Origin of the sequence: Streptomyces telluris, assembly GCF_024519335.1 — a bacterium.
GTDB classification, from domain to species: Bacteria; Actinomycetota; Actinomycetes; order Streptomycetales; family Streptomycetaceae; genus Streptomyces; species Streptomyces telluris.
In genome coordinates this window covers 1-56,365 of the sequence record NZ_JANIID010000009.1, presented here as the reverse complement: position 1 = coordinate 56,365, position 56,365 = coordinate 1, and the positions used below count along the sequence as shown (strand labels likewise).

49 protein-coding genes and 1 tRNA gene are annotated in these 56,365 nt (G+C 71.6%); 16 read left to right on the top strand and 34 right to left on the bottom strand.

Annotated elements, in window-relative coordinates:
* Positions 1–104 precede the first annotated feature (104 nt).
* The 4 genes from NQU55_RS12740 to clpS form a co-directional block, all read right to left on the bottom strand.
* The gene (locus tag NQU55_RS12740; protein WP_168092807.1) at positions 105–527 is read right to left on the bottom strand and encodes a M67 family metallopeptidase; all 423 of its coding nucleotides are present in this window, start codon (positions 525–527) and stop codon (positions 105–107) included.
* A gap of 125 nt (positions 528–652) precedes the next feature.
* Positions 653–2,143: an amino acid permease gene (locus NQU55_RS12735; RefSeq protein WP_168092806.1), complete on the bottom strand. Its 1,491-nt coding sequence runs from the start codon at positions 2,141–2,143 to the stop codon at positions 653–655.
* A 318-nt stretch (positions 2,144–2,461) separates the two neighbouring features.
* Positions 2,462–3,058, bottom strand: a complete 597-nt coding sequence (locus NQU55_RS12730) for a DUF2017 domain-containing protein (protein WP_168092805.1) — start codon at positions 3,056–3,058, stop codon at positions 2,462–2,464.
* The gene (clpS, locus tag NQU55_RS12725) at positions 3,058–3,369 is read right to left on the bottom strand and encodes an ATP-dependent Clp protease adapter ClpS (RefSeq protein ID WP_168092804.1); all 312 of its coding nucleotides are present in this window, start codon (positions 3,367–3,369) and stop codon (positions 3,058–3,060) included. The genes NQU55_RS12730 and clpS overlap by 1 nt, the downstream gene beginning before the upstream one ends.
* Before the next feature lie 122 nt (positions 3,370–3,491).
* Between clpS and NQU55_RS12720 the strand changes: the two genes are divergently transcribed.
* Positions 3,492–4,820, top strand: a complete 1,329-nt coding sequence (locus tag NQU55_RS12720) for a nicotinate phosphoribosyltransferase (protein WP_256790553.1) — start codon at positions 3,492–3,494, stop codon at positions 4,818–4,820.
* 133 nt (positions 4,821–4,953) lie between these two features.
* Complete coding sequence (locus NQU55_RS12715) at positions 4,954–5,547, top strand: isochorismatase family protein (RefSeq protein WP_168095248.1); 594 nt, start codon at positions 4,954–4,956, stop codon at positions 5,545–5,547.
* 32 nt (positions 5,548–5,579) lie between these two features.
* Here NQU55_RS12715 and NQU55_RS12710 read toward each other — a convergent pair whose 3' ends face one another.
* Both NQU55_RS12710 and NQU55_RS12705 read right to left on the bottom strand, forming a co-directional pair.
* Positions 5,580–5,903: a hypothetical protein gene (locus NQU55_RS12710; protein WP_168095249.1), complete on the bottom strand. Its 324-nt coding sequence runs from the start codon at positions 5,901–5,903 to the stop codon at positions 5,580–5,582.
* Positions 5,904–6,038: 135 nt separating this feature from the next.
* Entirely contained in the window at positions 6,039–8,450 is a 2,412-nt protein-coding gene (locus NQU55_RS12705) for an immune inhibitor A domain-containing protein (RefSeq protein ID WP_168095250.1), read from the bottom strand.
* 339 nt (positions 8,451–8,789) lie between these two features.
* On the opposite strand from NQU55_RS12705, the gene NQU55_RS12700 reads away from it, so the two are divergent.
* The gene (locus tag NQU55_RS12700) at positions 8,790–9,047 is read left to right on the top strand and encodes a hypothetical protein (RefSeq protein ID WP_168095251.1); all 258 of its coding nucleotides are present in this window, start codon (positions 8,790–8,792) and stop codon (positions 9,045–9,047) included.
* Here the strand turns inward: NQU55_RS12700 and NQU55_RS12695 are convergent.
* Together NQU55_RS12695 and NQU55_RS12690 are read right to left on the bottom strand one after the other, a co-directional pair.
* On the bottom strand, positions 9,036–9,752 hold the full coding sequence (locus NQU55_RS12695) for an RDD family protein (protein ID WP_168095252.1): 717 nt from the start codon (positions 9,750–9,752) through the stop codon (positions 9,036–9,038). The genes NQU55_RS12700 and NQU55_RS12695 overlap by 12 nt on opposite strands.
* A gap of 88 nt (positions 9,753–9,840) precedes the next feature.
* Positions 9,841–11,367: an RDD family protein gene (locus tag NQU55_RS12690; RefSeq protein WP_256790550.1), complete on the bottom strand. Its 1,527-nt coding sequence runs from the start codon at positions 11,365–11,367 to the stop codon at positions 9,841–9,843.
* Between the two features lie 340 nt (positions 11,368–11,707).
* Here NQU55_RS12690 and NQU55_RS12685 point away from each other — a divergent pair, with 340 nt between their 5' ends.
* Positions 11,708–12,118: an SsgA family sporulation/cell division regulator gene (locus NQU55_RS12685; RefSeq protein ID WP_168096261.1), complete on the top strand. Its 411-nt coding sequence runs from the start codon at positions 11,708–11,710 to the stop codon at positions 12,116–12,118.
* Positions 12,119–12,236: 118 nt separating this feature from the next.
* On the opposite strand, the gene NQU55_RS12680 is transcribed toward NQU55_RS12685, so the two are convergent.
* Complete coding sequence (locus NQU55_RS12680) at positions 12,237–13,610, bottom strand: FAD-binding oxidoreductase (protein WP_168096262.1); 1,374 nt, start codon at positions 13,608–13,610, stop codon at positions 12,237–12,239.
* 38 nt (positions 13,611–13,648) lie between these two features.
* Positions 13,649–14,791 carry a 4-hydroxyphenylpyruvate dioxygenase gene (gene hppD / locus NQU55_RS12675; RefSeq protein WP_168096263.1) on the bottom strand — a complete coding sequence of 381 codons (1,143 nt, stop codon included), beginning with the start codon at positions 14,789–14,791 and terminating at the stop codon, positions 13,649–13,651.
* A 121-nt stretch (positions 14,792–14,912) separates the two neighbouring features.
* Between hppD and NQU55_RS12670 the strand changes: the two genes are divergently transcribed.
* The 5 genes from NQU55_RS12670 to NQU55_RS12650 are packed head-to-tail and all read left to right on the top strand — an operon-like array spanning position 14,913 to position 19,294.
* Positions 14,913–15,392 carry an Lrp/AsnC family transcriptional regulator gene (locus NQU55_RS12670; protein ID WP_179081051.1) on the top strand — a complete coding sequence of 160 codons (480 nt, stop codon included), beginning with the start codon at positions 14,913–14,915 and terminating at the stop codon, positions 15,390–15,392.
* 46 nt (positions 15,393–15,438) lie between these two features.
* On the top strand, positions 15,439–16,086 hold the full coding sequence (locus NQU55_RS12665) for an ABC transporter permease subunit (RefSeq protein WP_168095408.1): 648 nt from the start codon (positions 15,439–15,441) through the stop codon (positions 16,084–16,086).
* Positions 16,079–17,317 (top strand): betaine/proline/choline family ABC transporter ATP-binding protein, encoded by a 1,239-nt coding sequence (locus NQU55_RS12660; RefSeq protein ID WP_168095407.1) that lies wholly within the window; start codon positions 16,079–16,081, stop codon positions 17,315–17,317. The genes NQU55_RS12665 and NQU55_RS12660 overlap by 8 nt, the downstream gene beginning before the upstream one ends.
* The gene (locus NQU55_RS12655; RefSeq protein WP_256790548.1) at positions 17,314–18,273 is read left to right on the top strand and encodes an ABC transporter permease; all 960 of its coding nucleotides are present in this window, start codon (positions 17,314–17,316) and stop codon (positions 18,271–18,273) included. Before NQU55_RS12660 ends, NQU55_RS12655 begins: the two co-directional genes overlap by 4 nt.
* 1 nt (position 18,274) lies before the next feature.
* The gene (locus NQU55_RS12650; protein ID WP_168095406.1) at positions 18,275–19,294 is read left to right on the top strand and encodes a glycine betaine ABC transporter substrate-binding protein; all 1,020 of its coding nucleotides are present in this window, start codon (positions 18,275–18,277) and stop codon (positions 19,292–19,294) included.
* A gap of 74 nt (positions 19,295–19,368) precedes the next feature.
* On the opposite strand, the gene NQU55_RS12645 is transcribed toward NQU55_RS12650, so the two are convergent.
* From NQU55_RS12645 to NQU55_RS12615, 7 genes are all read right to left on the bottom strand, one after another.
* Positions 19,369–20,193, bottom strand: coding sequence for a S16 family serine protease (locus NQU55_RS12645; protein ID WP_168095405.1), 825 nt, complete (start codon positions 20,191–20,193; stop codon positions 19,369–19,371).
* Between the two features lie 92 nt (positions 20,194–20,285).
* Positions 20,286–20,927 (bottom strand): IclR family transcriptional regulator, encoded by a 642-nt coding sequence (locus NQU55_RS12640; RefSeq protein WP_168095404.1) that lies wholly within the window; start codon positions 20,925–20,927, stop codon positions 20,286–20,288.
* Positions 20,928–21,242: 315 nt separating this feature from the next.
* Positions 21,243–23,030, bottom strand: coding sequence for a DEAD/DEAH box helicase (locus tag NQU55_RS12635; RefSeq protein WP_256790547.1), 1,788 nt, complete (start codon positions 23,028–23,030; stop codon positions 21,243–21,245).
* A gap of 95 nt (positions 23,031–23,125) precedes the next feature.
* On the bottom strand, positions 23,126–24,592 hold the full coding sequence (locus tag NQU55_RS12630) for an MFS transporter (protein ID WP_256790546.1): 1,467 nt from the start codon (positions 24,590–24,592) through the stop codon (positions 23,126–23,128).
* Between the two features lie 339 nt (positions 24,593–24,931).
* Positions 24,932–25,981 (bottom strand): YeiH family protein, encoded by a 1,050-nt coding sequence (locus NQU55_RS12625; RefSeq protein ID WP_256790545.1) that lies wholly within the window; start codon positions 25,979–25,981, stop codon positions 24,932–24,934.
* On the bottom strand, positions 25,981–26,535 hold the full coding sequence (locus NQU55_RS12620) for a cysteine dioxygenase family protein (protein ID WP_168096143.1): 555 nt from the start codon (positions 26,533–26,535) through the stop codon (positions 25,981–25,983). The genes NQU55_RS12625 and NQU55_RS12620 overlap by 1 nt, the downstream gene beginning before the upstream one ends.
* A 129-nt stretch (positions 26,536–26,664) precedes the next feature.
* A complete protein-coding gene (locus NQU55_RS12615) occupies positions 26,665–27,570 on the bottom strand; it encodes a LysR family transcriptional regulator (protein WP_168096144.1) in 906 nt (301 codons plus the stop codon).
* Between the two features lie 97 nt (positions 27,571–27,667).
* Here NQU55_RS12615 and NQU55_RS12610 point away from each other — a divergent pair, with 97 nt between their 5' ends.
* From NQU55_RS12610 to NQU55_RS12600, 3 genes are all read left to right on the top strand, one after another.
* A complete protein-coding gene (locus NQU55_RS12610) occupies positions 27,668–28,582 on the top strand; it encodes an alpha/beta fold hydrolase (RefSeq protein WP_168096145.1) in 915 nt (304 codons plus the stop codon).
* Between the two features lie 88 nt (positions 28,583–28,670).
* Positions 28,671–28,742, top strand: a tRNA-Cys gene (locus NQU55_RS12605).
* 75 nt (positions 28,743–28,817) lie between these two features.
* On the top strand, positions 28,818–29,231 hold the full coding sequence (locus tag NQU55_RS12600) for a hypothetical protein (protein WP_168096146.1): 414 nt from the start codon (positions 28,818–28,820) through the stop codon (positions 29,229–29,231).
* An 801-nt stretch (positions 29,232–30,032) separates the two neighbouring features.
* Here NQU55_RS12600 and NQU55_RS12595 read toward each other — a convergent pair.
* Complete coding sequence (locus tag NQU55_RS12595) at positions 30,033–30,788, bottom strand: GntR family transcriptional regulator (RefSeq protein ID WP_256790544.1); 756 nt, start codon at positions 30,786–30,788, stop codon at positions 30,033–30,035.
* 417 nt (positions 30,789–31,205) lie between these two features.
* Here NQU55_RS12595 and NQU55_RS12590 point away from each other — a divergent pair, with 417 nt between their 5' ends.
* Both NQU55_RS12590 and NQU55_RS12585 read left to right on the top strand, forming a co-directional pair.
* On the top strand, positions 31,206–31,481 hold the full coding sequence (locus NQU55_RS12590) for a hypothetical protein (RefSeq protein WP_206329125.1): 276 nt from the start codon (positions 31,206–31,208) through the stop codon (positions 31,479–31,481).
* On the top strand, positions 31,481–31,723 hold the full coding sequence (locus NQU55_RS12585; RefSeq protein WP_168091991.1) for a hypothetical protein: 243 nt from the start codon (positions 31,481–31,483) through the stop codon (positions 31,721–31,723). The genes NQU55_RS12590 and NQU55_RS12585 overlap by 1 nt, the downstream gene beginning before the upstream one ends.
* A gap of 89 nt (positions 31,724–31,812) precedes the next feature.
* Here the strand turns inward: NQU55_RS12585 and NQU55_RS12580 are convergent, their stop codons facing one another.
* The 5 genes from NQU55_RS12580 to mycP all read right to left on the bottom strand — a co-directional run bounded on the left by NQU55_RS12580 (position 31,813) and on the right by mycP (position 39,353).
* Positions 31,813–32,298 (bottom strand): barstar family protein, encoded by a 486-nt coding sequence (locus NQU55_RS12580; protein ID WP_168092002.1) that lies wholly within the window; start codon positions 32,296–32,298, stop codon positions 31,813–31,815.
* Between the two features lie 544 nt (positions 32,299–32,842).
* Positions 32,843–33,256 carry an SMI1/KNR4 family protein gene (locus NQU55_RS12575; protein ID WP_240976223.1) on the bottom strand — a complete coding sequence of 138 codons (414 nt, stop codon included), beginning with the start codon at positions 33,254–33,256 and terminating at the stop codon, positions 32,843–32,845.
* 56 nt (positions 33,257–33,312) lie between these two features.
* Positions 33,313–37,668, bottom strand: a complete 4,356-nt coding sequence (locus NQU55_RS12570; protein WP_308402222.1) for a DUF6531 domain-containing protein — start codon at positions 37,666–37,668, stop codon at positions 33,313–33,315.
* Positions 37,665–38,087 carry a WXG100 family type VII secretion target gene (locus NQU55_RS12565; protein ID WP_308402221.1) on the bottom strand — a complete coding sequence of 141 codons (423 nt, stop codon included), beginning with the start codon at positions 38,085–38,087 and terminating at the stop codon, positions 37,665–37,667. The genes NQU55_RS12570 and NQU55_RS12565 overlap by 4 nt, the downstream gene beginning before the upstream one ends.
* Before the next feature lie 186 nt (positions 38,088–38,273).
* Positions 38,274–39,353 carry a type VII secretion-associated serine protease mycosin gene (mycP, locus tag NQU55_RS12560; RefSeq protein ID WP_206329127.1) on the bottom strand — a complete coding sequence of 360 codons (1,080 nt, stop codon included), beginning with the start codon at positions 39,351–39,353 and terminating at the stop codon, positions 38,274–38,276.
* Between the two features lie 1,287 nt (positions 39,354–40,640).
* Here mycP and NQU55_RS12555 point away from each other — a divergent pair.
* Positions 40,641–40,775, top strand: a complete 135-nt coding sequence (locus NQU55_RS12555) for a hypothetical protein (RefSeq protein ID WP_256790543.1) — start codon at positions 40,641–40,643, stop codon at positions 40,773–40,775.
* A 349-nt stretch (positions 40,776–41,124) separates the two neighbouring features.
* Here NQU55_RS12555 and NQU55_RS12550 read toward each other — a convergent pair whose 3' ends face one another.
* From NQU55_RS12550 to NQU55_RS12505, 10 genes are all read right to left on the bottom strand, one after another.
* Positions 41,125–41,598 (bottom strand): DUF2563 family protein, encoded by a 474-nt coding sequence (locus NQU55_RS12550; protein WP_168091994.1) that lies wholly within the window; start codon positions 41,596–41,598, stop codon positions 41,125–41,127.
* 122 nt (positions 41,599–41,720) lie between these two features.
* Entirely contained in the window at positions 41,721–44,054 is a 2,334-nt protein-coding gene (locus tag NQU55_RS12545; protein ID WP_372504710.1) for a xanthine dehydrogenase family protein molybdopterin-binding subunit, read from the bottom strand.
* A 23-nt stretch (positions 44,055–44,077) separates the two neighbouring features.
* Entirely contained in the window at positions 44,078–46,546 is a 2,469-nt protein-coding gene (locus NQU55_RS12540) for a 2Fe-2S iron-sulfur cluster-binding protein (protein WP_256790541.1), read from the bottom strand.
* On the bottom strand, positions 46,543–47,439 hold the full coding sequence (locus NQU55_RS12535) for an FAD binding domain-containing protein (protein ID WP_168091995.1): 897 nt from the start codon (positions 47,437–47,439) through the stop codon (positions 46,543–46,545). The genes NQU55_RS12540 and NQU55_RS12535 overlap by 4 nt, the downstream gene beginning before the upstream one ends.
* A 297-nt stretch (positions 47,440–47,736) precedes the next feature.
* Positions 47,737–49,386: a beta-N-acetylhexosaminidase gene (locus NQU55_RS12530; RefSeq protein ID WP_168091996.1), complete on the bottom strand. Its 1,650-nt coding sequence runs from the start codon at positions 49,384–49,386 to the stop codon at positions 47,737–47,739.
* Positions 49,387–49,391: 5 nt separating this feature from the next.
* The gene (locus NQU55_RS12525; protein ID WP_168091997.1) at positions 49,392–50,282 is read right to left on the bottom strand and encodes a carbohydrate ABC transporter permease; all 891 of its coding nucleotides are present in this window, start codon (positions 50,280–50,282) and stop codon (positions 49,392–49,394) included.
* Positions 50,279–51,214, bottom strand: a complete 936-nt coding sequence (locus tag NQU55_RS12520) for a carbohydrate ABC transporter permease (protein ID WP_168091998.1) — start codon at positions 51,212–51,214, stop codon at positions 50,279–50,281. Before NQU55_RS12520 ends, NQU55_RS12525 begins: the two co-directional genes overlap by 4 nt.
* A gap of 3 nt (positions 51,215–51,217) precedes the next feature.
* The gene (locus tag NQU55_RS12515; protein WP_168091999.1) at positions 51,218–52,522 is read right to left on the bottom strand and encodes an extracellular solute-binding protein; all 1,305 of its coding nucleotides are present in this window, start codon (positions 52,520–52,522) and stop codon (positions 51,218–51,220) included.
* 252 nt (positions 52,523–52,774) lie between these two features.
* Complete coding sequence (locus NQU55_RS12510; RefSeq protein ID WP_078660579.1) at positions 52,775–53,068, bottom strand: DUF3039 domain-containing protein; 294 nt, start codon at positions 53,066–53,068, stop codon at positions 52,775–52,777.
* A 167-nt stretch (positions 53,069–53,235) separates the two neighbouring features.
* Positions 53,236–53,832 (bottom strand): YqgE/AlgH family protein, encoded by a 597-nt coding sequence (locus NQU55_RS12505; RefSeq protein WP_168092000.1) that lies wholly within the window; start codon positions 53,830–53,832, stop codon positions 53,236–53,238.
* A 229-nt stretch (positions 53,833–54,061) separates the two neighbouring features.
* Between NQU55_RS12505 and murA the strand changes: the two genes are divergently transcribed.
* Positions 54,062–55,402 carry a UDP-N-acetylglucosamine 1-carboxyvinyltransferase gene (murA, locus tag NQU55_RS12500; RefSeq protein ID WP_168092001.1) on the top strand — a complete coding sequence of 447 codons (1,341 nt, stop codon included), beginning with the start codon at positions 54,062–54,064 and terminating at the stop codon, positions 55,400–55,402.
* A 321-nt stretch (positions 55,403–55,723) separates the two neighbouring features.
* Here murA and NQU55_RS12495 read toward each other — a convergent pair whose 3' ends face one another.
* Entirely contained in the window at positions 55,724–56,005 is a 282-nt protein-coding gene (locus tag NQU55_RS12495) for an HU family DNA-binding protein (protein ID WP_071961969.1), read from the bottom strand.
* Positions 56,006–56,365: the final 360 nt, after the last annotated feature.

Below are 56,365 nucleotides of genomic sequence, written 5' to 3'. Positions count from 1 at the left end.
GGCGTACGGGTGGGGCACCTGGGGCGATCGTATCGATTCCGTGTGCGGCCGCCGGAAGTTCGTACCGGCATGCGGACAGCGGCGGGCCGCCGGAGGCCCCGGGCTCAGTAAGCAGGGACCACGGTGACGTCCTCCTCGGTCACCTGACCGTCCACTATGCGGAACGAACGGAACTGGAAGGGGCCCTCGCCGTCGGTGTCGGCGGTGGAGACCAGCACGTAGTGGGCGCCGGGCTCGTTGGCGTACGAGATGTCCGTGCGGGAGGGGTAGGCCTCGGTGGCCGTGTGCGAGTGGTAGATGACCACGGGCTCCTCGTCGCGGTCGTCCAGGTCGCGGTAGAGCTTCAGCAGGTCCGCGGAGTCGAACTCGTAGAACGTGGGCGAGCGGGCGGCGTTGAGCATCGGGACGAACCGCTCGGGACGGTCGCTGCCGGCCGGCCCCGCGACCACGCCGCAGGCCTCGTCGGGGTGGTCCGCGCGGGCGTGCGCGACGATCCGGTCGTACAGGTCCTGGGTGATGGTCAGCATGCGCCCCAGGATAGGCACGCGGGGATCGCCGGGGTGAAGCGAAGGGCCCGCCCGTACCAGGGAGTGGTACGGGCGGGCCCGGATGCCGGACAGTGCGGGGTCCGGCGGGTTCAGGCGTCAGGCCGTCAGGCGACCTGCTCGACCTTCTGCTCGGCCTCGACGGCCTGCGTGTAGTCCTTGCGCTCGAAGGCCTGCGGGTTGCGGGCCTTGAGGACGAGGTAGGACACCCACATGATCGCCGCCCAGACGGGGGCGCAGTACAGCGAGACCCGCGCGTTCTCGTCGATGCCCATCATCACGATCACCGTGAAGATGAAGGCGAGGGCGAAGAGGCTGGTCCACGGCGCGCCGGGGGCCCGGAACGTGGACTGCGGGAGCTCACCGCGGTTGGCCTTGCGGCGGTAGCGGAGCTGGGCCACGAGGATCATGATCCAGGCCCACATGCCGGAGATGGTCGCGAAGGAGACGACGTAGTCGAACGCCTTGCCCGGCCACTGGTAGTTGATCCACACGCCGACGAGCATCAGCGCGGCGGAGAAGGTGGTGCCGCGCAGCGGCAGGCCGCCCTTGGTCAGCTGGCCGAAGAACTTCGGGCCCTGGCCGTTGAGCGAGAGGTCGCGCAGCATGCGGCCGGTGGAGTACATGCCGGAGTTGCAGGACGACAGCGCCGCCGTGAGGACGACGAAGTTGACGATGCCGGCGCCGGCCGGCAGGCCGATCTTCTGGAAGGCGGCCACGAACGGGCTCACGCCGGGCATGAACTCGCCCCACGGGACCACGGCCAGGATGATGATCAGCGCGCCGATGTAGAAGACCGCGATGCGCCACGGCACGGTGTTGATCGCCTTGGGGAGCGTCTTCTCCGGGTCCTTGGCCTCGCCCGCGGTGACGCCGACCAGCTCGACGGCGAGGAAGGCGAACATCACGATCTGCAGGGTCATCAGGGTGCTGCCGATGCCGTGCGGGAAGAAGCCGCCGTCGTTCCAGAGGTTGGAGACGGTCGCTGTGTCACCGGCGTCGGAGAAGCCGATGGTGAGCACGCCGATACCGATGAGGATCATGCCGATGATGGCGGTGACCTTGACCATCGAGAACCAGAACTCCAGCTCACCGAAGAGCTTCACGGAGATCAGGTTGGCGAAATACAGGATGACGGTGAAGACCAGTGCGGACACCCATTGCGGGATGTCCTTGTCCCAGTACTGCACATAGGCCGCCGCTGCGGTCACCTCGGTGATTCCGGTGACGACCCAGAAGAGCCAGTACGTCCATCCGGTCACATAGCCCCAGAAGGGACCGAGGAACTCCCGGGCGTAGTCCGAGAAGGAGCCCGACACCGGGCGGTACATGAGCAGCTCGCCGAGCGCTCGCATGATGAAGAAGATGACCAGGCCCGCTATCGCATAGGCCAGGATCAGGCTCGGGCCGGCCTTGGAAATGGCCTTCCCCGCGCCGAGGAAGAGACCGGTGCCGATGGCGCCACCAATGGCGATCATCTGAATCTGCCGGTTACCGAGTCCCCGCTCGTAACCCTCGGAAGCAGCCGTGCCGCTTCCCTTGTGGCCCGGTTCCGCGACTGCGTCCGCGGTACGGGCCGCGACCTGCTCAGAGGTCATGGTGGTGCGCCTTTCTCCATACCGATCCGGTTGCTCCGGATCGGGTTCCGATCCCCCCGGATGGAGTCCTGCGAGTGCCGACGGTCGGCCGGCTCAGCGCTCCCGCCGTGAACATGGGTGGCGTCACGGAGGCAGGTCGGAAACATTTATCACGAGTGGCCGGTAGATCGTCTGAATGGCGATCATGGCCGGGTGACGCGCACCACAAAGAAATACGGACAACAGGGAAATGGGTAGGCAAAAGTCGCTACTACGGTGATCCGATCGTTATCCGGACTTGATTGTTCCCTGAGCGGACGCCCGGATGCATTTGATCGATCAGCCGATAAGTGCCTCTACCAGCGATTCCTGCAGGCCACCGAGCCAGAGATAGGCCATCACCATCGGTTTGCGCGGATCCTCGTCCGGCAGCCGGAGCAGCGCCTCGCTGTCGTCGTCGTGGGCGATTTCCAGCCGCGCCCCGATCGCCAGCCGGAGGTCGTTGAGCGCGCCCAGCCAGCGCCGGCAGTCCTCGGGCGCGAGCCGCAGGACGGCCGCCTCGTCGCCGGCGACGGTGAGCGAGTCGAGCGAGCGGACGACCGCGAGGGCGTCCTCGCGCTTGCGGTCGCGCAGGTCGTTCTCGGTGTAGCGGCGGAATTCGGCGGCGTGCGCGCGCTCCTGCGCGTCCTGCTCGGCACCAGGCTCGCCGTAGGCGTCGGGGAAGAGCCGGGCCAGCGCGGGGTCGGAGGGCGGCTCGCTCGGGCCCTCGGCGAAGAGCCGCGCGAGCGGATCGGCGCCCTCGGGGCCCGCGGACTCGTCGCCCGGGCCGATCAGCTCCAGGAGCTGCACGGCCAGGCTGCGCAGGATGGAGACCTCGACCTCGTCCAGGGCCACGGCGGCCCCGCCGCCGGACAGCGGCTCGAAGTGGCCGGCCATCAACGGTCCTGCGACAGCGTCGCCCACAGCCCGTAGCCGTGCATCGCCTGCACGTCGCGCTCCATCTCCTCGCGGCTGCCGCTGGAGACGGTGGCGCGCCCCTTGTGGTGGACGTCGAGCATCAGCTTGTGGGCCTTGTCCTTGGGATAGCCGAAGTACGCCTGGAAGACATACGTCACATAACTCATGAGGTTGACGGGGTCGTTGTGGACCAGCGTGACCCAGGGGACGTCGGGCTCGGTCACCGCGTACGGGGACTCGCTCGACTCGGGGCGTTCGATCTCGACCGGTGCAACACTCACGTTTCCCATGCTGCCACTCGCGGGGGCGCGATGCACAAAGGGGGGTACCCCCGGCCGCGCGTCGGGGCGCGATCCCGGCCGCGCCCCGAGAAATCGTCAGACTGACGAGATTGGGGGTAGCATCTGGTTCCATGAACGCTGCGGACTTGAGGCTGCCGGTGGACGTTCCGTCGACGGCCCTCTTCACCGACCGGTACGAACTCACGATGCTGCAGGCCGCGCTGCGCTCCGGCACCGCCGACCGCCGCTCGGTCTTCGAGGTCTTCACCCGCCGGCTCCCCGAGGGGCGCCGCTACGGCGTCGTGGGCGGCACCGGCCGGGTCCTGGACGCCGTGGAGAACTTCCGCTTCGACAGCGGCGTGCTGGACTTCCTCGCCGCCCAGCGGATCGTCGACGAGCCGACCCTGACCTGGCTCGCGGACTACCGCTTCCGCGGCGACATCTGGGGCTACCCCGAGGGAGAGGTCTACTTCCCCGGCTCGCCGATCCTGCGCGTCGAGGGCACCTTCGCCGAGGCGGTGCTGCTGGAGACCGTGATCCTTTCGATCCTCAACCACGACTCGGCCGTCGCCGCCGCGGCCTCCCGGATGGCCGTGGCCGCCGGCGACCGGCCGCTGATCGAGATGGGCGCACGGCGCACCCACGAGCTCGCGGCCGTGGCCGCCGCCCGCGCCGCCTACGTGGGCGGCTTCACCTCCACCTCCGACCTCGCGGCCGGCTTCCGCTACAGCATCCCGACCGTGGGCACCAGTGCGCACGCCTTCACGCTGCTGCACGACAGCGAGCGCGACGCCTTCACCGCCCAGGTCGACTCGCTCGGCGGCGGCACGACCCTGCTCGTGGACACCTACGACGTCACCGAGGCCGTCCGGACCGCCGTGGAGATCGCCGGGCCGGAGCTCGGCGCCGTCCGCATCGACTCCGGCGACCTGCTGCTGCTCGCGCACCGGGTGCGGCAGCAGCTGGACGACCTGGGCGCCACCAAGACGCGGATCGTCGTCACCAGCGACCTGGACGAGTACGCCATCGCCTCGCTCGCCGCGGCCCCCGTCGACGCCTACGGGGTGGGCACGCAGCTGGTGACCGGCAGCGGGCACCCCACGTGCTCGATGGTCTACAAGCTCGTGGCCCGCGCGGACGAGGCCGGCCCGGACGCCCCGTTGCGGCCGGTCGCCAAGAAGTCCATGGGCGGCAAGACCTCCATCGGCGGCCGCAAGTGGGCCGCGCGCCGGCCCGACGCGGACGGGGTGGCCGAGGCCGAGGTCGTCGGCACCGGCCCGGTACCGGACGGGCTCGCGGACCACCAGCTGATCACCGAGCTCGTCCGCGGCGGCGAGGTCGTCGCCCGCGAGCCCCTGGACGCCGCACGGGACCGGCACGCCGCGGCCCGGGCGGGGCTCCCGCTCTCCGCCACCCAGCTCTCGCGCGGTGAGCCGGTACTCCCCACCGAGTACCTCTGACGCTCCCCGCGCGCCCGGTGGGCCTCCCCCGCTCCGGGTCCCTCTCCCATTGCGCAACGGAAGTCACTACCCTCGGTCACAGAGAGGCGATCCGCACTGTCGGCCGAGGGCCCTTCCACAAAGGATCCGCATCATGCAGCGTGCACTGATCATCGTCGACGTGCAGAACGACTTCTGCGAGGGCGGCAGCCTCGCAGTGGCCGGCGGCGCCGACGTGGCCGCGGCCATCACCGACCTCGTCGGCGAGGCCACGCCCGGATACCGGCACATCGTCGCCACGCGCGACCACCACATAGACCCCGGAGCGCACTTCTCCGCCGCGCCGGACTACGAGAACACCTGGCCGCCCCACTGCGTCGCCGGCACGGAGGGCTCCGGGTTCCACCCGAACTTCGCCCCGGTCATCGCCTCCGGGGCGATAGACGCCGTCTTCGACAAGGGGGCGTACGCGGCCGCCTACAGCGGCTTCGAGGGCACCGACGAGAACGGGGTGTCCCTGGGGGACTGGCTGCGCGAGCGGGGCGTCACGGAGGTCGACGTCGTCGGGATCGCCACGGACCACTGCGTGCGGGCGACGGCGCTGGACGCGGCGCGGGAGGGCTTCTCGACCCACGTGCTGCTCGACCTCACGGCGGGGGTCGCTCCGGGGACGACGGAGAAGGCGCTCGGAGAGCTCCGCGACGCGGGGGTCGAGCTGAGCGGGAAGCCGGTCGTCCAGACGGGGTGACCGGGGCTCCGCCCAGGACTCCGGGCACTCCCCTACGCAGCAGGGCTGCGCAGCAGCGTGCGTATCCCGTGCCACGACTCCGTGTCGTCGTCCGGCGCCTCGCGCCAGACCAGGCCGTCGGGGTGGTGGAGCACCGCCGTTATCTCGTCCGGCGTCGGCGGCTCCGTGTTGCCCCGGAGGTAGACGGCGCGCAGGCCCAGGTTCCGCAGGCGCGTCAGCGCCCGTGCCCGGTTCGCGGCGTGTACCAGCACCCGTACGCGGGCCCCGGGCGAGGCGCCCCCGCCGGGCGGGCCCGGAAGGTACAGGGCCACCACCACGCTGCCGCCCGGCAGCTTGCAGAAACCACCGCCTGCCATGCCCGTGTCACCTCTCCCCGGACCGGGGTGTCAATAACAGCGTCACGGCAGTCATCTAAACGCGATCGGCCGCCGCCCGCTAGGGGGCGACGGCCGATATGGCTCTGACCTGCAGAGATGCAGATCGTCAGGGGACTACTTGCCCGAGGGGCCCACCTGGACGGTCATCGTGGAGCCGCCGGGGGCCTGCCACAGGATCTTGATCCGGGTGTTGGTGTCAGTAACCTGCACACCGCCGGTCGGGTTGTCCTTGCTCCAGTAGGTGCCCTTGCGGTCGTCGAAGACCGGCGTGCCGAGCTTGCCCTTCACGCGCGTCGCCACGCCGTCCTGGTGGACGGTGTAGCCCTCGCTCGGGAACCAGCTGAAGGGCGAGTCGTAGGCCTGGAAGCGGTTGCGCATGACCGAGCCGTCGGCCCACTTCTCGACCTGCGGGTGCGCGTCGATCGGCAGGATGCGGCCGACACCGGGGTGCACGCCGACGTTGTTGTCGGCCTGCGAGGTGTCCCACTTCCAGATGAGCAGGCCCTTCTGGTACGGGTAGTGCTCGACCCAGCTCGGGCGGGTGCTCTTCCAGCCGAAGTTGTACGGGCCGGACTTCAGGGTCTCGTCGTACGACACGTACTGGCGGTTCTCGGCGATGTAGTACTGCGCGTACTCCTTGGTGAAGGACTCGCCGATGCGCGAGAAGCCCTTCGCCGTCCAGCCGTTGTCGTCGCCCTCGGCGCCGTCGGTGAAGAGGGCGGTGCCGTCGGCGGTGACGCTGATGGCGTCGGCCGTGAAGCCCTTGCCGGTGGTGCCGCCGTCGGTGGTGTAGCGGAAGCGCAGGTCGATCTTCTTGCCGGCGTACGCGTCGAGCGGGTACGACAGCTTCTTGTACGCGCCGGAGACACCGGTCAGGGCGGGCTTGTCGCCGCCGTCGCGCGGGATGGACTTGCCGTCGGCCGTGCCGTCGACGGGGGTCCAGTTGGCGCCGCCGTCCGTGGAGACCTCGGCGTAGGCGTAGTCGTAGTTGGCCTCGATGTCCCACCAGGCCGAGAGGTCGAGGCTGGCCTTGGACTTGCCGGTGAGGTCGACCGGGCGGGAGAGGGTGTTCTTCAGGTCGTCGGCCTGACCGCCCCACCACTGCTTGCCGCCCTCGGCGGGCTTGACGACGTCGGTCTTGACCGCCTTGTCGGGCAGCTCGACGACGACCGCCTGCTTGTCCTTGGTGTTGTACTCGGCCACGCCCAGCTTGTGCGTCGACTTCGTCGCCGCCTTCGCCTTGTCGTAGTTCAGCCAGCCGAGCTGCAGCTTGTCCCAGGAGCTCATGTCGCCGGGGAGCTCGCCGATGCTGTCCTTGCCGCGGCCCAGCCACGAACCGGAGGACATCAGGGACCAGTAGGCGACGGAGGACTCGCCGGAGCCGGTGGTGTCGTACTCGTCCGGCAGGCCGAGGTCGTGGCCGTACTCGTGGGCGAAGACGCCGAGGCCGCCGTTCTCCGGCTGCATGGTGTAGTCGCCGACCCAGATGCCGGTGTCGGCGATCTGCGTGCCGCCGGCCTTGTTGTTCGCGGGGCCGGTCTTGCCGGCGTCCGAACCGTAGGCGTACCAGCGGTGGGCCCAGATGGCGTCGGTCTTCTGCGCGCCGCCGCCGGCGGACTCGTCCTCACCGGCGTGCACGATCTGGAAGTGGTCGATGTAGCCGTCGGGCTCGTTGAAGTTGCCGTCGCCGTCGAAGTCGTTGCGGTCCCACTGGTCGTACTTGGCCAGCTCCGCCTTGATGTCGGCGTCGCTGCGGCCGGCCGCCTTCTGGTCCTTCACCCACTGGTTGACGCCGTCGCGGACCAGGTCCCAGGCGCTCGGGCAGTTGGTGGAGCCGCAGTAGTTGGAGCCGTAACGGGCCTCGTTCCACTGGACCTTGACCCAGTCGGTGACGGTGCCCTCGACGGAGTAGCGGCCCGAGGACTGCCTCTCGTAGTACTTGGCCAGGGACTCCTTGCCCTTGTCGTGCGAGAAGTACAGGTCCTGGAAGTACTGGCGGTTGTAGTCCTTCTCCCAGGCCGTGCTGTTGTCCTGCTTGCGGTCCGGCTGCTTGATCTGGTTGTGCGCCGGGCCCGGCTGGCCGCCGAACTTCTTCACGGGCGGCTTGGGGCCGTCCGGACCGTCCGGGTCGTACATCGTGGTGTCGTCGACCTTGTCGCCGAAGTCCACGAGGATCGTGAAGATCTTGTCGGTCTTCTCCCGGCCCAGCTCGACGTACTTCCCCTTGCCGAGCTGGACGACCTTGGACGCACCGCGCTGCTCGGCCCGGGCGTCCCCGGATATGACCTTGTCGAGCGCGGCCTTGCGCTGAGCCTCGCGCTTCTTGCTGAACGGCCCCTTGAGGTCGTGCTCGACGCTCTTCCCGGCTTGCTCCGGGTCGTGGCGCTCGATGCCCGACGGCGTGTCGGCAGTGGTGGCCGCCTGAGCGATCCCGGCCGTGGTCCCCGCGGTCAGGGCCGTCGCGGCGAGCGCGACGACCGTGGCCACGGCGGCGGATCTGGCGAGCCTCCGTTGGCTGCTGTTCACTTGTGAATGTCCTCCCCAGTAAGAACTGTGGAGGTATTTGACCGGAGAGACGCCAGAAAAGACAGACCTTGACTACAGCGGAAAGAGCAAGTACGTTATCCGGCCTTTAAGTTACGGATTTCGGACAACAACGGGCGCGCTCATCTCACCCCCTGGACCGTTGGATGACTCCGTGCGCCCCCCGTGCTACGGCACCGTGTGTTAGGTCACGCTTACCGGCAGTTCCGCTCGGGCAGACAGGACCGTAGAGTCGTTTTGGTATACACACTTGCCCCCGGCACGTTGTGTGCACCAGCCGGCTCCGCACCCCACACCTTTGCTCCGAGGACGGATCCCGCCATGCCGCGTCCGACTCCCGCACAGATAACCTACGGATCGGCCACCGTCGTCTTCTCGACCCTCGCCATGCTGCTGCTCTCGCAGACGAGCTCGGGGTTCGGGATCGCGGTCATCGCCGTCGCAGCGCTCGCGCTCGGCCTGTTCGTCGCCGTCGCCTTCCCCATGCCGCGCGTCGGCGCCCGCAAGCCCCGGGTGCCCCGGCAGCGCACGCCCCTGCCCGCCGAGCCGAGAGTCGGCGAGCACTCGCTACACGGCTGAGACCACCACGGTCTTGGCCGCCTTGTCGTGAATGCAGTGGTGATAGGGCTGGTCCCAGGTACACCAGAGCACGTTGATGAGCCAGAAGACGAAGCCGCAGCAAGGCACCACCTGCGGCAGGGAGTACACGGCGGCGCGCGTCCAGCCCGGGCTTCCCTCGGGGATCGCGCCGTTCTCCAGCATCGCCACCCGGATGCCCATCACCATCTTGCCGACCGTCTGCCCGCGCTTGGTGAGCATCAGTCCCTCGTAGATGAAGTAGACGACGGAGACGATGATGCCCAGGCTCGTGGACCTGCCGTCGTTCCAGTCCCCCGGATCCCAGTCCCACACCGCCGCCTTGAAGACCGCGGTGACCGGGATGGAGACGAGCAGCCCGTCGATGATGCGGGCGAGGAGCCGCTTTCCGCGGTTCGCGAGGGGCGGCATGCCCGCCAGCGGGTCGGCCGCGCCGTACTGGTCCCCGTAGGGGTTGCCGGGCCCGCCCGGGCCCGGGGCGCCCCCGCCGCCGTAGGGGTCGCCCCCGTAGGGGCCGCCTCCGTACGGGCCTCCCCCGTACGGACCGCCGGCACCGGGCGGTTGGCCGCCGCCGGCGTACGCACCGCCGCCTTCCGGGCCGGGCCCGGAAGGCGGTGGCGGCCCGGAAGGCTCCGATGGCCGCTTCCGGAACGGATCGTCGTCGTCGCGGGGCTGCTCGGTGCTCATGGGCCGAGTAGAACCCAGCCTCCTGGCCGTCGCATCCGAAGAGGTGCCGTTCGGGTCGCGGCGGGCCGGGGGCGGCGGCCCCGGGGCGTCAGCGCTTGCCCGCCGCCACGAACGTGCGCGCCGCCTTGTCGTGCCAGCACTGCCGCCACGGCCGGTCGACGAGGCACCACAGGGCGCCCACGACGCCGATGCCCAGGGCGCCCAGCCCCCCGTACACCAGCCAGCGGCGCAGGGCCGCCCCGAAGCGCGGGGTGTCGTGCGCCTCGATGTCCAGCACGCGGACGCCGCACAGGCGCTTGCCCAGCGTGCGGCCCCACTTGGCGGTCGGCAGCGCCTCCAGCACCACCCCGGCGACCAGCAGGACGCCCAGCACGACGGCCAGATAGCCGCCGGTCGTGCCGTCGAGCAGCCAGACTGTGACCGTCTCGCCGGACTGCTTCGCCTGCTCGACCTTGGCGTCGATGTGCTCGACGGCCTTGGCCCATAGCGGCACGGCCGCGGCGGAGACGACGGCCCCGAGCACGACGGTGTCGACCAGCCGGGCGGCGAACCGGCGGCCCAGCGGCGCGGGCCGGCCCTGCTGTTCCTGGGCGGCCCGCAGGAACGGATCGTCCTTCGGGGGCTTCCACGGCGCGGGCGCGTCGGAGGAGCCGGAGGGGGAAGAGGCGGCGGCGGAGGTCTGCGCGGGCTGCTGCTGGGCCAGTTGCTGCACCTGCCGGGCCCAGCCTCCGGCCGCGGGCCTGGCCGGCTCGGCGGTGCGGGGCACCTCCTGCAGCTCGGGCAGGGCGTGGGCGGAGCGCGCGGGGGCGGGCAGCGCGGGCGCCGGGGCCGTGGCCGGGAGCGCCTGGCGCTCCGGTGCGGACTGCGCCGGCGCCGGCGCCGGGGAGGGCGCCTGCGCCGCCGGCTGCGACTGCGGGCCCGAGGGCGCCTGCTGCGACTCAGCCCGGGACCGGGCCTCCTCGGCGCGGGCGTCCGGCCAGCCCGGCGAGGACGACGCCGGGACGGGCCGGCCGGAGGCGCGCAGCTGCATCGTGCCGCCCGGGCGGACCGCGGGGACGCCCTCCCCGCGGGCGGGGCTCTCCTCGGCGCGGACCGGCTCCGTGCGGGAGGGCTCGGTGCGGGAGGGCTCGGTACGGGACGGCTCGGCGGGCGTGCCGGACGGGGCGACGCGCGGGTCGCGGGGCGTGGGCAGGGCGCCGCCGGACGCGGGCCCGTCCCCCCAGGAGACGCGCCGGTCCTGCTCGCCCCCGAAGCCCTCCTGCCGGGCCGGCTCCGCGCGCCAGGCGGAGGCCTGTTGCTGCTCCGCCCGGGCGTCGCGCAGGGCGGGCTCCTCGTCGAGGAACATGGGACCGGTCTCGTCCGGCCGCGGCTCCTGCCGGGCGGGCTCGCTGCGGCGCGGGGTCGGCGGCACGGGCGCGGCGAGCGCGGGCGCCGCGGGCTTGGCGACGCCGGCGGGCGGGGCGGGCATCGGCTCGCCCTCGGCCGGCGCGGGCCGGCTCGTGCCGGGCACCCAGGCGGAGCCGCTCCAGTAGCGGATATAGCCAGGAATGGACGGGTCCGGGTAGAACCCCTGGACGGGGCTGCTGTCGGCGGATCCTGAGGAAGGGGCGCTCATGGTCTCCGATGTCCCGTATCTGCTCGGCCGTACTGCGGTGTCGGTGCTCGGTGGGGCGGCGACGAGAAGCAGTCTGCCGCACACGAGCGACGTCAGGCGCGCTGCTCCCGTACCTCATGACCTCTATGCACAAAAGGCAACCGGGGGCGCAGCACACAGGTCTACCAGACGGCTCTCCACTCTGCGGCCGTCCCGCGGGCGGGACCACTCACACGTGCGACCGGCGCACCGGTTCGGCGAAGTCGCGTAATGGTGTGGGGGTCGATGCGCTCTCAGTCGGTGCGGGCCCGTTCGCGAGGGGCCACGGACCGACGGAAGCAGAGCAGAGAGGGCGCACTTCATGCACACCGTGGTGGAAAGAGAGCTGGAGATCGACCTGGTGCTGTCGCCCGAGCGCAGCATCCCCGTGCCGTCGCGGCTGAGCTACCGCACGGCCGACCCGTACGCGGTGCACATCGCCTTCCACGTGACCTCGGAGGCCCCGGTGCACTGGACGTTCGCGCGCGAACTGCTGGTGGAGGGCGTGTTCCGGCCGTGCGGCAGCGGGGACGTACGGGTGTGGCCGACGCGGTCGGACGGGCGCAACGTGGTGTGCATGGCGCTGTCCTCGCCGGACGGGGCGGCGCTGCTGGAGGCCCCGGAGCCGGCGGTGTCGGCGTGGCTGGAGCGGACCCTGCGGGTGGTGGCGCCGGGGTCGGAGCCGGAACGGCTGGGGCTGGACGCGGCGCTGCGGGACATCCTGGACGTGTGATGCCCGTGCGGCGGTCACCCTCCGGCGTGCGCCGCGCCGTGCCGCGCGCCGCTGGAGGGACCGTGGTCCGCTGGAGGGAGTCGGCCCCTGGAGGGACCGTCAGCCGCCGGAGGGTCCGTTAAAGGTCCAGCACCTTCCCCGGGTTGAGGATGCCCCCGGGGTCGAGGACCCGTTTGATGCCTCGCTGGATCTCCAGGCCCACCGGGCCCAGCTCCCTCGCCAGCCACTCCTTCTTCAGGACGCCCACCCCGTGCTCGCCGGTGATCGTGCCGCCCAGCTCCAGGCCGAGGGCCATGATCGCGTCGAAGGACTCGCGGGCGCGCCGCGACTCGTCGGCGTCGGCGGGGTCGAAGCAGACGACGGGGTGGGTGTTGCCGTCGCCCGCGTGAGCGCAGACGCCGATGGTGAGCCCGTACTTGCGGGCGATCGCGGCGGTGCCTTCGAGCATGTCGGCGAGGCGGGAGCGCGGGACGCACACGTCGTCGATCATGGTGGCGGGGCGGAGGGCCTCCAGGGCGGTCAGGGCGAGCCGGCGGGCCTGCAGGAGCAGCTCGGACTCGGCGGCGTCCTCGGCGGGGACGACCTGGTCGGCTCCGGCCGCCGTGCACAGCGCGGCGACGGCGGCAAGGTCCTCGGCCGGGTCGGGGGTGTCGAAGGCGGCGAGCAGGAGGGCCTCGGTGGTCTCGGGGAGGCCCATGCGCGCCATGGCGTTGACGGCGCGGATCGTCGTGCCGTCCATGAGCTCCAGCAGCGAGGGGGCGTGGCCGCGGGTCATGATCTCGCGGACGGCCTCGCCGGCGGCGGCGACGGAGGGGAACTCGGCGGCCAGCACCAGCTGTCGGGGCGGGGCGGGGCGGAGCGCGAGGACGGCCCGCACGACGACGCCGAGGCTGCCCTCGGAGCCGACGAACAGGCGGGTGAGGTCGTAGCCCGCGACGCCCTTGGCGGTGCGGCGGCCCGTCTTCAGCAGCCGGCCGTCGGCGAGGACGACGTCGAGGCCGAGGACGTATTCGGCGGTGACGCCGTACTTGACGCAGCACAGGCCGCCGGAGGCGGTGCCGATGTTGCCGCCGATGGTGCACTGCTCCCAGCTGGAGGGGTCGGGCGGGTAGTAGAGGCCCTGTTCGGCGACGGCGCGGGAGAGCACGGCGTTGACGACGCCCGGTTCGACGACGGCGACGCGGTCGACGGGGTCGATCTCCAGGATGCGGTCCATCTTGACGAGGGAGAGGACGATGCAGCCCTCGCTCGCGTTGGCCGCGCCGGACAGGCCTGTGCGGGCGCCTTGCGGGACGACGGGGACCCGCAAGGCGGTGGCGGTGCGCATGACGTGCTGAACGTGCTCCACGGTGCGGGGCAGCGTGACGACCGCGGGCCGCCCGGCGGTGCAGAAGCCGGCCATGTCCTTGGCGTAGGACGCGGTGACGTCGGGGTCGGTGAGGATCGCCTCCGCGGGGAGCCCTTCGCGCAACAGCTTGATCAGATCGCCCATGGGGGGCTCATTCCCCGGGCACCCTTGTGCGAATCGGGCTACAGGTTGCCGCGCTTCTCCTGCTCCCGCTCGATCGCCTCGAAGAGCGCCTTGAAGTTGCCCTTGCCGAAGCCCATCGAGCCGTGGCGCTCGATCATCTCGAAGAAGACCGTCGGCCGGTCCTGCACGGGCTTGGTGAAGATCTGCAGCAGGTAGCCGTCCTCGTCGCGGTCCGCGAGGATCTTCAGTTCGCGCAGGGTGTCGACCGGCACGCGGGTCTCGCCCACCCACTCGCCCAGCGTGTCGTAGTACGAGTCCGGGGTGTCGAGGAACTGCACGCCCGCCGCCCGCATGGCGCGCACGGTGGCGACGATGTCGTTGGTGGCGAGGGCGATGTGCTGGACGCCGGGGCCGTTGTAGAACTCGAGGTACTCGTCGATCTGCGACTTCTTCTTGGCGATGGCCGGCTCGTTGAGCGGGAACTTCACCTTGCGGGTGCCGTCGGCGACGACCTTCGACATGAGGGCGGAGTACTCGGTGGCGATGTCGTCGCCCACGAACTCCTTCATGTTCGTGAAGTGCATGACGTTGTTGTAGAACGACACCCACTCGTCCATCTTGCCGAGCTCGACGTTGCCCACGCAGTGGTCGATGGCCTGGAAGCGGCGGTCCCCGGGCTCGACGAGCGGCTTGGCGGCCGCGTAGCCGGGCAGGTACGGGCCCGTGTAGGCGGAGCGCTCGACGAGCGTGTGGCGGGTCTCGCCGTAGGTGGCGATGGCCGCCAGGACGACCTTGCCGTGCTCGTCCTCGATCTCGTACGGGGCCTCCAGGCCGGTGGCGCCGTGCTCGACGGCGTAGGCGTAGGCGGCGCGCGCGTCCGGCACCTCGATGGCGAGGTCGACGACGCCGTCGCCGTGCTCGGCGACGTGGGCGGCGAGGGCCCGGCCGCGGTCGGTCGCGGCCTTGATGACCGTGGTGAGGACGAAGCGGGCGCCGCCCGACTCCAGCACGTAACTGGCGCTCTCGCGGCTTCCGTTCTCCGGTCCGCGGTAGGCGACGAGCTTCATGCCGAAGGCGGTGGAGTAGTAGTGGGCGGCCTGCTTGGCGTTGCCGACGGCGAAGACCACCGCGTCCATCCCCTTGACCGGGAAGGGGTCGGCCTGCCGTGCGGTGTGCGGGGTGTGATCCGTGGTCTGAGTCATGGCCGCAGCGTCCCGCCGATCCACAAGGTGCGCAATAGTTTGCGTATTCACTGGGCAGACTGCAGAGCAGAACGCCGGTAACACCGGACGTTCTGTACATGCTGACCACTGGGAGGACCGCATGGCGATCGATCGTTTGGACGGCCGGCTGATCGAGCTGCTGGCCGAGGAGCCGAGGATCGGCGTGCTGGAGGCCTCGCGCCGGCTGGGCGTGGCGCGCGGGACCGTCCAGGCGCGGCTGGACCGGCTGCAGGCGCAGGGCGTCATCCGCGGCTTCGGCCCGGACGTGGACCCGGCGGCGCTGGGCTATCCGGTGACGGCCTTCGCGACGCTGGAGATCAAGCAGGGGCAGGGCGGCGACGTCCGGGCGCACCTCGCGACCGTCCCCGAGGTGCTGGAGCTGCACACCACCACCGGGCGCGGCGACATGCTCTGCCGTCTGGTCGCACGCTCGAACGCCGACCTCCAGCGTGTGATCGACCGGGTTGTGGGTTTTGATGGCATCGTGCGGGCCTCCACGGCGATCGTCATGGAGAACGCCGTGCCGCTGCGGATCATCCCGCTGGTGCAGCAGGCGTCGCAGGCCCCGTACCAGCCCTGAGGTGCTGCGGCCCCGGAGTTCCGGGGCGCGAGAGGGAGGCGAGCGGGTGAGCTTCTGGGAGTACCTGGCCGGCCGCCGCGCCCAGCTGCTGGCGGACGGCTGGCAGCACGCCAGCGCCGTCTTCCAGTGCATGGTCGTCGCGACCGTCCTCGGCGTGGTGATCGGCGTGCTCACCTACCGCAGCGAGTGGGCCGGCAACCTCGCGGTGACCACGACGGCGACCCTGCTCACCATCCCCTCGCTGGCCCTGCTCGGCCTGCTCATCCCGCTCACCGGCCTGGGCGTGGCGCCGACGGTCACGGCGCTCGTGCTCTACGGGCTGCTGCCCATCGTCCGCAACGCGGTGGTGGGGCTGCGGGGCGTGGACCCCTCGCTGGTGGACGCCGCGAAGGGGATCGGGATGTCGCGGGCGGCGCGGCTGGTGCGCATCGAGCTGCCGCTCGCCTGGCCGCCGATCCTCACCGGGATCCGGGTGGCCACCCAGATGCTGATGGGCATCGCGGCGGTGGCCGCGTACGCCTCCGGGCCGGGCCTGGGCAACGAGATCTTCCGCGGCGTCTCGTCGCTGGGCAGCGCCAACGCCCTCAACCAGGTGCTCGCCGGGACGCTCGGGATCATCGTGCTCGCCCTGCTCTTCGACGCGGCGTACGTGCTGATCGGCCGGCTGACCGTCCCGAGGGGGATCCGTGGCTGACGCGCCCGGAGCCACCATCCAGCTGGAGAACCTCACCAAGCGCTACCCGGGCAACCCCGCGCCCGCCGTGGACTGCGTGAACATGGACATCAAGGCCGGGGAGCTGGTGGTCTTCGTGGGCCCGTCCGGCTGCGGCAAGACCACCACCATGAAGATGATCAACCGGCTGATCGAGCCGACGTCCGGCCGCATCCGCATCGACGGCGAGGACGTCACCGGCATCGACCCGGTGCGCCTGCGCCGCAAGATCGGCTACGCCATCCAGGCCTCCGGGCTGTTCCCCCACATGACCGTCGCCCAGAACATCTCGCTCGTCCCGCGCATGACCGGCTGGCCCAAGCGGCGGATCGCCGAGCGGGTGGAGGAGATGCTCGACCTGGTGGGGCTCGACCCCGGCGAGTTCCAGGGCCGCTACCCGCGCCAGCTCTCCGGCGGGCAGCAGCAGCGCGTCGGCGTGGCCCGCGCCCTGGCCGCCGATCCGCCGGTGCTGCTGATGGACGAGCCGTTCGGCGCGGTCGACCCGATCACCCGCGACCACCTCCAGGACGAGCTGATCCGGCTGCAGCACGAGCTGCACAAGACGATCGTCTTCGTCACCCACGACTTCGACGAGGCCATCAAGCTCGGCGACCGGATCGCCGTGCTCCGCGAGCGCTCGCACATCGCCCAGTTCGACACCCCCGAGGCCATCCTCACCAACCCCGCCGACGACTTCGTCTCCGGCTTCGTGGGGGCGGGCGCGGCGCTCAAGCGGCTCAACCTCACGCGCGTACGGGACGTGGGCGTCGTCGACTTCCCCACCGCCACCGTCGACGACCCCCTCCAGACCATCTTCGAACGGCTGCGCCGCGGCACCACCAACGAGGTGCTGCTGCTGGACCGCCACCACCGCCCGTACAAATGGCTCCGCCGCGGCGACCTGATGCGCGCCCAGGGCTCCCTCGCCCGCGCCGGCACCCTCGTGCACGACACCGTCACCCGCGACGCGACGCTGCGCGACGCCCTGGAGGCCGTCCTCGTCGACAACGCGGGCCGGGTGCCCGTCACCGGGCGGCGCGGCCGCTACGAGGGGGTCGTCGACATGGAGACCCTCATGAACTCCGTGCACGAACTGCTGGAGGAGGACCGGCTCGACGCCGTCGAACACCAGCACCTGCTGGAGGAACAGCGCGCCCAGCAGGTGCTGGAGGAACAGGAGGGCACGACCGACGCGCCGGAGGAGCTGGCGTGACGGGCGGGTGGCCGGGCGGGCGGGCCCGTCGGCCGGACGGCCCCGACGAGGCGGAGGGCGTCGCCTTCCGCAACGACGTACAGCCGCGGGCGGCGGGCGTGGACGCGGACAGCGGGCGGCCGGGCCCCGCGGACGCCGGCGCGGGCCCCGTACCGCCGGAGGCTGCGGGCGCGGATGCCGGCGGCCCGCTCAGGTCTCCCCCGCCCGCCGTGCGCCCCGCCCGGCGCATCACCCGGCGCAAGCTGCTCCTGCGGCCCTGCTTCCTGCTCGTCCTGCTGCTGGCCACCTGGCTGTGGTTCCGCGGCGCCGGACTGGACTCCGTCGCCCGCAACTCCATCGCCGACGGCAACGTCTGGCTGCGCCTGCGCCAGCACATCGTCCTCACCGTGGTCTCCACCTTCTTCGTCCTGATCATCGCCATCCCGCTGGGCATCCTGCTCACCCGGCGCCGGCTGCGCCCCGCCGCGCCCGCCGCCATCGCCGTCGCCAACGTCGGCCAGGCCACCCCCGCGATCGGCCTGCTGGCGCTCCTGGTGATCTGGCTGGGCATCGGCATGCAGGCGGCGCTCGTCGGCATGGTCGTCTACGCGGTGCTGCCCGTCCTCGCCAACACCGTCGCGGGGCTGCGCGCCATCGACCCGACCCTGGTGGAGGCCGCGCGCGGCATCGGCATGTCCGCCACCGGGGTGCTGGGCCGGGTCGAACTGCCGCTGGCCGTGCCGCTGATCCTCGCGGGCGTACGGACCGCGCTCGTCCTCAACGTGGGCACGGCGACGCTCGCCTACTTCGGCGGGGGCGGCGGGCTCGGCGACCTGATCGCCTCGGGCATCACCAACCAGCGGATGCCGGTGCTCGTCCTGGGGTCGGTGCTGACCGTGGCGCTCGCGCTGCTCGTGGACTGGATGGCGTCCCTGGCCGAGCTGCTGCTGCGGCCGCGCGGCCTGGAGGCCTCCTGAGATGGCGGGGCGGCAGGCGGCCCGGGGGCGCGGAGCCGGGCGGCGCGCAGCGGTCCGGGCGGCGGCGCCGGCGCTCGCCCTCGCCCTCCTGGCCTGCCTCACCGGCGGCTGCGGGCTGACCAGCGGCTCCCCCATGGCCGACGGGGTCCGCCCCGGTTCGATCGGCCGGGGCCTGCCGCTCAAGGGCGCGGACCTGACGGTCACGTCCAAGAGCTTCAGCGAGAACATCGTGCTCGGCCAGATCATGGGCCTGGCCTTCCAGGCCGCCGGGGCGAAGGTCCTGGACCGCACCAACATCCAGGGCTCGGTCGGGGCCCGCGAGGCGGTCCGGTCCGGTGAGGCGGACGCCATGTACGAGTACACGGGCACCGCCTGGATCACGTACCTCGGCCACGACCGGCCCATCCCCGACCCCGCGCGGCAGTGGCGGGCCGTCGCCGACGCCGACGCGCGCAACGGCCTCACCTGGCTCGCGCCCGCCGCCCTCGACAACACCTACGCGCTGGCGGTGAACCGGGCCGACGCGCGCAAGTACGGCACCCGCACCCTCTCGGACGTGGCCGCGCTGTCGCGGCGGAACCCGCGGGCGGTGACGCTGTGCGTGGAGAGCGAGTTCGCCGCGCGCGACGACGGCCTGCAGGGCATGGCCAAGGCCTACGGGATGGACGTGCCCGCCTCCCGCGTCCAGAAGATGGACGGCGGCATCATCTACACCCAGGTCTCCGGGGGCGGCTCCTGCACCTTCGGCGAGGTCTTCACCACCGACGGCCGCATCGCGGCGATGCGGCTCGTCGTCATGGACGACGACAAGCACTTCTTCCCCAACTACAACGCCGCGCCGGAGATCAACAGCGGCACGCTGCGCGAGCACCCGGCGATCAGGGACGTGCTGGACCCCATCACGGCGCGGCTCGACGACGACGTGGCGCGGCAGCTCAACGCGAGGGTGGACGTGGACGGGCAGGACCCGCACGAGGTCGCGAAGGAGTGGCTGCTGAAGGAGGGGTTCATCAGCAAGTAGGCGGCAGGACGGGCCGGTGGACGGGCACGGGGCGACCGGGCGGGGTCAGCAGGTGGGGGGTCAGCAGGGCGGGGTCAGCAGGTGGGGACGTTGTCCTCGTCCCCGGCCCGCAGCGCGCGCAGCGACGTGACCGCGTCCTGCAGCTTCTCCACGGGGATCAGCTGCAGCCCCTTGGGCAGGTTGGCCTCGGCGGCCGAGCACTCGGCCTTCGGGACGAGGAAGACCGTCGCGCCGTCGCGCCGGGCCGCCTGCGTCTTCAGCGGCACGCCGCCGACCTGGCCGACCGTGCCGTCCGCGTCGATCGTGCCCGTGCCCGCGATGGTCCGCCCGCCGGTGAGGTCGCCGCCGCGGCCGTCGCCGTCGACCTTGTCGATGATCCCGAGGGTGAAGAGGAGGCCCGCGCTCGGGCCGCCCACGTCGGCCAGGCTGAGGCCGACCTTCAGCTCGTCCGGCGAGCGGTGCAGGTAGCGCAGGGCGGCGTCCGTGGCGGCGTCCTGCGACTTCTTCATCTCCGCCTTGTTGTGGGCGTCGACCTCCTCGTCGGAGTCGCCGACGGGGTAGACGGCGTCGTGCGGCATCACGGCCCGGTCCGTACGGTTCCAGCCGCTGATCACGTCGCCCAGGTCCACGTCGACGCGCGGGCCCGTCACCACGATCGTCGTCATGCGCAGCTGGCCCGTCGTCCTACGGGCCTGCGCGCCCTGGATCTCGATGACCGGTCTGCCCTCGTGCGTGCCGAGCACGTCCACCGTCGAACCCGGCTGTGCGACCGAGAACGGCAGCGGCACGAAGGGGACCGAGGCGAGCAGGGCGACGACGGGCACGGCACAGACGGCGAGGGTCCGGGCGCGGCGGGACCGGGCGGGCGTGGTCGAAGCGGGCGTGGTCGGAGCGGGCATGCAGCGAATCTAGTTCACGTGCGTCCCTTCCGTGACATGTGCCCTCGCCGGGCGAGGCGCGGCGAGGGCGGGGGACGGCCGGGCCGGCCGTATCACCTCAGGGCGTCGGCGACCTCCTTGGCCGCCTCCACCACGCGGGGCCCGACGCGGTCGGGGATCGTGTCCGTGAGCATCACCACCCCCACGCTGCCCTCGATCCCCAGGACGCCGAGCAGGGGCGCCGCCGCGCCGCTCGCGCCGGCCTCCAGCTCGCCGTGCGTGAGGGCGTAGCCGGGGCCGTCGCTCTCGCCGCGGCGGGCGGCGAGTATGGCGCGGCCCGCCGCACCCCGGTCCAGGGGGTGGCGGAAGCCCGCGCGGTAGGCCACGTGGTAGTCCGTCCACGTCGGCTCGACGACGGCCACCGCGAGCGCCTCGGTGCCGTCGACGAGCGTCAGGTGGGCGGTGGCCCCGATGTCCTCCGCCAGGGAGCGCAGGGCGGGCAGGGCCGCCTCGCGCACCAGCGGGTGCACCTGCCGGCCGAGCCGCAGCACCCCGAGGCCCACCCGGGCCCGGCCGCCGATGTCGCGGCGGACGAGTGCGTGCTGCTCCAGCGTGGCCAGCAGGCGGTAGACCACGGTGCGGTTGACCCCGAGCCGGGTGGACAGCTCGGTGACGGTCAGGCCGTGGTCGGTGTCGGCGAGCAGTTTGAGGACACGCAGTCCTCTGTCGAGCGTCTGCGAGGTCTCCGCGGTCACGACGCCCCTCCTCCGATGTATGGCGGCTCTCGTCGGGTGGGGTGCGCCGCCGTCCCGTCCGGCAGCGCGCGAGGAGAGGCCGCCGGCGGCTTGTCGCTTCTTGCTGCGCTTCATGCGCTACTTGCGCTTCTTGCACCGGCTGCGCTCCGCGGCGGCGCTGCCACGGGGCGTGTGCGTGACCGGAACCGTAGCGCCGCCGGTCCGCTCAGCGGAAGAGTCTGCCCGCGATCCGGTCAGGCGGAGGCGGAATGACGAATATCGGGGCCGGTGTCCCATCATGCGGACACCGGCCCCTGCTGCTTCGCTTACAGCCCGCTACTTCATGCGCGTGGCCCACTCGCGCACCTTCTTGATGCGCTCGTTGAGCTGCCCGGCCGTCGCCTCCGCGCTCGGCGGGCCGCCGCACACGCGGCGGAGTTCGGTGTGGATGACGCCGTGGGGCTTGCCGCTCTGGTGGACGTAGGCGCCCACCAGGGTGTTGAGCTGCTTGCGCAGTTCGAGGAGCTCCTTGTGGGTGACCACCGGGCGGCGCTCCGCGGGCAGTTCGAGGAGGTCCGCCTCGGCGTCCGGGCGCTTGCGGCTGTGGGCGATCTGGCGGGCCTGCCGCTTCTGCAGCAGCAGCTCCACCTGCTCGGGCTCCAGCAGGCCGGGGATGCCGAGGTAGTCCTGCTCCTCCTCGCTGCCGGCGTGCGCCTGCATGCCGAACTCGGCGTTGTTGTAGAGGACCCGGTCGAAGACCGCGTCGGACTCGAGCGCCTCGAAGGAGAGTTGGTCGTCGCTGCCGGTGTCCTCGTCCTGCTGTCGCTCCGCCTCGGCGAGGAGCTTGTCCTCCTCGGCGTAGGGGTCCTCCTCGCCCTCCTTCTTGGGCTTGTCGAGGACGTGGTCGCGCTCGACCTCCATCTCGTTGGCGAAGGTCAGCAGGTTGGGGACGGTCGGCAGGAAGACGGAGGCGGTCTCGCCGCGCCGGCGCGAGCGCACGAAGCGGCCCACGGCCTGCGCGAAGAACAGCGGCGTGGAGATCGTCGTGGCGTAGACGCCGACGGCGAGGCGGGGCACGTCCACGCCCTCGGACACCATGCGGACGGCGACCATCCAGCGGTCGTCGCCCTGCGCGAAGTCGTCGATGCGCTGGGAGGCGCCGCTGTCGTCGGACAGCACGAGCGTGGCGCCCTCGCCGGTGATCTCGCGGATCAGCTTGGCGTAGGCGCGGGCGGACTCCTGGTCGGAGGCGATCACGAGGGCGCCCGCGTCCGGGATGGACTTGCGCACCTCGGTCAGGCGGCGGTCGGCGGCCCGCAGCACGTTCGGCATCCAGTCGCCGCGCGGGTCGAGCGCCGTGCGCCACGCCTGGGAGACGGCGTCCTTGGTCATCGGCTCGCCGAGGCGGGCCTCCAGCTCGTCCCCCGCCTTGGTGCGCCAGCGCATGTTGCCGCTGTAGGAGAGGAAGATGACCGGGCGGACGACGCCGTCGGAGAGGGCGTTGCCGTATCCGTACGTGTAGTCGGCGGAGGAGCGGCGGATGCCGTCGTTGCCCTCCTCGTACGTGACGAACGGGATGGGGTTGGTGTCGGAGCGGAAGGGCGTGCCGGTCAGGCACAGGCGGCGCGTCGCCGGCTCGAAGGCCTCCTGGCAGGCCTCGCCCCAGGAGCGGGAGTCGCCGGCGTGGTGGATCTCGTCGAGGATGACGAGGGTCTTGCGCTGCTCGCTGCGGTTGCGGTGGAGCATGGGGCGCACGCCCACGCCGGCGTAGGTCACGGCGACGCCGTGGTACTCGCGGCCGAGGGGGCCGGCGCTGTACTCCGGGTCGAGCTTGATGCCTATCCGGGCCGCCGCTTCGGCCCACTGCTTCTTCAGGTGCTCGGTCGGGGCGACGACGGTCACCTGCTGGACCACGTGGTGGTGCAGCAGCCAGGAGGCCAGGGTGAGGGCGAAGGTCGTCTTGCCGGCGCCCGGGGTGGCCACGGCGAGGAAGTCTCGGGGCTGCTCCTGGACGTACTTCTCCATGGCGCCCTGCTGCCAGGCGCGGAGCTTGTTCGCGGTACCCCAAGGGGCCCGGCCGGGGAAAGCAGGGGAGAGATGGTGGTTGGTGGTGGTGGTAGTCACGGTCTCCGTCTGGGGGCGCCCCCGGCACTGGCCGGGGGAGGGTCGGCAGTCGGCAACCGCGTCAGCCTACCGGTGCCGGGGTTCACGCTCCGGGGTTATGCCCCGGGGTCACCCGAGGGTGGGACCGAGGTCACACGGCGGCCGGCGGCGTCGCGCGGGGCGAGCCGGGTGGCGACGTACGCGCCCACCAGCGCGAACGCCGAGGCCGCCGCGAAGACCGCCGCGAAGGCGTGCGCCGGGGCGGCCGCGCCGGCCGTCGCCGCGCTCGCCGAGCCGCCGCCGAAGGAGACGAAGAGCACTCCGGCGAGCCCGACCAGGACGATGCTGCCGAGCGCGTCGGCCGTCTGCAGCGAGGCCGCGTTGGTGCCCTCCTCGCCGGGCCGGGACAGCTTCAGCAGCAGCACCGCCCCGCTGGAGATCGTCAGCCCCATCCCGTAGCCGCCGATCACCCAGGACGCGCCCGCCACCCACACCGGCACGCCGTGCACCAGCACCGCCGACATCAGCGCGACGGCCAGCGCCACCAGCACCATGCCGAGGCTCATCAGCCGCTCGCGGTACGGCTCGGCCCGGCGGCGGCTCTGGGTGTACGAACCGAGCGCCCAGGTCAGGCCGCCGCCGGTGAGCGAGAGCCCGGCGAGGGTCGCGGACAGGCCGCGCTCGGTGACGAGCATCAGCGGGATGAACGTCTCGGCCGCCAGGAACGAGCCCTGCGCGATGCCGCGCAGCAGCACGACCGACGGCAGCCCGCGGGCCGCGCGGAAGGTGCCGCGCGGCAGCAGGCGCCGGATGCAGGGCGCCAGCAGGGCCAGCCCGGCCGCGGCCGGCACGGCGGCGAGGGGGCGCAGGTCCTGGCCCGCGTACTGCAGCAGCCCCGCGCCGGCCGCGACCGCGAGCGCCAGCAGGATGCGGCGGCGGTCCGGCGTCCCCGGCGCGACGGCGGGCGGCAGGGCGCGCAGCGCCGGCAGCATCACGGCCAGCGGCAGCAGGATCAGCACGGGGATCGCCAGGAACACCCAGCGCCAGCCTGCCTGCTCGGTGACGGTGCCGGCCACCAGCGGGCCGACGATCACCGGCACCACCCAGGCGGCGGAGAACGAGGCCATGACGGAGGCCCGCAGCCGCTCCGGATAGGCCCGGCCGACCACCACGTACAGCGCGACGATCACCAGTCCGCCGCCGATGCCCTGCACCCCGCGCCCGGCGACGAACATCCACATGCGCTGCGCCGACCCGGCGATCACCAGGCCGGTGCCGAAGGCGGCGATGCCGGTGAAGAGGGGGACGAGGGGGCCGGAGCGGTCGCACCACTCCCCCGACAGGGTCATCGCGAACAGACTCGCGGTGAAGAAGGCGGAGAAGGCGAAGGCGTAGAGCCCGATGCCGTCGAGGGCACGGGCGGCGACCGGCATCGCGGTGTTGACCGCGCTCGATTCGAAGGCGATGAGCGAGACGACGGAGATGATGCCGAGGGTCAGCGCACGGTGGCGGCGGCCCAGGATGCCCTCGGCCCGGCCGGTCGCGGGGGTGGCCTGCGGGGCCACGGATTCGGCTGCGGTCATATTGAATGAGCGTACGGACGGAGTCCGCTTCGGGCGCCTGCCGGGGGGACGAGATCGGGTCGGACTTGGGTCGTAGGCGGGGCGGCGGCGGGGCACCGGCGGGAGCGGGCGCCCCGGGCCGGGGCCGGGGCTTCCGGACGGAGCCGGACCCCGCTCCGGGCAGGGCCCGGGAATGCCCTCCGCCGCGACGGCGCGCGACCCCCGCGGCGAGGGGCCGGCGGAATCCGTACCGGCGCAATCCGTACGAGCTGCCACCGCGGCGGAGCCGTAGCCGCACACGGCGCGAAGCCGCACCCCCGGCCCGTCCGCAAGGCACGCTCACTACGCGACGCGCACGCGTCACGTAGTGAGCAGCACGCCCCCGTACGAAGCCCCCGCGATCACGACCCACGAGCACAGCCCCAGCGCCGCGACGCGCCCGCCGGTGCGGACCAGCGAGGGCAGGTGGACGGCGCTGCCGAGACCGAAGAGGGCGGCGGCGAGGAGCAGCTCCTGGGCGTGCGCGGCGAGGTCCAGTCCGGCGGCCGGCACCCAGCCGGTGGTGCGGACGCCGACCATGGCGAGGAACCCGAGCACGAAGAGGGGGACGAGCGGGGGCCGTTTGCCCGAGGCCTTCACCGGGCTCCGGCGCCGCTTGCGCACCGACACGGCCACCGCGGCGACGAGCGGCGCGAGCAGCGCCACCCGCATCAGCTTGACCAGCACGGCGTCGGTGAGCGCCGCGGGCCCGGCGGTCTGCGCCGTGGCCACGACCTGGCCGACGTCGTGGACGCCCGCGCCGACCCAGCGGCCGAACTGGGCGTCGTCCAGGCCGAGGGGGTGGTGCAGGAGCGGCAGGACGGCGATGGCGAGAGTGCCGCAGAGGGTCACCAGGGCGACGGACGTCGCCACGTCCTCCTCGTCGCTGCCGGAGACCTCGCTGACCGCGCCGATCGCCGAGGCGCCGCAGATCGAGTAGCCGGTGGCGATGAGCAGGGGCTGGTCCCCGCGGAGGCCCAGCCTGCGCCCGAGCCAGAGCGTGCCCGCGAAGGTGGCCGCCACGACGGCGATCACCATGGCGACGGTGGCCCAGCCGAGGCCGAGGACGTCGTCGAGGCCGAGCTTGAGCCCGAGCAGGACCACGCCGATCCGCATGAGCCGCTTGCCGGCCAGGGTGAGGCCGGGCCGGGCGGCGCCGCGCACCCATGCCCGTACGCCCGGGGTGTGCGCCGCGGCGATGCCGAGGACGACGGCGGCGGTGAGCATGGGGACGGCGGGGACGAGCAGGTGCACGGTCCAGGCGACGGCGACGCCCGCGGCGGCGGTGGCGAGGCCGGGGAGCGGCCCGGGGGCGGGCCGCGCCGGTGTGCTCGTGGGGACGCGGTCGGTACGGGGGGTGAGGAGTGCCATCAGATTTCGTCGGCCGGGAGGTCGTAGACGCGGCGCACGCTGGAGCCCAGGCGGGAGATGTCGGCGCCGTAGATGTGGAGGGAGATCGCCTTGGTCGTACAGGCGTTGCGGACGCGGTGGATGTCGCCGGGCGGCGCGAAGCCGCACACGTCCCCCTGGTGGTTGACGACGTCCTCGGTGGCGACCAGGCGGGCGGTCGTGCCGTCGGGCACGAGCCGGTAGCGGCGCTCGCTCTCGGTGCCCTCGTGGACGCCGGTGACGCACCAGGAGACGTGGTCGTGGACGGAGGTCTGCTGGCCGGGCATCCACACGAGCGCGACGACGGAGAAGCTGCCGTCGTGCTCGGCGTGCAGGATGTGCTGCCGGTAGCGGTCGGGGTCGCCCTCGCGTTGCCCGGTGGTGAGCAGGTCGCCGGCGCCGAGGTGGGCGGCGAGCCGCTCGCCGACGATGTAGGCCGTCGTGTCGGGCGGCAGGCCACGGCCTACGGCTTCCCGGACGTCGTCGACGAGCTGGGCGAGGCGGGCCGTCGTCGGGGCTGCGGTGGGAGTGGTCATGAGTGCAGGGTCGAGGCGGGCGGACCGGCGGGTCCAACGACAGTCTGTTGGCCGGAACCCAACGGGAGCTTATGAGTTGGGCCGACCTCGGGCCGGTTCCGGGCCGGTCCCGGGCCGGTCCCGGGCCGGTCAGCAGCCGACGCGCCGGGCCGCCACCGCCTTCAGCTCCTCCAGCACGAGGGCGGTGGCCGGGATCCGCAGGTGGTCGCGCAGCACGTACGCCGAGACCTGGCGGCGCGAGGCGGGGTCCAGCGCCCGCCCCGTGATCCGGTCGTGGCGCATGAAGGACAGCACTAGGCCCGGCATCATCGCGATGCCCAGGCCCTCGGCGACCAGGGACTGCACGACGAGGTTGTCGTCGGTGGTGAAGGCGATGTCGGGGGCGAAGCCGACTTCGGCGCACTCGTGGAGGAAGTTGGTGCGGCAGCGCAGGCAGCCGGCGATCCAGCGCTCCTCGGAGAGGTCGGCGAGCTGGACGGCGCGGCGGCGGGCGAGGGGGTGCCCTATGGGCATCAGGACCGTCAGCTGGTCCTCCATGAGCGGTATCTCCACCAGCTCCTCGGGGACCTGTTCGTGCAGGCCGGGATAGGTGAAGGCGAGGGTGATGTCGCACTCGCCGCGCACGAGGCGGCGGATCGAGTCGGGCGGCTCGCCCTCCAGCAGCTCGACGCGGATGCCCGGGTGGTCGGCGGCGAGCCGGGCCAGCGCCTCCGGTATCAGCGTGGCGCTCGCGCTGGGGAAGGCGCAGACCCTGACCCGCCCGGCGCGCAGCCGGGTCAGCGAACTCATCTGCTGCTGCGCGGCCGTGAGGGTGTCGAGGATGGTCTCGGCGTGCCGGGAGAGGGCCTCCCCGGCCTCGGTGAGCCGCATCCGGCGGCCGACGCGGGTGAACAGCGGGGTGCCGACGGAGCGCTCCAGCGCCTTCATCTGCTGGGTGATCGCGGGCTGGGTGTAGCCGAGCACGCGGGCGGCCGCGGAGTACGACCCGGCCGTGACCACCGCGTGGAACGTCTTGATGTGCCGCGAGTCGAACACGCCGGAATCATAAGCGGAATTTGGGATAGCGGGGAGAGAAGCGAGGGGTAGCTTCTGGATCACCGGGATTTGCGGACAGATAGGGCAAGGTGGACTTATGCCGTGTTACACATCGTACGACGGAGTGGAACTGAGCTACCGGGTGCTGGAGGGACCGGAGCCCGGGGCGCCGCTGCTGTGCCTGGCCGGCGGCCCCGGCAGGGACGCCGCCTACCTGGGCGACCTCGGCGGGCTGGACGCCCACCGCACCCTCGTCATCCCCGACAGCCGCGGCACGGGCGCCTCGCCGCCCGCCCCCGACGCCGCCGGCTACGCCTTCCCCGCCCTCGCCGAGGACCTCGAATCCCTCCGCGCCCACCTCGGCCTGGAAGCCTTCGCCCTGCTGGCCCACGACGCCGCGTGCGCCACGGCCCAGGCCTACGCGGCGCTCTACGGCCACCGCCTCACCCGGCTCGTCCTCGTCACCCCCGGATCACGGCTCCAGGGCCGGCTCCCCGACGACGCCGAGGAGATCTTCGAGTCCCGCGCGGAGGAACCCTGGTGGCCGGACGCGTACGTGGCCGTCCACACCCTCCCGACCGCCACCGACATGAACGAGGTCCGCAGCCTGCTCCTGCGCGCCGCCCCCATGGCCTACGGCCGCTGGGACGCCCCCCAGCGCACCCACGCCGCCACCGAACCCGCCCAGCTCGGCCCCGTCCCCCGCGCCGGCTTCTGGCAGGGCGTCGACGAACCGGCCCGCACCGCCCTCCTCGACCGCCTCCCCGAGGTCACCTGCCCCGTCCTCGTCATCACCGGCGACCGCGACGCCCTCGCGGGCCTGCGCGCGGGCGAACTCGTCGCCACCTCCTTCCGCACGGCGTCCGTCCGCACCCTCCACGGCGTGGGCCACTACCCGTGGGTCGACGAGCCCGACCTGTTCCGCCCGGTGGTCGAGTCCTTCCTGACCCGGGGGCACGACCCGGAGGCGCACGAGGGCGACGGGACCGGCGGGGTCGGCGGCGGCGCGTGAACGCGGCATGGCGGTCACGTTGCAGCGCCCACGAAACCGTTGATGCGCCCACGGGCACCCCGTACGGTGAAACCACAGAGCACAACTTGGCCGTGTGCCCGAGTGGTTGAGGGACTCGCCTGCAAAGCGAGTTACGCCGGTTCGATTCCGGTCACGGCCTCTGGCCGGCGTATTGACGCTGACCTGCGGAGCTTAAGATCGTCCTTCGGACAACGGGGAGGGGCGAGCACCGCCGATGACCAACGGACACCGCGGACTGCTCGGCCTGACGACACTCCTCGTCGCGGGCCAGACGCTGATGATCGGGCTGTACTGCTTCCTGTTCGCGCCGATGTACTTCCAGGGGATAGACCCCGAGGACGAGGAGTCCGGAGGCCCCCCCGAAACCGCCCTCGCCTGGACGGCGGCTGCCATGACCCTGGGACTCGTCGTCGTGGCGGCGAACATCTGGAGCTGCCGCGGCATGGCACGCGCCGTCCAGGACCGGATTTCCGCCGCCCGGAGGCTGACGGCGGCAGGAACCGTACAAGCCGCGGTGGTTGCGGGCGCCATCAGATTCGACTGGCTGTTCGCGGTCGTGGCATCCATTGCCGTCCTGCTGTTGCTACTGGCCTGCCGGGCCTTGGACCGCAGGACGTTCGGCACCTGACCCTGCGTAGCGCCGGCGCCGTCGGCTACCTCGCGTACCGGCATCTCCAGCCCGGCGAACCCAGCTGGCCTGAGGACACGCCCGCCTACGGCGTATCCGCCGGAGGAACCCCCTGAGAGCGGCGCGACCGGGCAGGTCGCGTCCCCTCACCGCGGCACCGCGGTGGGCGGCTCCGGTCATCCGGCTATAGGTGCCGGGCAGGGGCAGCCTTTGCTAGCTTGATTCATGCGGGCCGGTCACCCGGCCCTTGCAGGCCCCCGCCACGGAGGGACAGTCCGCGACGAGGGCCCCCGAAAATGATCGGACGGCGCGTGACCGTCAGTCCTCAGTGTCTGTGAGGACTGACGGTCACCGTCCGGTCAGCCACCTCCCCAGCTCGCGGAGAACCGCGTAGACCCGCTCACGAAGTGGTTTCTTCCGGTGGCGTCCCACAGGCGCCCCCTCCCTACTGCGCACCCTGTCCGGGGGTGCCCCGGAGGACGCCCGCACCGGGCGCCCTGCGAGCGTCCGGGGGGTTCCGCATCCTCGTGGGAGGGGGCGCACCAGGTGCGCCACAGGCCACACTACCCATTCAGTGGCGGCGAGTTGAGCGATTCACCGGCGACAGCATCAGTTCTAGCCGGCGCCAATCGGCTCACTCCTTGGTGTCCGCCTCGGCGGCCCTGACGGCCGCCTCGGGCCCCGCGGAATCCACAGCCTCCGGCGGGCGAGTCCGGCGACCGACGCCCGGGTCCCGGGCACTGCCGCCTCGCTCCCCGCCGAGACCGCTACCCGCAAGCCGTAAGGCGCGGCTGACAGCCTTCAGGAACCGAACGACACGTCGTAGACGATCTCGCACAGGGCGGTCGGCACGACGATGTCCGCCGTCTCGACAGCCCGGCCGCCGTCGCTGTAGTACGTGCGCTGAATCCGCGTCACCAGCGCGCCCTTCTGGATGCCGAGGAGGTTGGCCTCCTCGGCATCCGCATGTCCGGGCTCCGGCCGCTCCGCGGCACGGGTGACCTTGATCCCGACCTCGGCCATCCGCCGCACCACGCCTTCACCGGCCAGCGGACCGGCCTCGGGCATCACGACGAGCGAGCCCGCGGTGATGCTGTACGGCTCCCAACTGGTGGACAGCTGCACCGGCTTGTCGTTGGCCAGGTACTCGTACGTGGTGCGCACGCAGTAGTCGCCCTCGGGAATGCCGAGCCGGGCCGCGATGTCCGCCGGGGCCGGCACCATGGCGTCCGACCGACTCTCCCACGTGGCCCGCTTGCCCAGGGCCGCCATGTCCGCCTCGAACGCCGAACCACTGGTCCGCTCACGCTCGGGGGACCGGACTACGCGCACGCGCTCGCGGGGTTCGGCGACGTAGGTGCCCGAGCCGGCACGTCCGGTCAGAACACCCTCCGCGATGAGCTTCTCCTGGGCACGACGGACGATGCCGTCCGTCACGCCGCACTCTTCAGCCAGCTGGGCGCGAGAAGGGAGTCGCTCGCCCGGCGTCCACTCCTGGTCTTCGATGCGCTTCCGAAGCTCATCAGCGAAACGGAGGTAAGGGGCCTGCTCATGCATATGCAGAATCTAGGGCCCTTACCTCACTCTGGGATCCTAGACTCAGTCTGGTCATCCAGTTTATGCTTCTAGGCGCGCCCCTGCGCCCAGCGTAGGGGTGATGGAGGGGTGCGTTGCGTTGTGCCCACATCCTGAAGTCCGTGTCGACGCCATCGCTGCACGACTCTCCGGCGCCGGCTTTGCCCCAAGGGTCACCGCCCACCAGACCTACGCACACATCGACATGGAGGTGCCGGATCCACTCCCTATCGAGTCCTGGCGCGAGCTCTTCGCGGCGCTGGCCATAGGGGACGGGTGGGGAGTCGTCATCGACAGCAAAAGCGGCCGGTTGGCGTGGGCCGCTGTGAACAGACAGACCCCCGCGGCAGTAGCCGCTGCCCGGGGGCGTGGCCGACAGCTTTGAAGGAGCAGATCAGCGTGTTCGAGCATATCCGCCGAGCCGTCACATGGACCAGGCAGCTATTGGCGCCCACCACGCCGCGGGAGCATCCGGCAACGGAGGTGACGTCGTCACCGCCCAAGCCCCCGCACCAACCCTCGTGGCATCAGGACCTGACCCACGCCGAGGAGACCAGCCTCGTCCGCCTGTACGTACTGACCGGCGGAGAACAAGCCCGCCTACGACTCCAGCAGCGCTGGCACCCCCTCCCGACCGGCCGGTACGGGCACCAGCAGATGGCGGAGGCCTGCTGATGATCGCGAGCGCCGCCACCCACACCTTCACCTCCGTCAAAGTCACCAGCGACACCATGGAGCCGGGAGACGTCATCGCCATCGGCAACGTGCCGTTCAGGGTGCTGGACGTGACGGAGGTGGGCCGCATGAAGGCGGTCCGCTTCCAATCCGGAGAACTGATCTACATGCACCCCGCGACGGAAGTCTCGGCCGTACGAGCCATCCCGACCCAGAACGCGCCCCAGAAGCACCCGCACTAAGCCCGCCAACCAGCCCGGCCGGGACACCACCCGGCCGGGCTGGTGCCACGGGACCGACTTGAAGGACCCAAGCCCTTCACCTCAGCCCGTCATTCGGTCGGCAGTTTGGTCTCACTCTCCATCCGAGTCAGCGCGGCTCGAAGGGGCCTGGCCTGGTCCGGCTCGCACAGGAGCAGCACCGTGAAGGGGATCGCGACGCCGCCGGGCTTCATGTGCGGATTGCGCCAATGCTCCACGACCTCTTTCAAGACCGATAGGAACCCAGCCAAGTCCTCCGGGACTCCCGAGAGCAGGCTTGACGAGTTCTCGATCACGACGAGATATCGATCGGCGCGCGTCCAGTGGAGGTCGCGCAGACAGTCCGAGAGTGCTCGCCAGTTCCACCCGAAGTAGTCGGGAAACTTGAACTGATCCCAGAACTGCTCGAAGACGCCGTCAGCGTCGGCCATCTTCGCGCCGTCCAGGCGCCCGACGTACGTTGCCCCGGCCGGGGGAAGAAAGTCCGCGAGCACCCCAACCGCCGTCCGCGGCAGCACATGCAACCAAGGCCCGCTCACACTCCAAAGCCGAGGCATGCCCGCCACCACCCGCATCCTTCCCTACCGACTCCGATCCCGGATTCCATAGAATTCAAAAATTGCGGCACGCTGCTCTTCGACACTCACAACGTCCTCAGGACTGGCGGGAGCAAGGATGTCCACCGTTTCCTCATTGACTGTTTTCGACGCATGATCAACGGTATAGACGTACCTACCGGCCGTCATCTGAGCCTGCATCCCAGAGTTGAGCACATCGCGACGCGCTCCCTGACAGCACAGCAGGAGCCCGTCCTGCTCCAAATCCAAGAGGCAGGCGAACAGGCTATCCCCCGAATACACGATGCCTTGGCCGCCACCCCCTCCTCTGAAAGCAGTCAGCCTGCAGGGGCGAGACTCAGAAGGTTCTACGCTCGCAACCTCAACCAACTCACCGTTGCGCACACAGTCGACCTTCATACGGACGCTCACGAGGTTCCTTCATGGTGGAGATTCAGGGGCGGCTTGGGCACCGCTATGCCTTCAGGCGACCTCATCCAGGAACGTCCACCTCGGCTCCCCGGACCGACCACAGCGCGCCAGGTCAGTCTCGGTACCAGTCCTCACCGCCGCTCTCCAGGCACCTGACGACGTACTGCTCCAAAGTCTCTGCGACCACGCGCCGCTCATCGGTCTCGTGATCCCATACGACCACCTCGCTGCGATCCGGGTTACGGAAAAACGCGAATTGATCACCTCCGCCGTTATCGCCGAAGAACAGCAGGGAATCAAATGAAGCATAGAGCTCAGCAAACGAAGGGTTCACCCGGAAGGCCGAATTATCATCAACGATACGTTCCGCAGACCACACCAGGTCGGTGCCGAACTTATCCATCACACCGTTGACCTCAAGGAGGAGGCCCTCCAGATCCCCAGGAACATTCTGGCGAAGGATTCCCTCAATCGCATCTACCGCCGAGCGACTCGCGGCAGGGCTGGTTTCACCTTCGGGGTTCATGCTCAGAATCAATTCCCGCCACATACCATCTCCAAAAACCTCGGACCGATCAACTGCTAACGAACACGCGGCGTGAACCAGTGGCCGACCTTGTCGTCCACGCGAGTAGCATAGTCCAGTACCTCCTGCCGCGTAGGGTTGGGGTGAGACTCATAGAACCGATTCCACAGGATCCGGATCTCACTCAAATGGACCGAATTATTCACGGCCCCCTTCGGGATCCCCCGAAGATTCTCAACAGAATGCATCTCATTTGGCGTAAAAAGCCCAGGATACCTGTTCAGCACCTGCTGTTCAATAGCGTGATGAACCACTACCTTCCCCGCGAGACCAGGGTTGGCCGCGAAGAAGTTCTCCTTATATTTATTCGTCGGTGAATAGCCGACAGATGCCGGCCGACGCGTCGGAATATCCATTCCGCTCTGCGGTGCCGTTTGCGGGCACCCCGGCGCCAGCCCATGGGGGTCGACGGCACTCCAAGGGTTCGAAACATAGGCGTGGTGATTGGGCGCTGGCAAGAGCCCAAGAGGATCCGGCGTGGCGTAGCAAGCCGGCTCCGGGTCGTAGTAGCGGAAGTAGTTGTAGTGCAGGCCGGTTTCCGGGTCGTGGTACTGGCCCGGGAAGCGCAGGGGGCACTCCATGCCCTTGTCCGGCGCAGGTGCCGGGAGGCGAGCGCCCCACAGGGTGGTGCGCTGTTGCCAGGCCAGATCGCCCGCCGGCGTGACCAGTTCCGTTGGACTGCCGACCGCGTCCGTGACGACGGCGTGGAAGTGGGTGCCAAAGTCCCGTTCGGGGCCGCCCTCTGCGAAATCCGAAATCAGAGACTTGCCAGCCGACCGGACCAGCAGCGTACGGTCCGTCTGCGTCAGAGGGCGGTGCGTACCCGGGGCGTAGTCCCAGGTCGTGGTCCTGCCATCAGCGGTCGTCTGCTCCGCCAGCCTCGTGTCATCCCATGAGAAAAACGTTTCCTCAGCAGTCTCGCTGTTCTCCAGCGCGCGATGCTTCGCTATGCGGCGGCCCAGCGGGTCGTATGTGTACTGCCAGCGCTCCCCCTCCGGCGTCACCGCTTCGCGGAGGCGGTCCTCCGTGTCCCAGGCGTACGTCCACGTGCGTGCCTGGCCATTGAGGAGCTTGTGGGTTTTGCGGGTGAGGCGGCCTTGGGCGTCGTGTTCGTACGACGTGCGGCCCGCGCGGCGGATCAGGGTGCCCTCGAAGTCGCGCTCGCCGGGCGCGGCGTGGGCCGGGGCCTCGGCATTCGTGACGTTCCCGGCGCCATCGTAGGCGTACCGCTCCGTCCAGCCGTGGGCGCTGACCGCCGTCACGCGGCCGGTCGGCGTGAGGTCGAAGCGACGGGTTCCGGAGGTCAGTTCGCGGATCTCGGTGAGGTAGCCGTCCTCACGGTAGGCGTACTCGCGGTGCTGCAGGAGGCGCTCGGCGCCCCGGATCACCTGGGTCGTGAGACGGTCGTTGACGTCCCACTCCTGCGTGAGCATCGTGCCCTCGCCCAGACGGCGCCCCGTCTCGCGGCCGGCCGCGTCGTAGGCGAACGTCAGCCCGCCCGCATCGCCGCGGAGTACCGCCGGGCGGCCCGCCGCGTCGTACGTCCATTCCGAGGTGAGACCGGACGGAGTGACGCGTCGCGTCCGGCGGCCCAGCGCGTCGTACGTGTAGGTGACCGTCCTGCCGTTCACCGTCTCCGACAGGACGCGGCCCAGCGCGTCCCGCTCGTAGGCGAGCTCCGCGTCCGCGTTCACCGCACGCAGCAGGCTGCCTGCCGCGTCGTAGGCGTAGGTCGTCGTCGCATCGGCGTCGTCCCCGCGCTGTTCCGTCACGCGGCCCAGCAGGTCGCGGGTGAAGCGGAGGGTTTCGCCGGCACCGTTCGTCCGGGTGGCCAATCCGCCCGCCGCGTCGTGCGCATAGGTGAGCGTGCGGCCGTTGAAGTCCGTCTCGGACGTGACGCGGCCGACGGCGTCGTAGTCGTAGGACCACGTCAGGCCTTGCGGGTTCGTGACCCCCGTCAGGCGCAGCTCCGTGTCGTACGCGAAGGCGTACGTCGTGCCGTCGGGATCCGTACGGGACAAGGGGAGGTCGAAGGGGCCCGCGGCGTGACGAGTGGTGTTGCCTGCGGGGTCGGTGTGGGCGAGGAGGTTGCCTTCGCCGTCCCAGGTCCAGGTTTCGGCGGTGCCGTCCGGGTACTCGCGGCGGCTCGGCCTGCCCTCCGTCGTCCAGGCGGTGCGTGTGGTGCGGCCCAGCGGATCGGTGGCCTCGGCGATGCGCCCGAACGGGTCGCGCCGGACCGTGGTCCGGTGGCCGAGCGGGTCGGTGAGGGTGACGGGGAGACCGGCCGCGTCACAGGCGACGTGAGAGGTGTGGCCGAGCGCATCGGTCACCGCGGACAGATGGCCCAGCTCGTCGTAGCCGTAGCGCGTCTGGGCGCCCGTCGGGTCCGTGGTGGCGAGGAGGTTGCCGCGGGCGTCGTACGCGTGGCGCCACGTCGCGCCGCCCGGCTCCGTGATCTCCGTGGGCCTGCACAGGTCGTTGTAGTCCGCCGAGGCCGTCGAGCCGTCCGGCAGGGTGATCCGGGCGAGGTTGCCCGCCTCGTCGTACGCGTAGCGGGTGGTGCGGCCCAGCGGGTCCGTCACCGAGAGGCGGCTCGTTGCCGTGGCGTCCCAGGTGGTGATGGTCGTGTGGCCGAGCGCGTCCGTCTCTTCCGTGACGAGGGCGTCGGCGTTGTAGCGGTAGGTGCGCTCGTGGCCGAGGGAGTCCGTGACCGTCGTCGTACGGGACGGAGCATCGTATGACAGCGAGCCCGAGAGGAAGCCGTCGGTGCCGTCCGTGCGGACCACGCGCCCGTCCGCGTCGTACGTGTAGCCGTACGACGTGCCGTTGCGGTCGGTCCAAGAGGTTATTCGGCCCTCAGCGTCGTACGTGAAACGCAGGGGCTTACCGCTGGAGTTGGTGACCTCCGTCAGGTTGCCCGCGTCGTCGTAGCCGTACTGGACGAGGACGGTGCCGCGGCCGGGGGCGTGGGCCGGCTCGTACGGAGACGGGGGCTCGTCGAGGAGGCGCAGGCCCGTGACGCGGGCGCCTGCCGCCCCGACGACGGCTGTCTCGATGACGGCCGTCTCCACGGCCACGTGGTAGCCGCCCGAGTGACGGATCGCAGTGGGCGTGCCGGTGGCCGTGCGCTCGATGTCGATGCGGGCGCCGTTGCGGTCCTCCACGGACAGCAGCGGAAGTTGGAGGATCCCCGGTTCCTCGGTCGGGACCACGCCCCCGAAGGTGCGGGTGACCCCGGCCTGCGGGTCGGTGATGGTCATCAGGCCGCCGGGCCTGCCGTCCCAGGTCAGGGGCCAGCGCGGGCCCTTGACCGGGAGCACGGGCTCGCCCGGGGCCGGTATCGGATAGACCAGTCGCGTGCCGTCGGCCGCCGCGTAGACGACGCCGTGGGCGTCGATCTGGACTCGTTCGTCGAAGGTGGAGGCCCAGGTCGGGCCGAACCAGGCGCCTGCCCGGTACGAGGAGAGGTGGGTGCGGCCGATGACGAGGGGCAGGGAACCGGGCAGGGTGACGTCCGTGGCCGGCAGGAGCATGGCGCCGGTGGCGACGTCGATGGGGTCCAGGGCGCACTCGATGTTGACCGGGAGTCGGGCGGCCTGGGCGAGTTCGACGTCCATCGGGCGGATGCCCGTGAAGAGGTTGCGGTAGCCGCCCGCGGCACCGGCGTTCTTCGCGATGCTGCCGAAGCCGCCGAACATGCCGCCGTAGAGCATGCCGTCGTTGGCCGCGGCGCCCGCCTCGGTCAGGTTGATGCCGTCCTGCCGACCCTGCGCGATCTTGATGGGCTGGGCGACCGCCAGGTTGACCGTGACCGACTCCAGACCGCCGAACGCCGCCGCGGCCAGCGTCACGCCCGCCACCTCCGCCACCGTCGTGGACACGACGATGCCGAGCGCGGCCCCCGCCTCCACGATCGCGGTCGCCGCTCCGGCGGCCGGGCCGGCGAGGGCGCCGCCGGTGGCCACGGCGATGGTGACGGCCGCTCCAAGGACTACGAGATCCTCAATGATCTTGTCCCAGAGGGCATCCATCGCCTTGTCGATGGCTTTGGCGAGCTTCTCCAGCCCGTCCGCCATCTTCTTCGCCGATTCGGCGAGGTCGTGCAGCCAGCCGTCCTGCGAGCCCTTGGCGTAGCGGTGCCAGAAGACCTCGAAGGCCTCGATCGCCTCACCCTTGTTGTTGTGGATGAGGGAGGTGGCCTGGTTGTTGACCGGCGTGCGGATCGCTTCGACCCTGCCCGCGAACGTACGCCAGGCCTTGGCCGCCTTACGGAGCTTGTCCGCGTCGCCATCCGGCCAGTACAGGCCCATGTAGTCGACGAGGAAGTTCTGGACCTTGTGCTTGACGCTCACTTACCGGCCTTGCCGGAGCCGCCGCCCTGGTCGCCCTGAGAGCCCTGGGAGCCCTGGGAGCCCTGGACTCCCTTCTTCGAGAACATCCCGGCGATCAGCTTGTCGTTCTCGACGTGGCCGTCGGACATGTCGGCCATAGCCTCGTGAATGCTCGCCAGGCCGGCGACCAGGATCTTCGTCGCGTCCTCGACCTTCGCACGGGCAGGCTTGTACGACTCCCCGAACGCCCGGCCCTGATCGTCTGCGCCCCACGGCGCGCCGAGGCCGTCGAGCGTCGTGGTCAGCTCCGACAACGCTTCGCGCAGCTTGCCGCTGTGCTCACTGAACACCGGGGCCGCGGACTTCAGATCCGCGGTCTTGATGTCCAGGATCTTGCCGTCACCACCGCCCGGGCCGCCGCCCATCGCTGCCTCCCCCACCGAGGTACCGCACCGGTCGCGGTCACGGCCACGGTCACTCTGGCGTCATCCATCGCCCGGTATCGCCGAGGCCACATAATCGCACGCCGGTTCCGCGAATGTGATTTCGACACGCTGGTCAGGGTGCTTGATCGGACGCTGTGTCACAGCCTGCTGGCATAGGAGGATTTGGGGGCTGCCCGAACCTCACCAGGGTCGACGCGCGGCGTTGCGGCGGCGGGCGAGGAGGATCGGGGTGGTGACGGCCGCGCCCACCAGGACGGCTGCCCCGGCACCGAGGGCGATCCATTTCGCTGGGCTGCCGCTGCCGCTGCCGCTCCCGGCTGCACTGACCGCCGAATCCTTCGGGGCGCCTTCGGCGGCGGGCTTGGCGCCGTCACCCTTCGGGTCCTGCACCGGGGTCGGCCCCGGAAGAGGGTTCACGTCGGCCGGGCCCGGGTCACCCGGGTCCTTGAGGGCGATGCGGGGGCGGACGGCGCCGTAGCCTACGTAGTCGTTGCGCTTTTCAGCCGTGCCGGTGCCGCCGGCGGTGTTGATGAGGACGCGGGTTACTTGGTTGGCGGTCCAGGTGGGGTGGACGGACCAGATTAGGGCGGCGGAGGCGGCGGCGATGGCAGAGGCGTCACTAGTTCCGTCGCTCTGACAGGTGCCAGTGCGGCCTGGGCAGGCTGCGACCATGCCCACGCCTGGTGCAGCGAGGTCGACTTGAGGGCCATGCTGCGACCACTTCGCGGAAGCACCCTCCTGATCGAGTGCAGCCACGCCGATGACCCCGGAGGCAGCGGATGGGTACTCCACCGCGTTTCCCTTGTCGCCGGTGTTGCCGACCGAGGCGAAGATCATCTTTCCCTTGCTCAGGGCGTAGGCGATGGCCTTCTCTTCTTCCGCGCTCCGTCCCGGGCTGCCTCGCGAGATGTTGATGATCCTGGCATTCGAGTCCGCTGCATAACGGAGCGCTTCGACCATCGCAGTCGAGTCCTCATGGAAGTTCTTCCCATCCACACGGATAGGGAGGATCTTCGCTCCAGGGGCAAGGCCGTAAGCCCCAAGATCACCTCCTCTCTTGCCGGTCCCGGCGATGAGGGCAGCCATTCCTGTGCCGTGGCCTCTGGGGTCCGTGTGGGCATCACCCGACTCACCCGAGAGGTTCTTCCCTTCGAGTACCTGCCCTTGCAAATCAGGCAGGCGTGCATCCACTCCCGAGTCGATCACGGCCACCGTGACCCCTGTGCCGGTGCTGGTCTCCCACATGTCCTCCGCATGCATGACGTCTAGATGCCACTGGTGGGAGCGAATGGTGTCGGCATGGGCCGGTGAGGCCGAGGCGACGACCAACGAGGCGAAGACGGCGACGGCCGTTCCCGCCCATGCCCCCCGTACGGCACGGGCACTATGCATCAGGATGTCCTCTACTCGATGACTGGCGGCACAACACGCTTGCCGTCCTGATTCCAGGACTCCTCGTCCTCGACAAGGTAGTCGGGACGTCGATCACCGGACCGCCGCTCGGAAGCGGCGGCACTCCCACCTGACGCGGGCATGAACCCGCCCATCATGCCGGGCCTTACGGAAGCGCTACCGCGGCTCTTCCCCGCAGTACCGCCATGGACCAGCCCCGTACCCCCTGGAGTGAAAGCCGCACCAACGCCTCTGCCCGATCTTTGTCCCGGACGGCCCCCGACGACTCCACCAGGCTCCGTTGCCCTGGCCCGGCCAACTCCGGATCCGGGGCCGCTGGTCGCAGGCCCGGGCACCCCGCCGAAGCCCGCGCCTGGGGCCAGGGAAGGGTGAGTCTGCCCCTGTCGCTGGGATGGCTCCGCCCCGAAGGCCGGAACCCGGCCCGGGTTCTGCGTCGGCATAGACGACCGGCGCGGCGTGGGGCGGCCACCAACGATGCCGTCGTGTGGCGTGTTCGGCACTCGGCTGCCCGAGCGACGATTGACGCCAGTCTCCGAGCCTGGTCCTGGGATCCTGGGTGTCGGCTGCGCCCCTCGATCAGGGATCAGCTCTCCAGGTCGGCGACCTGAATCGGGTCCTCGGCCAGCCCCCGGCCAACTGGGCACAGGGATGTGCGGGACAGGAATCTGCGGCTTCGTAGCATCCGGCGGGGTTACAGGGAGGCGATCCGGCTGTGGAACCGGCACGCCGTGTGGTACATCAACGCCGCCGGAGAGGTCTAGGGCCGGTCTCCGTACGACTCCTTCGACAGGTCTGAACGGCGTCGATACGCCAGCAGCCGAAAAGCCGGCCGACGCGCCGCCCCCGTAGCCTGCTGATGAGCCGCCCTCAGTTCCGTCAGACGACAGCGAGCCGGAGCCGCCAGACAGCCCGAAGTCGCGGCCCTGGTGCCGTTCGTCGCCCAATCGTGGCATCAGCCGATCCGGCATAGGCCGAAAATTAGGCCGCTCCACCCGCAGAATCTGCGTCCCCGACTGGTCATAAGACTCCGCCAGCGCCTTCATCAACGCCGCCGCAGCCTTGTGATTGGCTTCGAGCCGCTCCTGGGCGTTGTACGCCTCGACCTGTGTGGGCCCGCCCACGGGATCGTGCGGGATGCCGGGGGCCAGCGGCGAGGGGACGGTCTTCGTCGGGAACGGGGCGCTCTTCAGCCAGGCGTCGACCGTGGCCTTGTCCTCGGGCGAGTGCTTCGGCATCCGCCTCGCCCTGCCCAGGTCCGTGGACGCGTAGCCCATCCACTTGTCGACGGCCTTGGCGTAATCGCTCAGCCGAAGGGTCTCGTTGGCCATGGAGTAGCCCCATTTGCGGAAGGCCTCGCCGGCTTCGCCGGACCAGACGACGCCGTCCATGTGTTTCTTGAGGTCGTCCCCGAGCTTCTTGATGGCCTGGGCCGCGCCGTTGAGCTGGAGGCCGATGGCGATGACGCGGTGCTGGTCCGCGTGCTCGACCATTGCCTGGAGCTTCTCGTGCGGCATGTCGTAGAAGTCTTCGGCAGGGGTGCATACGGGCGGGAAGCGGGGGTCCTTGGCGCTTCTGGCCGGGGTTCGGTCGGTCATGGGTGCTGTGCGTCCTTCCCGCCTCAGAAGTGACTTTTTCCGCCGGGTTCGCCGTCGCTGCTGCCGCGCCGGTCCGTCGTGGCTCCCGGCCACAGCGTCTGCGGCTGCGCCGGATCGGCGTCTGGGTCCAGCTTCGGGTCGTACTGGCGCTGCATCCGCTGGTGGATCGCCCAGAGCTTCTCCCGCTCCTCCGCGTCCGTGTGGGCGTAGCCCGAGTGGGCGTCCAGGACTGCGGAACTCAGCGCCTGGATCTGGTCGTTGAGGAGTTGGGCCAGGGTCACCAGGTCCGTGTGGACGTCACGGTAGACGCTGTAGAGGGCTTCCGCCGCGTGGAAGTTCACGCCCAAGTGGGCCTGGGTGAGGCCCGTTTCCGCTACCCTGCCCGGCGCGCCGTCGGATTCGTCGAGCGTGCGCAGCAGCTCGTCCACCCGGCCCTTGAACTTCTTCAGGGTGGCCAGTTCGGCGGCCAGACCGCCTTGCGGCCCCTGCTCGGTCACGTGCGCCCCTCCACTGCGTTCCCCACCCGCCAACCGCCCGCCGTCACATGTAACTTCACGCTACACAGTAACGCCGGGCAGTGACACGCGCGTACCGGCAGGGCGTGCTCAGCAGGGCACGCTCAGCCGGGAGTCGCCACCGCCGCCTGCGGCCTGATCGGCAGTCGGTTGACCGGGCGGCCCGTGGCCGCGCGGACCGCCGCCGCCACCGCCGCCGGCGACGTCACCACCGGTACCGCGCTGATCGCCTTGGCGCCGAAGGGAGCAACGACGTCGCGCTCCTCGACCAGTTTCACGATGTGGACGTCCGGGGTGTCCAGGGACGTGGGCAGGGCGTAGCCGGTGAAGTCGGGGCGGCGGACGAGGCCCGCCGCCGTGCGGAGGTTCTCCGTCAGGGCCGCGCCGACGCCCTGGGTGATGCCCGCCTCGATGCGGGCGCGGGCCTGCTTCGGGTTGAGGACGCGGCCCACGTCCTGGGCCACGGCCATTTCGACGACCCGGACGGAGCCCAGCTCGACGTCCACGTCCACGACCGCGCGCACCGCGCAGAAGGCCATGCCCACGAACGCGTCGCCCTGGCCCGATTCGTCGAGCGGCTCGGTGGGGTGGGGGCGGCACTGGGCCGTGGCCCAGAGTTCCTTGCCCTCCAGGACCTCGGCGACCGTGATGCTCAGGACCCCGTCGTACGACGTGATCTTGCCGTCGGCGATGGTCAGCAGCTCCGCCGACATCCCGAACTGCGCGGCGAGCGGCTGCAGCAGCTGCGTCCGCACCATCCGCGCCGCGCGCTCCACCGCACCGCCCGACACCCACGTGTGGCGGCTGTGCGCGCCGGGGCCGGACGGGGGCTGGTCGGTGTCGACGGGGGCGACGTAGACCTCGTCCAGGCCCAGGACTTCCTGGACGATCTGGCGGGCGAGGGTCGCGAAGCCCTGGCCGGTTTCGACCGCCGCGCAGATGACCGTGGCCACCGGGCCCGTCACCTTGACCGTGGCCGTCGAGACCTCGTCCGCGCCCTCCGCGCCGAGCATGTGCACCATGCCCAGTCCGTAGCCGACGCCGCGCCGCACCGCGCCGGCCTCGCCCGCGCCGCCGGGCCCGCCGGGCAGCACCCACTCCTCCTCGGAGTCGTCCGAGGGGAGGGCGGGCAGCGGGTAGTCGCGGACGGCGCGCAGGAGTTCGGCGACGGGGGCGGGGCAGGTGACCGTCTGGCCGGTGGGCAGGAGGTCGCCGGTCGCCAGGACGTTGCGCAGGCGCAGCTCGGCCGGATCCAGGCCGAGGCGGGCCGCGAGCTTGTCCATCTGGCCCTCGTACGCGGCGCACACCTGCATGGCGCCCTCGCCGCGCATGTGGCCGGACGGCGGGTTGTTGGTGCGGACGGCCCAGCCCTCGACGAAGGCGTGCGGCACGACGTACGGGCCGCAGGCGAAGGCCACGGCGGCGGCCAGCGCGTCGGAGGAGGTGTCGGCGTAGGCGCCCGCGTCCAGCAGGATCTGCGCCTCGACCTTCACCAGCTTGCCGTCGGCGTCCGCATGGTGGCGGTAGCGCAGCAGCGTGGGGTGGCGGTGCGGGTGGCCGAGGAAGGACTCCTCGCGGGTGGCGACGAGCTTGACGGGGTGGCCGGTGCGCAGCGCGAGCAGGCCGAGCGGCAGCTGCATGCCGGGGTCCTCGCGGTCGCCCATCGCCCCGGGCACGCCGGTGACGACGACCTTCACGCGCTCGGGCGCCAGGCCGAAGCAGGCGGCGGCCAGGTCGCGGTCGGCGTGCGGGTCCGTCGAGGCGGTGTAGATCTCGACGCCGCCGTCGGGGCGCGGCACGGCGAGGCCGGCCTCGGCGCCGATGGGCGCCGGGTCCTGGCGGCCGATCCGGTAGAGGCCCTCGACGATCACTTCGCCGACCGCGTCGGGGTCGCCGAAGCGCAGCGGGATGTGACGGATCAGATTGCCGTCGGGGTGCAGCGGCTCGGCGGAGAAGGCCTGCTCGGGGTCGGTGACGGGCTCCAGCACCTCGTACTCGACGGCGATGGCCGCCGCGGCGAGCCGCGCGGTGTCGGGGTGGTCGGCGGCGACGGCGGCGATCGGCTCGCCGTGGTGGCGCACGATGTCGGACGCGAAGACCGGGCGGTCGGCGATCTTGCGGCCGTGGGCGGCGTCGCCGGGCACGTCCGCGTGCGTCACGACGGCGCGGACGCCCGGCATCCGGGCGGCCTCGCTGGTGTCGATCGACAGGATGCGGGCGTGCGGGTGCGGGGAGCGCAGGAGCGCGGCCCACAGCAGGCCCTCGGCCCACAGGTCGGCCGCGTACGGGTAGATGCCCTGGGTCTTGGCCTCCGCGTCGGCCGGGGTGAGGGAGGCGCCGATGCCGCGCTGCGGTTCGGCGGGGCCTCCGGGCGAGGTGAGCAGAGGGATGGCGGTGGCCGATGCGGAGCCTTCGGCCGCGCCCGCCATTCCCGTCATTCCGCCCATTCCGCCGCTTCCCGTCATGCCGTCGTCGCCTTTCCGCTGCCCCCGCCGTGCGGGCCCGCCTGGTGCGGGATACGGGCCTGGTCCGCATCCGGCTGCACCTCGTGCTGCTGCGCTTCCGCTTCCTGAAGCTCTTGCGCCGCGGCCGCCTCGCGCTCGCCGACGACCTGCCGGACCGCGTCGAGCACGCCCCGGTAGCCCGAGCAGCGGCAGAGGTTGCCGCAGATGGCCCGGCGGGTCTCCATCTCGGTCGGGGCGTGGTTGCCCTCGAGGAGGTCGTGCATGGTCATCGCCATGCCGGGCACGCAGAAGCCGCACTGCACGGCGCCGCACTCGGCGAGCGCCCGCTGCACGTCGGACGGCCAGCCGTCGACGGCCAGGCCCTCGACCGTACGGACCTCCGCGCCGGCCGTGGTGGCCGCCGGGACGAGGCAGGACGCGACGAGCCGCCCGTCGACCTGGACCGAGCAGGCTCCGCACTCGCCCTGCGAGCAGCCGTCCTTGGCCCCGGCGAGGCCGAGGCGCTCGCGCAGGACGTACAGCAGGGACTCGCCGATCCAGGCGTCGGTCACGGGCCGGTCGGTGCCGTTGACGCGCAGGACGTAGGACGTGCAGGGGTGCTCGTTGTGCGGGGCGCCGAGGGGGTCGGAGAGGTCGAGCGGGTGACCTGCGGATCCGAGGGGGTGCCCCGTGGACCCGACAGGGTGGCCGGTGGACCCGAGGTGGTCGGCGGCGCCGAGGGGATCGCCGGCGCCGAGGGTGTCGTGCGCCGGGACGCCGGGGCCGGGGATGGCGTGTTCCGGAATGCCGGCACCCGGAGCGGCGTCGGCACCGGGCTGCGCGTCCTGATCGTGCTGATCGTGCCCGGGGCCGTCGGCGGGCGCGGCGGGCGACATCGCCGCCTCGTCCGGCACGATCTCGGCCGCAGCGACCTCAGCCGCTACGGCATCGGCCGCGTCCGAGGGTCCCTGCGGCAGCCCGTGCTGCGGTACGAACTGCTCGGGCAGCGTCGGCTGGGCGTGCTGCCCGGCCGGGCCCGGGTGGGCGAACGACTCGGCGTGCACCGCCTGCTGCGCCGGCTGCGAGTGCGGCGCGGGCTGCTGCTCCTGCCCCTGCCCCTGCCCCTGCCCCTGCCCGGCGGCACCGGAACCCTCCGGCTGCCCCGCGGGCTCCGGCTCCGCCGCGGACGGCGGCTCCTCGGAGGCTGCGGAAGAGACGGCACCGTCGGCCGTCCCGGCCGCGCCCGGATTATCGCCCGTACCAGTGACGTCGCCGACGTACGCCGGCACGGTGAACGCGCCCGTCGCGTCCACGGCCGGAGGCTCGCCGGGCAGGGCGGAAGCGGAGCTCTCCGCGGCCACGCCGGGGAAGTCGTCCCGCGCGTACTCGCCGGACATGTCCGCCGCGTCCACCGCGTCCTCGGGCAGAACCGGAACCGACCACTGGCCGGTGTCGGGGCCCGGGACGGGCGTACCAGCGGCCGGGGTGGCCGCGGCCAGCGACTGGCGCCAGGAGTCGTCGACGGGCTGCGCCGACCAGGGAGCCGGCGGCGTCACCGGCGCCGCGGGCACCTCCGGGGCGGCACCGCGGACGAGGTACTCGCCGGACTCGTCTACGGGGTCGTCGCCCGCGGCCGGCACGGACCACTGGCCCGTCGAGCCGGCACCGGACGCCGGCCACTCCGCCGTGGCGTGCGGGTCGGCACCGCCGTCGTGGGGGGCGTGAAGAACGCCGTCGTGGAGGGTGCCGTCGTGGAGCGTGCCGTCCTGGTGACCGCCCTCGTGAGGAGCACCGCCGTGAGTGCTGCCGTGACCGCCGCCCTGGCCGCCGCCGTCGTAAAGCCCGGCCTCATGCACACCCGAGTCATGCACACCCGCGTCATGCACACCGGCATCGTGAACACCGGCATCGTGCACACCACCGTCATGCACACCACCGTCGTGCCCGCCCTCGCCGTGAAGGCTTCCGCCGTGCACGCCACTGCCGTGAAGGCCCCCGTCGTGAAGGCCCCCGTCATAGGCGCCACCGACGTGCACACCCTCGCCGTACGTCTCACCGTAAGCGGCGTCAGGCACCCCACCATGGGCACCGCCATGGGCGTCACCGTGCGCACCACCATGGACCCCTCCATGGGCCTCGGCGGCCTCAGGCGCCGACTGGTAGCCGCCTTGGTGGGCTCCCTGATGGGCCCCCGTGCCCTCGTGCCCGTAAGCACCTCCGGGCACCCCCCACTGCCCCTGCGCCCCCGCAGCAGCCGCCGCGGGCGCCTGCTGCCAGGAGTCGGCGGAGGGCGGGGTGTAGCCGCCCGAGCCGGCCGCGGCCAGCGGGTCCCAGGCGCCGGTGCCGTTCATGGCCGCGCCCGGATGCGCGAGGAGCTCCGGGGGCAGCTGCAGGAACGTGGTGCCCTCGTCGTACTCCCCGCCGCGCGGGATCGGCTCCCAGCCGACCGGGCCGGCGGCGTGGGCCTGTCGCTGTTCGTCACTCACGCGAGTGCCCTCCCCAGTGCTCGGCGGGCCAGAGTCGCCACCGTACGACGCAAGTGCAGCGCGGCGGGCGGCAGGGTGCCCGGCTCCCCGCCGTCGGGAGCGGGCGCGGGGTCCGGGATGCAGGCCGCGGCGACGTAGTCGCCGAAGGCGGCGCACGCCTCGGGGGCGAGCGTGCGCTCGCCGTCCCAGTCGATGAGGGAGGCGACCCAGCGCTCGGCGTCGAGCGGGCGCAGCGGCATGGGCGCGACGGCGCCCACCGCGCAGCGCACGCCCCGCCGGGCGGGGTCGAGGACGACGGCGACGGACGCGGTGGCGCGGCCCGGTCCGGTGCGTCCGGTGGCCTTGAGGAAGGTCTGCGGGGCGTGCAGCAGGGGCACGCGGACGTAGCCGATGAGCTCGCCGGGGGCGAGCATCTCGTAGCCCGTCAGGAGGTGGCCGACGGGGATCTCGCGGCGGCCGCCGCCGGGGCCCGCGATGACGAGGGTGGCTTCGAGGGCGGCGAGGACGGGCAGGGCGTCGCCGGTCGGCGCGGCCGAGGCGATGTTGCCGCCGAGGGTGCCGGCGTTGCGGATCTGGGGCGGGCCGGCGGCGCGGGCGGCGGCGGCGAGCGCCGGGATGAGGGCCGCGAAGTCGGGGCGGCCCATCCGGGCGTGGGTGAGGCCGGCGCCGAGCAGGGCGTGGCCGTCCTGGTACTGCCAGCCGCGGATCTCGCTGATGCGGCCGAGGCCGACGAGCCCGGCGGGCCGCAGCAGCCCGGAGTTGACGGCGGCCATCAGATCGGTGCCACCCGCGACGGGCACGGCCGCGGGCATGGCGGCCAGCGCCGCCACGGCCTCGTCGAGCGAGCCCGGCAGCGTCACCGTGTGCGCTGCCTGCGGTGCGTGCGTGGTCAACCCAGCTGCCCCTTCCCCGGTGGTCCCGGCTGTCCGGCCTGATCCCGCCGTACGATCCCGCCGTACGGTACGTCCTCACGGCCCGGACGTGGCAACTCTGGCACATCTTCGGACTCCGCCGTCGCGAGGGTCCACGAACCGCCGATCCGTCCCCGGCAATGCGAATGGTCCGATTTCCGGGAGTGTCCCCGCTGTGTACGGATTGCCATTTTAGGGGGCCTTTTTACGACTTACGGCAGTGTGTGAAGGACTACCGTGCCAGCCGTCCGGCGCAACGGCGCGCAGCTTGGCCGTGGCTCACACGATCGGGGGCGCACCCTCGATCGGGCGTCCGAGGACGCCGGGACGGCGTTGCCAGGGCCTGGGGCCGCCGGGCGGCCGGTAGTCCACGCCCAGGGCGTCGAGCCGGGCGTAATGGGCGGTCATACGGCGTTCGAAGGCGGGGTAGTCGCGCTCGGCGGGCGCGGGCAGCTGCGACCAGACGGCCTCGGCGAAGGCGGCCAGGCGCGGGAAGGCCTGGTAGTCGACGCGCTGCTGGTTCTCCGTCACCTCGCTCCAGAGGTTGGCCTGGGCGCCCAGGACGCGGGCGGCCTCGGCGCCGGTGAGGCCGGGCGGCACGGGTTCGAAGCGGTAGACGTCCTCCAGGGTGCGGACGTAGCCGATGGGTACGGGCTCGTCGGTACCGGGCGCCTGCCGGTGGTCGAGGTACACCTGCTGTTCGGGGCACATGACGACGTCGTGTCCGGCCCGCGCGGCGGCGATTCCCCCCGCGTAGCCCCGCCAGGAGGAGACGGTGGCGCCCTCGGCCAGGCCGCCCTCCAGGATCTCGTCCCAGCCGGCGAGGCGCCGGCCGCGCTCGGCCAGCCAGCGGTCGAAGTGCCGCACGAACCAGCTCTGCAGCTCGTCCTCGCCGGCCAGGCCCAGCTCCCGGATCCGGGCCTGCGCGGCCGGCGACGCCTTCCACTGGTCCTTGGGGCACTCGTCGCCGCCGATGTGCACGAACGTCGACGGGAAGAGGGCGAGCACTTCGGTGAGGACGTCCTCGTAGAAGGCGAGGACGGCTTCGGAGGGGGCGAGGACGTTCGGGCTGACGCCCCACGTGTCCCACACCGTCAGGGCGGCGGTGTCGACGACGTCGGCGTTGCCCAGCTCGGGGTACGCGGCGATGGCGGCCTGCGAATGTCCCGGGATGTCGATCTCGGGGACGACGGTGATGTGCCGCTCGGCCGCGTAGGCGACGATCTCGCGGATGTCGTCCTGCGTGTAGTAGCCGCCGTGCGGCCGCTCGTCCCACAGCGGCGAGGCCCGGTGCCCGGCCTTGGTGCGCGGGCGCCAGGCGCCCACCTCCGTCAGCCGGGGGTGGCGCAGGATCTCGATGCGCCAGCCCTGGTCGTCCGTCAGGTGCAGGTGCAGGACGTTGAGCTTGTGCACGGCGAGGAGGTCGAGGTAGCGCAGCACGCCGTCCTTGGGGAGGAAGTGGCGGGCGACGTCGAGGAGGACGCCGCGCCAGGCGAACCGCGGGGCGTCCTCGACGACGACCGCGGGGAGCTCCCACCGCCTCCCCGGCGCGACCGGCCCCCGCCGGAACGCTTCCGGCCCCAGCAGCTGACGGAAGGTCTGCGCTGCGCGGAACACCCCGGCCTCGCCGGCCCCGGCGATCTCGACGAGGTCGCCGTCGACCACGATGCGGTGGGCCTCGGGGCCGTCCTGCTCGCCGAGCCCGGGCAGGACGCGCAGCAGGATGCGGTTGCCGCCGCCGGTGTGCGGGGCCAGGGGCAGCCCCGTGGCGGCGCCGACGGTCGCGCGCATCCAGCGGGCGACGCCCTCGGTTCCGGGCCGCGCGTCGATCCCGGTCTCCTCGTCGAGCACGAAGCCCGCGCCGCCGCCGGACGGCGTGGGGCGGATCCCGCGCGGAGCCGGGATCAGGTGGGTGCCGAAGTCGTCCATGGGATTCAGTCCTTCACCGCTCCGCCGAGGCCCGACACGAGCCTCCGCTGTACGAGTACGAAGAAGACGAGCACCGGGACGGTCATGACGGTCGACGCCGCCATGATGCCGCCCCAGTCGTTGCCCTCGTCCTTGAAGAAGACGAGGAGCGCCATCGGCAGGGTGGAGTTCTCCGTGGCGCTGACGATGAAGGACTTCGCGAAGAGGAAGTCGTTCCACGTCGAGATGAAGGAGAAGACGCTCGTCGCGACGAGCCCTGGGAAGACCAAGGGGAAGAGGATCTGCCACAGGAAGCGGGAGCGGCTCGCGCCGTCGAGATAGGCGGCCTCCTCCAGCGCCTCCGGCACGGCCCGGACGAATCCGCGCAGCATCCAGATCGCGAAGGGCAGCGAGAAGGCGAGGTGGGGCAGGACCAGCGAGCCGAGGGTGTTGAGGCCGATGCCGGGGACGGTGCGCCCCGCGTCGCGCAGGAGGAAGAACAGCGGAATGGTGAGGGCCTCGACCGGGACCATCTGGGCGACGAGGAACATGACGAGCAGCGTCGTCCGGAACCGGAAGCGGAACCGGGTGACGGCGGTCGCGGCGAGGAAGGCGACGACCGCGGAGACCACGACGACGGTGCCCGCGACGAGCAGGCTGTTGAGGAAGTAGCGCGCGAAGTCCTGCTGGCCGAAGACGCGGCGGAAGGCGGCCAGGGAGGGCTCCGACGTCCAGGGGCGGGGGTGCTCCGACTGCACCTCGCCGGCCGGTTTCACCGCGGACAGGACCATCCAGTAGAGCGGGAAGGCCACCACGGCGGCGGTCAGCAGGGCGGCGGCCTCGGCGGCGAGCCGCCACGGACGGCGCACGCGGGGGAAGCGGGGAAGGCCGGCGAAGCGGACGCGAGGGACGCTCATATCTCCTCCCCCTGGCGCCTGAGCAGCCGCAGGTATCCGAGCGTGACGGCGAGCAGGATCAGCAGCATGACGACTCCGATCGCCGAGCCGAGGCTGTACTGCGAGGAGGCGAACGCCTTCTGGTAGGCGTAGACGTTCAGGGTCAGGTTCTGCCCGGCGACCCCGCCGCCGTTGGTCATCACGTAGATCTGGGTGAAGACCTTGAAGTCCCAGATGACCGACTGGATGGTGACGACGACGAGGATCGGCCGGAGCATCGGCGCCGTGACCCCGCGCCAGATGCGCCACTGCGAGGCCCCGTCCAGGGCGGCCGCCTCCAGGACCTCGCGGGGGACGGCCCGGATGCCCGCGTAGACGGTCACCATGACGAAGGGGAACGAGCACCAGACGACTTCGAGGAGGACGAGCGCGAAGGCGCTGTAGCGGTCGTACGTCCACGCGTAGCCCTCGAAGCCGGACAGGCCGAGCCGGGCGAGCGCCTTGTCAACGGGACCGAAGTCGGGGTCGAAGAGGAAGAGCCAGACCGTCGAGCCGGTGACGGCGGGCGTGGCCCAGGCGCCGAGCGCAGCGGCCATCAGGGCGAGGCGGGGCAGGGCGCGCACGCGGGTGAGGAGCACGGCGAGCGCGCAGCCGACGACGAGGGTGGCGAGCACGCACGCGGCCGCGAAGAGGACGGTGGTGACGAGCACGTCCCGGAACTGCGGGTCCCCGAAGAGGGCCGTGTAGTTGCCGAAGCCCTGGAAGGAGGTGGGCCTGCCGCCGCTGACCTGGGCCTGGGTGTATTCCAGGAAGGAGATGAGGCCGAGCTCGTAGACGGGGTAGACCAGCAGTCCGCCGATGAGGACGAGGGCGGGGGCGAGGTAGAGCCAGGGCGTCCATCTGCCGGGGGTGCGGGCCGCTCCGGCGCGGGCGGGCTTGTCGTGTGGACGCATCGTTCAGCCCGCCGCCCTGAACGCGGCGTTCATCTTCCTCGCCGCGGCCGACGCCGCGGCGTCCACGCTCCTGCGGCCGCTGACGATCTCCTGGAGCATCGTCGGCAGGACCTGCCCGGCGTCGATGGCGGCCCAGGCGGGTGTCACGGGCACGAAGGCGGCGCCCGCCGTGAGCGTCTTCACGAAGGGTTCGACGAAGGGCTGTCTGCGGGCGGCTTCCCGCCGCACGTCCGTGTAGGTGGGCAGGAAGCCCATGGCGTCGAAGAGCTCGGACTGGGTGCGCTTGCCGGTGAGGGCCCGCATCAGGGCGACGGCGAGCGTGCGGTGGGAACTGCCCTTGAGGACGCCCAGATTGTTCCCGCCCGCGAAGGCGGGGGCGATGCTGCCTTCCTCGGCGCCGGGCAGCGGGACCACCGCGTACTTGCCCCGGACCTTGCCGTTCTCGACGGCCCGGTGGCTGAAGTCACCGCCGATGGCCATGGCGGCCTTGCCCGACGCGAACGCCTCGACGGTGGCGTTCCCGCCCATCTGCGCGCACTTGGCGGGCGGGCAGTTGTGGTCGCCGAACAGGCCGGTATACGCGGCGATGCCCTTCTTCGCGTCCTCGCGGTCGATCGCGGCGGTGTACTTCCTGCCCTTCCGCTGCGCGAGCGCGCCGCCGTTGGCCCACAGGAAGGGCAGGGCCCCGTACGTGTACGCGCCGCCGACCACGAGCCCGTACATCCCGGGCCGCTCCCGGTGGACGCGGCGCGCGGTCTCCGCCAGCTCCGCCTGGCTGCGCGGCGGCCGGAGGCCGAGCTCGCGGAAGACGTCGGTGCGGTAGTAGAGGGCGCGCACGCCGACGAAGAGCGGGGCGCCGTAGACCTTGCCGTCCACGGTCACCGAGCGGCGGGCGGCGGGGTCGGTGTCCCCGGCCTCGGGCCAGGCGGCGAAGTCGGCGGTCACGTCGGCCAGTCCGCCGTCGCGCACGTAGCCGGCGGTGTCGGTGTTGCCGTACTCGATGAGGTCCGGGGCGCTCGCGGGGTCGTTGAAGGCGGCCTTGATCCGCTGGGCGCGCGTCTCGACGGGGATGTAGGTGACGTCGACGGAGACGCCGCGGTGTTCCCGGGTGAAGGCGGCGACGGCCTTGTCGACGACGGCGGCCTTGGGCCGGTTGTCGACCTCCCGGAAGAGCCAGACGCGCAGCCGCCCCGTGCTGTCGTCGCCGCGGGCGCCGCCGGCGGAGGTCGAGGGGGCGCAGGCGGTCAGGACGAGGGCGGCGGCTGTCAGGGCCGCCCGGGCGGATAAGCGACGGCCTGACGGCGTCATGGGGTCCCCTCCCGCGTGGCGTTGCAACATACGCAATGGGCGTTTCGCTCAGCACAACTGGCAGGAGAGTAGAGGCGTGCCATGGCCCGGACAAGAGGTCTCCACCACACCGTGATCCGCAAAAGCACCCTGCGCAACGCGCACGCCCCGCGTGCGATCCCGGGCGCAAACGCACACGGCCCCCGGGACGCGTCTCAGCGCGTCCCGGGGGCCGGGAAAGATCCGGTGGTGCCGGCGGCGGGGAGCCGGGCCCTACTTCTTGTCGCCGCCCTTGCCGCCCTTGTCCTTGTCCCCGCCGGCGCCCATGCCGTCGAAGATCTCCTTGCACATCGGACAGACCGGGTACTTCTTCGGGTCGCGGCCCGGGACCCAGACCTTGCCGCAGAGGGCGACGACCGGGGAACCGGAGAGCGCGCTCTCCATGATCTTGTCCTTCTGGACGTAATGGGCGTAGCGCTCGTGGTCGCCGTCGCCGTGCGACACCTGCGGCGTCGGCTCTACGAGGGTGCCGGTCCCTGCCCCGCGCTCGGGCTCAAGAGTGCTCATGGTCTCCAAGGGTACTGGGGGACACCGCCGGGGACCGATCCCCGGTCCGGTCGTTTCCCGGCTACGGGAGCGGGCGTACGCCCCGTACGCCGCGGCGCGGTCCTAGCCGGCCCGCCACCGCCTCCCGGACCGGCCGGAACCGGTCCGGGCGCGTCCGGGCGCGCGGGTCAGTTCAGGCTCGGGTCGTCCGGGTACGTGGCGACCATCGCCAGTTCGTTCCGCTGGCGGCGCAGGACCGCGCGCCACAGCTGCGACGGGTCGGGCGAGGACACGTCGCCCGGCTCGGACTCCACCACGTACCACGCGCCCTCCACCAGCTCGTCCTCCAGCTGGCCGGGGCCCCAGCCGGCATAGCCGGCGAAGATCCGCAGCGAGCCGAGGGCGGCCGCGAGCAGCTCCGGCGGGGCCTCCAGGTCGACGAGGCCGATCGCGCCGTGGACGCGGCGCCAGCCGAGCGGGCCGTCGCCGACGGCGGCGGAGGCGCCCGTCTTGTCGCTCCCCTCCCCCGGCACCACGGCCACGCCCAGCGCCGAGTCGAGCGAGACGGGGCCGCCCTGGAAGACCACGCCCGGCTCCCCGGCCAGCGCGGCCCAGGACTCCAGGATGTCGGCCACCCCGACGGGGGTCGGGCGGTTCAGGATCACTCCGAGGGAACCCTCCTCGTCGTGGTCGAGCAGCAGCACCACCGCGCGGTCGAAATTCGGGTCAGCGAGCGCCGGTGTCGCGACAAGCAGTCGTCCTGTGAGCGAGGACACCTCGGACATGGGCACATGATCCCGCATTTCGGGCCCGCGCGGGGGGTGGACGCCCACTCCGGCAAGAAAGGGGCGGCCCCCGGCGCCCCGCCGATAACCGGTAGCGACCATTCCATTAACGGAGCGTGTTGTTGCAAAGCCATGACGTGCCCGGAGCCCCCCAGGGCATACAGGGCGGCCCCCTCGTCGCATTACCCTTTCTTCTTGCCCCCTGCCCAACTCCAGGAACGCGAGATCCATGACCGGCCCTGACGATGTCCTGCTTGTCCACGGCGGTACCCCGCTCGAGGGCGAGATCCGTGTCCGCGGCGCGAAGAACCTCGTGCCCAAGGCCATGGTCGCCGCGCTGCTCGGACACGGCCCCAGCCGGCTGCGCAACGTCCCCGACATCCGCGACGTACGCGTCGTGCGCGGACTGCTGCAGCTGCACGGTGTGACCGTCCGCCCCGGCGACGAGCCCGGCGAGCTGGTCCTCGACCCCACGTACGTGGAGAGCGCCAACGTCGCGGACATCGACGCGCACGCCGGCTCCTCGCGCATCCCGATCCTGCTGTGCGGCCCGCTGCTGCACCGGCTCGGCCACGCCTTCATCCCCGGCCTGGGCGGCTGCGACATCGGCGGCCGGCCGATCGACTTCCACTTCGAGGTGCTCCGCCAGTTCGGCGCGACCATCGAGAAGCGCGAGGGCGGCCAGTACCTGGAGGCCCCGCAGCGGCTGCGCGGCTGCAAGATCCGCCTGCCCTACCCCTCGGTCGGCGCGACCGAGCAGGTGCTGCTGACCGCCGTCCTGGCGGAGGGCGTCACCGAGCTGTCCAACGCGGCCGTGGAGCCGGAGATCGAGGACCTCATCTGCGTGCTGCAGAAGATGGGCGCGATCATCGCCATGGACACCGACCGGACCATCCGGATCACCGGTGTCGACAAGCTCGGCGGCTACAACCACCGCGCGCTCTCCGACCGCCTCGAGGCCGCCTCCTGGGCGTCCGCGGCGCTGGCCACCGGCGGCAACATCTACGTGCGCGGCGCCCAGCAGCGCTCGATGATGACCTTCCTCAACACCTACCGCAAGGTCGGCGGCGCCTTCGAGATCGACGACGAGGGCATCCGCTTCTGGCACCCGGGCGGCTCGCTCAACGCCATCGCGCTGGAGACGGACGTCCACCCCGGCTTCCAGACCGACTGGCAGCAGCCGCTGGTCGTGGCCCTGACGCAGGCCTCGGGCCTGTCGATCGTCCACGAGACGGTGTACGAGTCGCGCCTCGGTTTCACCTCGGCGCTGAACCAGATGGGTGCTCACATCCAGCTGTACCGCGAGTGCCTGGGCGGTTCCGCCTGCCGCTTCGGCCAGCGCAACTTCCTGCACTCGGCGGTCGTCTCCGGCCCCACCAAGCTGCAGGGCTCCGACATGGTCGTCCCCGACCTGCGCGGCGGCTTCTCGTACCTGATCGCGGCCCTGGCCGCGGAGGGCACCTCGCGGGTCCACGGCATCGACCTGATCAACCGCGGCTACGAGAACTTCATGCAGAAATTGAAGGACCTCGGCGCCAACGTGGAGATGCCCGGCGGCACCGACGCCTGAGTCTCCCCGCGCCACCTCCTGGGCCCCCGGCTGGGGGTCCGGGGGTTATCCCCCGGGAAGAAGCAGCATGCAGAAGCTGAAGGACCTGGGCGCCAACGTGGAGATGCCCGGCGGCACCGACGCCTGAGCGCAGCCGTTCTGACGGGCCGTAAGCGCCTGTACGAGCCATTCAAGGCCCGTACAGGCGCTTTCGTGCATCCGGGTGGCCGTACGCCGTCCGCGGGCCTTGCAGGGCCCGTAGAAGCCCGGGAAAAGCCCGAAGGGCGGTCACCCCGGCCCGGGGTGACCGCCCTTCCAGCGCTGAGCGCAGCGCTGAAGGCCTTACTTGCCCTTGGCGGCTTCCTTGAGCTTGGAGCCCGCGGAGACCTTCACGCTGTAACCGGCAGCGATCTGGATCGGCTCACCCGTCTGCGGGTTGCGAGCGGTCCGAGCGGCACGGTGGGTGCGCTCGAAGGTCAGGAAGCCGGGGATGGTGACCTTCTCGTCGCCCTTGGCGACGATCTCGCCGACGGTCTCGGCGAGCGCGGCCAGAACGGCGTCGGCGTCCTTGCGGGTCACCTCGGCGCGGTCGGCCAGCGCGGCCACCAGCTCACTGCGGTTCATGTTGTACTCCCGTGTTCTTCTTGCCAATGAGGCGTGAGATCGAAGCCGATGCTGCCAGGGCCCTCGGACAGTCCCCGGACCCGGGTCCGTTGCCAGACCCTCGCGCCCGGTTACGCATCCTGCCCCCACCAGTGGCGGGAAAGCCAATCCGGCACCCTGGAGAGTCACACGGAAAGCGGCACAGCCTCGGATACAGCCGCATTTCTGCGGCCTGATTTCTGCCCGACACCTTAGGGGCAGGTCGCGGGCCCGCGGGCCCGCGACGCGCCGTCATCAGGCGGTCGTGGTGCCCGTCACAGCCGCACCGGCGGCCTTCGCGGCCTCGCGGACGGCGCCCGCGACCGCCCCGGCGACCTTGTC

Excerpts from the sequence above, each read along its gene's own strand:
- NQU55_RS12585 (WP_168091991.1), top strand. The coding sequence starts at position 31,481 with ATGATCGCGAGCGCCGCCACCCACACCTTCACCTCCGTCAAAGTCACC.
- NQU55_RS12735 (WP_168092806.1), bottom strand. The coding sequence starts at position 2,143 with ATGACCTCTGAGCAGGTCGCGGCCCGTACCGCGGACGCAGTCGCGGAA.
- NQU55_RS12715 (WP_168095248.1), top strand. The coding sequence starts at position 4,954 with ATGCAGCGTGCACTGATCATCGTCGACGTGCAGAACGACTTCTGCGAG.
- hppD (WP_168096263.1), bottom strand. The coding sequence starts at position 14,791 with ATGACTCAGACCACGGATCACACCCCGCACACCGCACGGCAGGCCGAC.
- NQU55_RS12525 (WP_168091997.1), bottom strand. The coding sequence starts at position 50,282 with ATGAGCGTCCCTCGCGTCCGCTTCGCCGGCCTTCCCCGCTTCCCCCGC.
- NQU55_RS12620 (WP_168096143.1), bottom strand. The coding sequence starts at position 26,535 with ATGACCACTCCCACCGCAGCCCCGACGACGGCCCGCCTCGCCCAGCTC.
- NQU55_RS12695 (WP_168095252.1), bottom strand. The coding sequence starts at position 9,752 with ATGAGCACCGAGCAGCCCCGCGACGACGACGATCCGTTCCGGAAGCGG.
- NQU55_RS12575 (WP_240976223.1), bottom strand. The coding sequence starts at position 33,256 with ATGAACCCCGAAGGTGAAACCAGCCCTGCCGCGAGTCGCTCGGCGGTA.
- NQU55_RS12580 (WP_168092002.1), bottom strand. The coding sequence starts at position 32,298 with ATGCCTCGGCTTTGGAGTGTGAGCGGGCCTTGGTTGCATGTGCTGCCG.
- NQU55_RS12520 (WP_168091998.1), bottom strand. The coding sequence starts at position 51,214 with ATGCGTCCACACGACAAGCCCGCCCGCGCCGGAGCGGCCCGCACCCCC.
- NQU55_RS12530 (WP_168091996.1), bottom strand. The coding sequence starts at position 49,386 with ATGGACGACTTCGGCACCCACCTGATCCCGGCTCCGCGCGGGATCCGC.
- NQU55_RS12650 (WP_168095406.1), top strand. The coding sequence starts at position 18,275 with ATGGCGGGGCGGCAGGCGGCCCGGGGGCGCGGAGCCGGGCGGCGCGCA.
- NQU55_RS12685 (WP_168096261.1), top strand. The coding sequence starts at position 11,708 with ATGCACACCGTGGTGGAAAGAGAGCTGGAGATCGACCTGGTGCTGTCG.
- NQU55_RS12670 (WP_179081051.1), top strand. The coding sequence starts at position 14,913 with ATGGCGATCGATCGTTTGGACGGCCGGCTGATCGAGCTGCTGGCCGAG.
- NQU55_RS12505 (WP_168092000.1), bottom strand. The coding sequence starts at position 53,832 with ATGTCCGAGGTGTCCTCGCTCACAGGACGACTGCTTGTCGCGACACCG.
- NQU55_RS12515 (WP_168091999.1), bottom strand. The coding sequence starts at position 52,522 with ATGACGCCGTCAGGCCGTCGCTTATCCGCCCGGGCGGCCCTGACAGCC.
- NQU55_RS12510 (WP_078660579.1), bottom strand. The coding sequence starts at position 53,068 with ATGAGCACTCTTGAGCCCGAGCGCGGGGCAGGGACCGGCACCCTCGTA.
- NQU55_RS12600 (WP_168096146.1), top strand. The coding sequence starts at position 28,818 with ATGACCAACGGACACCGCGGACTGCTCGGCCTGACGACACTCCTCGTC.
- clpS (WP_168092804.1), bottom strand. The coding sequence starts at position 3,369 with ATGGGAAACGTGAGTGTTGCACCGGTCGAGATCGAACGCCCCGAGTCG.
- NQU55_RS12680 (WP_168096262.1), bottom strand. The coding sequence starts at position 13,610 with ATGGGCGATCTGATCAAGCTGTTGCGCGAAGGGCTCCCCGCGGAGGCG.
- NQU55_RS12595 (WP_256790544.1), bottom strand. The coding sequence starts at position 30,788 with ATGCATGAGCAGGCCCCTTACCTCCGTTTCGCTGATGAGCTTCGGAAG.
- NQU55_RS12495 (WP_071961969.1), bottom strand. The coding sequence starts at position 56,005 with ATGAACCGCAGTGAGCTGGTGGCCGCGCTGGCCGACCGCGCCGAGGTG.
- NQU55_RS12555 (WP_256790543.1), top strand. The coding sequence starts at position 40,641 with ATGCCGGGGGCCAGCGGCGAGGGGACGGTCTTCGTCGGGAACGGGGCG.
- NQU55_RS12710 (WP_168095249.1), bottom strand. The coding sequence starts at position 5,903 with ATGGCAGGCGGTGGTTTCTGCAAGCTGCCGGGCGGCAGCGTGGTGGTG.
- NQU55_RS12690 (WP_256790550.1), bottom strand. The coding sequence starts at position 11,367 with ATGAGCGCCCCTTCCTCAGGATCCGCCGACAGCAGCCCCGTCCAGGGG.
- murA (WP_168092001.1), top strand. The coding sequence starts at position 54,062 with ATGACCGGCCCTGACGATGTCCTGCTTGTCCACGGCGGTACCCCGCTC.
- NQU55_RS12645 (WP_168095405.1), bottom strand. The coding sequence starts at position 20,193 with ATGCCCGCTCCGACCACGCCCGCTTCGACCACGCCCGCCCGGTCCCGC.
- NQU55_RS12720 (WP_256790553.1), top strand. The coding sequence starts at position 3,492 with ATGAACGCTGCGGACTTGAGGCTGCCGGTGGACGTTCCGTCGACGGCC.
- NQU55_RS12610 (WP_168096145.1), top strand. The coding sequence starts at position 27,668 with ATGCCGTGTTACACATCGTACGACGGAGTGGAACTGAGCTACCGGGTG.
- NQU55_RS12730 (WP_168092805.1), bottom strand. The coding sequence starts at position 3,058 with ATGGCCGGCCACTTCGAGCCGCTGTCCGGCGGCGGGGCCGCCGTGGCC.
- mycP (WP_206329127.1), bottom strand. The coding sequence starts at position 39,353 with ATGCATGCGGAGGACATGTGGGAGACCAGCACCGGCACAGGGGTCACG.
- NQU55_RS12700 (WP_168095251.1), top strand. The coding sequence starts at position 8,790 with ATGCCGCGTCCGACTCCCGCACAGATAACCTACGGATCGGCCACCGTC.
- NQU55_RS12625 (WP_256790545.1), bottom strand. The coding sequence starts at position 25,981 with ATGGCACTCCTCACCCCCCGTACCGACCGCGTCCCCACGAGCACACCG.
- NQU55_RS12545 (WP_372504710.1), bottom strand. The coding sequence starts at position 44,054 with ATGACGGGAATGGCGGGCGCGGCCGAAGGCTCCGCATCGGCCACCGCC.
- NQU55_RS12630 (WP_256790546.1), bottom strand. The coding sequence starts at position 24,592 with ATGACCGCAGCCGAATCCGTGGCCCCGCAGGCCACCCCCGCGACCGGC.
- NQU55_RS12740 (WP_168092807.1), bottom strand. The coding sequence starts at position 527 with ATGCTGACCATCACCCAGGACCTGTACGACCGGATCGTCGCGCACGCC.